Consider the following 56100-nt stretch of genomic DNA (forward strand, 5'->3'; position numbering starts at 1 on the left):
ATCGGTGAAGTCGTCGGCCGGCCGCGGCGGCAGCGTTTCCTTCTCCGCCTTCACCGCGGCCTTGTAGTCGGTGATCGACTTGTTGTAGGCGGTGCGCGCGTCCTGCGAGACCTTCTTGGCCTTGTTGTAGTCCTCCAGGGCCTCCTTGGCCCGGCGCTGCGCCCATTCGACGGTGTCCGCGAAGCGGTTCATCGCGTCGGCGGCCTTGCCGAAGGCTTCGGCCGCCTTGAACCAGCGCGGCGGTTCCTTGGCTATCGCCTCCCGGAACGCGTCGGCCGACGCGCCCTTCAGACCGTCGCCCTCCAGTCCCTTCAGACCGTTGCCGACCATGGTGAAGGAGGACTTGAAGTCGTCCAGGTGCGAGACCTGGGCGCGGATCTTCGACACGCTGCCGTAGACCAGCTTGTTCGGGTCCTCGGTCTGTCCGAGCTCCAGCTCCGAGACGTCCGCGCCGAGCTGGTTGGCGGCCGAGCGGCTCTTGTCACGGACCCAGTCACCGGCCTCGTCGAGCCCGACCTCCTCCGCCACGTCGGCGACCTTGTCGCCGGTCCACTCGATCGCGTCGCCGACGTCCTCGGCCCGGTCCTCGACCCAGTCCTCCGCCGAGTCCGGTACGAAGTCCCTCCAGCCCATCAGCTACCGCCCCCGCCGGCCTGGTCCAGCAGATCCTTGATCGAGCCGATCTTCCCGCTGGAGGTCAGCTTGTCGCCCGTGTCCGACCAGGTCTGCTTCATCTCCTGGCGGCTCTTCTCGAAGGACTCCGCGCTGTAGTCCGGCTTGTAGACGTCCGCCCGGAAGATGTCGCCCCAGCCCTTCTGCTCGATCTCGTCCTCGCTCGCGTGCGGATTGCCGTACGCGGCGTTCGCCACGACCTTGAACGCGCCCTGCATGTACTGGTCTTCCTCCCACACCGTGCCCGCCGCGATCCCGAGGTTCCCGGCCAGGGCACTGGCGTTCTGCACGAGACTGCGCACGCCCCACTCCCAGCGCTCGCAGAAGTCCTCGAAGTCGGTGGCCAGACCCATGTGTCCGGCCTCCATCCCCGTCATCGACAGATCGCTGAAACCGGCACCCTGCGAGGCACCGGCCGCATCCCCCGACTCGCGCAACTCGGCGATGGCCTTGCGCAGCCCGTCCTGGATGTTCTTGACCGCAGCCGGCGAGACCTCAAGGTCCCCGTCGCCCGCCATCAGACGGCATCCGCGGAGTCGGGCCCGGCATCCACGGCGCACGCGTCGGGCACGATGCCCACGACCGGCGGGAACAGCATCGAGCCCTCCTCGTCCGCCACGTTCACCGCGACGCCCGTCGGGCCCTCGGCCGCGGGTACCACCGCGTCGAGGAGTCGGGCGCCCAGGATCGAGAGGTACTCCCACTCACCGGCCGCGGCACCGGCACCGGCACTTCGCATCGCCGCGAACCGCGCCAGGGCCTCCTCGTCCGTGAAGGCATAGATCCAGCGGACGCCGCCCTGCCACCCCGACATCAGCCCGCCCTCGGGGCCCTCCGACAACGGCACGAGCAACGCGGTACGCCGAAATTCACCCAGCAAACTACTGGAGTGTCCCAATCCGCCTCGCATGGCGGCGATTTGCTCGGTAAGCCCCATCACGTACCCCATCCCCGAAGGGCAGTCGGCGCCCCCGATTCGCATACGTTACTTAGATACGCGCGGGAGTCCGAACGGTTCCACTCAGACCGATGGCCGGTCTCCGCGAGGGAGACCGGCCATCGGGTGGAGCGTTCTACGTGCCGCTACGACCAGGTGATCAGGCGGCGGGGGTGTTCCAGGACCGACGCGATGTCGGCCAGGAAGCGGGAGCCGAGCTCGCCGTCGATCAGACGGTGGTCGAAGGACAGCGCCAGGGTGGTGACGTGGCGCGGCTTGACCTTGCCCTTGTGGACCCACGGCTGGAGCTTGATCGCACCGACCGCGAGGATCGCGGACTCGCCCGGGTTCAGGATCGGCGTACCGGTGTCGACGCCGAAGACGCCGACGTTGGTGATGGTGATCGTGCCGTTCTGCATGTCCGCCGGGGAGGTCTTGCCGTCGCGGGCCGTGGCGACCAGCGCGGACAGCGACTCCGACAGCTCGCCGAGGGTCTTGGCGTGCGCGTCCTTGATGTTCGGGACGATCAGCCCGCGCGGGGTCGCCGCCGCGATGCCCAGGTTGACGTAGTGCTTGAGCACGATCTCCTGGGCCGCCTCGTCCCAGGACGCGTTGACGTCCGGGTTGCGGCGGATGGCCACCAGCACGGCCTTGGCGATGAGCAGCAGCGGGTTGATCCGCAGCCCCGCGAGGTCCGGGTCGGCCTTCAGCTCCTGGACCAGCTTCATCGTGCGCGTCACGTCGAAGGTGATGAACTCGGTGACGTGCGGCGCGGTGAAGGCCGAACCGACCATGGCCTGGGCGGTGACCTTGCGGACGCCCTTGACCGGGATACGGGTCTCCCGCGCCGAGGCGTCGACCGCGGGGGCCGCGGCCACCGCGACGGGCGCGACCACGGGGGCCGGAGCGGCCACGGGTGCGGCGGTCTGCGGGGTGATCGCCGCGGCGGCCGCCGCGTGGACGTCCTCCCGGGTCACGACCCCGCCGTCGCCGGTGGGGACCACCGAGGCCAGGTCGATGCCGAGGTCCTTGGCGAGCTTGCGCACCGGCGGCTTGGCCAGCGGCCGCTCACCGCTCGGCTGCGCCGGGACCGCGGGGAGCGGCGCCGGGGCGGCCGGAGCCGCCGGAGCGGGCGCGGCCACGGGGGCCGCCGTGCCGTTCTGCGCGGCCACGGCGGGTGCCGGGGCGGCCTTGCGCGGGCGGCGCTTGGTGGAGGACTCGGAGACCCCGTAGCCGACCAGCACGGGCTGGCGGGCGGCCGGGGCCGGCTCGGCGGCGGCCGGGGCCGCCTCCACGACTGCGGCGGCGGGGGCCGGGGCCTCCGCCTCGCCGGTCTGCACCGAGATGATGACCTGGCCGACGTCGACCGTGGTGCCCTCCTCGAAGAGGAGCGCGTGCACGACGCCGTCGAACGGGATCGGCAGTTCCACGGCGGCCTTGGCCGTCTCGACCTCGCACACGACCTGACCGTCGGTGACCGTGTCACCGGGCTGGACGTACCACTTGAGGATCTCGGCCTCGGTGAGGCCTTCGCCCACATCGGGCATCTTGAATTCGCGGATGGTCATGACGCGGGTCTCCTAGTACGCCAGCGAGCGGTCGACGGCGTCGAGCACCCTGTCCAGGCCGGGCAGGTACTCGTCCTCCAGGCGGGCCGGCGGGTACGGGGCGTGGAAACCGCCCACGCGCAGGACCGGCGCCTCCAGGTGGTAGAAGCACCGCTCCGTGATGCGAGCGGCGATCTCCGCGCCCACGCCGAGGAAGACCGGCGCCTCGTGGACGACCACGAGCCGGCGGGTCTTCTCGACCGAGGCCTGGATCCCGTCGAAGTCGACCGGGGACATCGAGCGCAGGTCGAGGACCTCCACCGACTTGCCCTCCTCGGCGGCCGCGGCGGCGGCCTCCAGGCAGACCTTCACCATCGGACCGTAGGCGGCCAGGGTGACGTCCGAGCCCTCGCGGCTGACGCGCGCCTTGTGCAGCTCACCGGGGATGGCGTCGAAGTCGACCTCGCCCTTGTCCCAGTAGCGGCGCTTCGGCTCGAAGAAGATCACCGGGTCGTCGCTGAGGATCGCCTGCTGGAGCATCCAGTAGGCGTCGCTCGCGTTCGAGGGGGAGACCACCTTGAGGCCCGGCACGTGCGCGAAGAGCGCCTCGGGGGACTCGCTGTGGTGCTCGACCGCGCCGATGCCGCCCGCGTACGGGATGCGCACGACGACGGGCATCTTGACCTTGCCCAGGGCGCGGGCGTGCATCTTCGCGAGCTGCGTGACGATCTGGTCGTACGCGGGGAAGACGAACCCGTCGAACTGGATCTCCACGACCGGTCGGTACCCGCGCAGGGCCAGACCGATGGCGGTGCCGACGATGCCGGACTCGGCGAGCGGGGTGTCGATGACCCGCTCCTCGCCGAAGTCCTTCTGCAGGCCGTCGGTGATCCGGAAGACGCCGCCGAGCTTGCCGACGTCCTCACCCATGATCAGGACTTTGGGGTCCTGCTCCAGCGCCTTGCGCAGCGACTCGTTGAGCGCCTTGGCGATCGACATCTTTTCGACAGCCATCAGTGACCCTCCTCGAAGGACGCGAGGTAGGCGGCGAACTGGGCGCGCTCCTCGTCGACGAGCGCGTGCCCGTCCGCGTAGACGTTCTCGAAGATCGCCATGGTGTCCGGGTCGGGCATGGCACGCACGGCCTCGCGCACGCGCTTGCCCATCGCCTCGCTCTCCGCCTCCAGCTCCGTGAAGAACGCCTCGTCGGCGCCCCCGGTGGCCAGCAGGTGGGCCTTCAGGCGCAGGATCGGGTCCTTCGCCTCCCAGGCCGCCGTCTCCTCGTCCCGCCGGTACTTCGTCGGGTCGTCGGAGGTGGTGTGCGCGCCCATGCGGTAGGTGAACGCCTCGACCAGGGTCGGGCCCTCGCCGCGGCGGGCGCGGTCCAGGGCCCAGCGGGTCACGGCCAGGCAGGCCAGCACGTCGTTGCCGTCGACGCGTACGCCCGGGAAGCCGAAGCCCTGCGCGCGCTGGTAGAGCGGCACGCGCATCTGGCGCTCGGTCGGCTCGGAGATCGCCCACTGGTTGTTCTGGCAGAAGAACACCACGGGGGAGTTGTAGACGGCGGAGAAGGTGAACGCCTCCGCGACGTCGCCCTGGCTGGACGCGCCGTCGCCGAAGTAGGCGATGACCGCGGAGTCCGCGCCGTCCTTGGCCACACCCATCGCGTAACCGGTCGCGTGCAGCGTCTGCGAGCCGATGACGATCGTGTAGAGGTGGAAGTTGTTGGTGTTCGGGTCCCAGCCGCCGTGGTTCACGCCGCGGAACATGCCGAGCAGGTTGGTCGGGTCGACCCCGCGGCACCAGGCCACGCCGTGCTCGCGGTACGTCGGGAAGACGTAGTCCTCGTCGTTCAGCGCCCGGCCGGAGCCGATCTGCGCGGCCTCCTGGCCGAGGAGCGAGGCCCACAGGCCCAGCTCGCCCTGACGCTGCAGGGCGGTCGCCTCGCCGTCGAACCGACGGGTCATGACCATGTCGCGGTACAGCCCGCGCAGGTCCTCGGTGGTGATGTCGGCGACGAAGGGGGCGAACTCGGCGTTCTCCGCGTTGTCGACGCGGTCCCCTTCGGGCGTCAGCAGCTGTACGAGCTGAGGTACGGCGTCCTGCGTCTGCGCGGTGGCAGCGGCGGGCTTGGCGGCGGCGTTCGCCGCGCCTGCCGCCCGCTTGGTGCCGCTGCTGCGTCGCGGCTTGCGCGCGGCAGTGCTCTCCACGGTCACGTGTGCTCCTCCGTCGGTCCGGCACCCGGGTTCTCCGGGGTCCAGTGCGGCTCACCTGTATCCGTAACGAGCGCACGGGGTGGGTGCGCCTCGCGTACGGGGATTCAGGCGTGACAGGTGTCCCGGCGAGTGCCCTGCGCAATGCACGTTACCCAGTGTGTCGCATAACTGCGAAACCCCGTTTGACCTGCGTTTTTGCTTGGATTTCCTAGTAAAAACGTAGCAACGGGAACAACCACTGGTCACAGCCTTGCAGGGGCCGGGAACAACGGCACGTTATCCCGGGTAACTCCGGCAGGGAAGGGGTGAGTGTGTGAAACTGACTTCGTGCGCGAAGACGGAAAAATCAAGGTATTCCTCCTGGACGACCACGAAGTGGTACGTCGGGGCGTCCACGAGCTCTTGTCGGTCGAAGAGGACATCGAGATCGTCGGCGAGGCCGGTACCGCCGCGGATGCCTTGGTCCGGATCCCCGCCACCCGTCCCGACGTGGCCGTCCTCGACGTCCGCCTCCCCGACGGCAGCGGTGTGGAGGTCTGCCGCGAGGTCCGCTCGCAGGACGAGGGCGTCAAATGCCTGATGCTGACCTCCTTCGCCGACGACGAGGCACTGTTCGACGCGATCATGGCCGGCGCCTCCGGTTACGTGCTCAAGGCGATCCGCGGCAATGAGCTGCTGAGCGCCGTGCGCGACGTCGCCGCCGGCAAGTCGCTCCTCGACCCGATCGCCACCGCCCGCGTGCTGGAGCGGCTGCGCGACGGGGGCAGGCCCGGCCGGGGCGACGACCGGCTGGCGAACCTCACCGAGCAGGAGCGGAAGATCCTCGATCTGATCGGCGAGGGTCTGACCAACCGCGTGATCGGCGAGCGCCTGCACCTGGCCGAGAAGACGATCAAGAACTACGTCTCCAGCCTGCTCTCGAAGCTGGGCATGGAGCGCCGCTCCCAGGCCGCCGCCTACGTGGCCCGCCTGCAGGCCGAGCGCCGCTGACCCCACCGCTCGCGCACCCTGGCGCCGTCACGCTTCGTGGCGGTACGCGGGACCAAGGTCCTCGGCCCTCGGGACGGGCTGCTCTTCCGCGGCGGGTGTCGGTGACCGAGAGTGGACGCCATGTCCCCCGAGGAACTCCACGCCGTCGACCTGCTGCGCCGGGTGCCGTACGGCCGCGTGGCCACCAGCATGCGCGCGCTGCCGTTCCTCGCGCTCGCCCGGCACATCGTGGTGGACGGCGGGGTGGTTCTGAGAATGCATTCCGGTTTCGGTCACCACCAGGCCTGCAACGGCAGTGTGGTGGCGTACGGGGCCGACAATTCGCATGCGCCCGACGCGGAACTCTGGTCGGTCCAGTTCACCGGAACGGCGCAGGTCATCGAGCCCACCAACGCCGAACTGGAGCTCTTCGGTCCCGTTCCGCATTTCATCGACGGCGAGGTCTTCGACCCCGTCTACATGCGTATAGAACCCCAGTTCGTCACCGTGCACTCGCTCGCCCGGAATCCGGACCGGCGGTACCAGCACGCCCTCTGACCCGCGCTCACACGGATACGGGGACGGGCCCGGCGGAATGGATTCCGCCGGGCCCGTCCCCGTATCCGTCTCACTCCTCCGAGTCGGTGGCGCCGCCCCCGCCGGGGCCGCCGGCGCCGCCACCGGCGCCGCCGTCCGTGGGCTTCGTCGACGGCTTCGTCGACGGGGTCGCCGAGGGGCTCGTGGAGGGCTTCCCCGACGACGAGGCGCTCGGCGAGGCCGTGCCCGTCGGCGAGTGCGTCGCGGTGGGCGTCGGCGTCGGGCTGAAGCTCTGCTGCCGGCTACGGGTCGGCGCGGGCGCGTTGTCGTTGGTGGACGGGGTGTTGTCCTGCGTCTGCGGCGGCTGGGTGACGTTCGGCGCCGAGGACTGGCTCGGCTGACCGCCCGGGGTGCTCTGGGTGGTCTCCGGCTTCTTCTTGTCGCCCTGGCCCACGGTGTTGACGGCGTAGGCCACACCGCCCATGACCGCCACGATCGCGAGAACGGCGAACAGCCAGCCCTTCCAGCGGCTGCCGCCGCGTTCCTCGTAGGCGTCGTATCCGTCGTAGCCGCCGTTGCCGACCTGGCCGTGGCCGCCCGGGAAGGCCGAGCCGTCGTCCGGGTTCAGCGACGGCACCATCGGCTGCTGGAACTGCGAGGTCGAGGCGTGCGCCCCGTACTGCTGCTGGCCGGCGTTCCCGGGCAGGGGCATGGCCGTGGTGGCCGAGGCGCCGCCCCGCCCGTGCGGCAGGGTCATGGTGACCGGACCGGTGCTCCAGGTGCCGGTGTTCGGCCCTTGGTCGTGCAGCATCTGGAGCGCGTACTGGACCAGCCCGCGCATCTCCTCGGCGCTCTGGAACCGGTCGTCCGGGTCCTTGGCGAGGGAGCGCATGACCAGGCCGTCGAGCTCCTGCGGGAGGTGCCGGCCCTCCGGCAGATGCGACGGCGGCACCGGCGCGTCCTGGACGTGCTGGTAGACCACCGACAGCGGGGTCTCACCGGTGAACGGGGGACGCAGCGCGAGCAGTTCGTAGAGCAGACAGCCGGTCGCGTACAGGTCGGAGCGGTGGTCGACGGCCTTGCCGAGGGCCTGCTCGGGCGACAGGTACTGCGGGGTGCCCATGACCATGCCGGTCTGGGTCATCGTCGACTGGGCGCCGTGCAGGGCGCGGGCGATGCCGAAGTCCATCACCTTGACCGCGCCGGTCTCGGTGATGATGACGTTCGCGGGCTTGATGTCGCGGTGCACGATGCCGTGCTGGTGCGAGTACGCGAGGGCTTCGAGCACGCCCGAGGTGATGATGAGCGCCTGCTCGGGGCCCGGGGCCTCGGCACTGAGCAGGAGGTCGCGGATGGTGCGGCCCTCGACGAGCTCCATGACGATGTACGGGACGGTGTTCGGACCGACCTTGTCCTCGCCCGAGTCGTACACGGCGACGACGGCGTGGTGGTTGAGTCCGGCGACGGACTGCGCCTCGCGCGTGAAGCGGGCCTTGGACACCGGGTCCTCGGCGAGGTCCGCGCGCAGCAGCTTCACGGCGACCGTGCGGCCCAGGCGGACGTCCTCGGCCGCGAACACCTCGGCCATGCCGCCGCGGCCCAGCCGGTGCGTCATCCGGTAACGGCCGTCTCCCACCAGGCCGCCGGCGCCCCAGTGCTCAGGACCATCGGTCATCCCGGCGCCGTTTCCATCGGGTTCGGGTGCCATCAGTCCTCGCCGTCGTATCTCTCGGTCGCCGCTCAGCGGTCGTCCTCTTCGTCGGTGCTCCGGTGAACGCTACAGCCTCCGAACCGGTCACCGTTCGGACAAGGCCGCCTGTGCACGTGTGGTCACGGAACGGGCACCTGGCTTGACGTGTGCTTGCCCTGCGGCAGACTGGGCGCCAATGCGCCCGGCCAGCGGCGTGGGGACACATCCCGAGGGGAAGCAACAGTCATGAGCCAGGACGGCACTCAGGGCCAGTACGCGGGCGGCTCTCTGGCCGGTGGCCGTTACCAGCTAAGGGACTTGCTCGGTGCGGGCGGCATGGCGTCCGTGTACCTGGCGTACGACTCGGCCCTCGACCGACAGGTCGCCATCAAGACGCTGCACAGCGACCTCGGCCGCGAGCAGTCCTTCCGCGAACGGTTCCGCCGCGAGGCCCAGGCTGTAGCGAAACTGTCGCACACGAACATCGTCTCGGTATTCGATACGGGCGAGGGCGAAGTGACGTTCGGCGGCGCCGCCGCGGGTGACGGCGCGGTGATGCCGTACATCGTCATGGAGTACGTGGAGGGCCGGCCGCTGGGCTCGGTGCTGGAGGAGGACATCCGCCAGTACGGGGCCATGCCGGCCGACAAGGCGCTGAAGGTGACGGCCGACGTGCTGGCCGCGCTGGAGACCAGCCACGAGATGGGGCTCGTCCACCGCGACATCAAGCCCGGCAACGTTATGGTGAACAAGCGTGGCGTGGTCAAGGTGATGGACTTCGGCATCGCCCGCGCCATGCAGTCGGGGGTCACCTCGATGACGCAGACCGGCATGGTCGTCGGCACCCCCCAGTACCTCTCGCCCGAGCAGGCGCTGGGGCGCGGGGTCGACGCCCGTTCCGACCTCTACTCCGTCGGCATCATGCTCTTCCAGCTGCTGACCGGACGCATCCCCTTCGACGCGGACTCGCCGCTGGCCATCGCGTACGCCCACGTGCAGGAGGAGCCGGTCGCCCCGTCCTCCGTGAACCGGTCGCTGACCCCGGCGATGGACGCGCTGGTGGCGCGGGCCCTGAAGAAGAACCCGAACGAGCGTTTCCCCACGGCCGCGGCCATGGGCGACGAGGTCGCGCGGGTGCTGGGCTCCGGGCAGACCGGTGCGCCGGTCATCGTCCAGGGCCAGGCTCCCCCGAGCAGCGGCGCGGGCGTGGCCTCGGCCGTGTTCCCGCCGGTGGAGTCCGGGTACCAGGCGCCCCCGCAGTCGGTGCAGCAGCCGTACCAGGCTCCGCACACCCCGACGCCGGCCCCGTACGCGCCGACGCCGGCCCCGCAGCAGCACGCGCAGGGTGGCTACGCCTACCCGCACACGCCGGCGCCGCAGCAGTACGCGCCGCAGACCCCGCCGCCGTACACGATCTCCCCGTCCACGGCGGGCACGACCTCGGGGTCCGGTGGCGGCAAGCGGAACATGCCGGTGCTCGTGGGCGCGATCGCGGTGGCGCTGCTGGCCGTCGGCGGTCTGATCGCGGCGCTCTCGATGGACGGCGACAAGGACAAGGGGACGACCGCGGACCCGGGGGCCTCCACGTCCGCCGGCGCCTCCGCCAAGGCCGGGTTCAAGGGGCCGGACACCACGCGCACGATCGACCCGAAGAAGTGCACGGAGCCGGTGAAGCACTACAGCGAGTCCGGCAAGTACATGGCGCCGGACTTCAAGTACAAGAACCTGCTCTCGGTGAAGGAGTGCATCCAGGCCTCGGGCGGCAGGTACAAGATCGAGACGAAGGACGAAGCCGTGTACGGCAAGGACACGGTGCTGTTCCAGACCCCGGCCGCCGGGGACAAGATCGACAAGGAAGGCACGGAGTTCACGCTGACCGTGTCGACCGGCAACCCCGAATAGCGCGAAGGACACCGCCGCACGGCGGCGCGGCAGGCGCCGCGGTCCGACACACCGGCATCCCGGACACCCTTATGGGGCGTCCGGGATGCCGCTTTTGCCCCACTATGTAAATCTGGGCGCATATCTCTGACGCGCAGCGAGCAGCTCGTGGCTCGGGACGGGAGGGGCTCCCCGTGATCCAAGGCTTCCGCCCGCCGCACTGGCTGGCCTGCGCGGCTCTCGCGGCCGCCTCCCTCGCGCCCACCGCCTCCGCCTACGCCAGCCCCTTTCTCGCCCCGTCCCGGCACGTCGCGGCGCCCGCCTCGCCCGCCTCCTCCGCCCCGCCCGACGTCCGCTACGAGGCACTGGCCGGCAGCCTCGCCGGCGTCGGCCGCGAGCACCCCGGGCGACCGGTGGGCGAGCCCGCCAACCCGGAGCTGGTGGTGGCCTCCCGGCCCCGGGCGCCGGTCCGCCCGCACACGCGCACCGAGCCCTCCCCCCGGCCGACGAACAGCCGCGGCACCGGCGACATCACCGCCCCGCTCCCCCCGCCGTCGGTGGTCACCGCCCTCGGCACCGGGACCAACGACCGGGCCGCCGACCTGGCCGCGCACATACTGCCGCTCGGCACCGGATTCGCCCTGATGGGCCTCGGCCTCGGCTACCTCGGAGTGCGCCTGCGCCGCGGGATCTGAGCCGCCCGGACCACCTCGCCCGGGCCGGCTGCGGGCCGGGTCCCGGGTCCGCTCCGGGCCGACCGCCGGTCCGTTCCGGGCGCGCGTCCCCCCTGCGACGTACACCTCAGGATGGTTGCAGGGAGTGAACATACTCGGTATACATACTGAGTATGTCGATCCGTCACGGGCTACTCGCCCTGCTGGAACGGGGTCCTCGGTACGGCTCCCAGCTACGCACCGAGTTCGAATCCCGCACCGGCTCCACCTGGCCGCTCAACGTCGGGCAGGTGTACACGACCCTCGCCCGTCTCGAACGGGACGGCCTCGTCGCACCCGACGGCGAGGACGCCGCCGGCCACACCCTCTACGCCATCACCGACGCCGGGCGCACCGAGCTGCTCCAGTGGTACGAGCGCCCCGTGGACCGCGCCAACCCACCCCGCGACGAGCTGTCCATCAAGCTCGCCATGGCCGTGGGCGCGCCCGGCGTGGACATCCGCGCCGTCATCCAGTCCCAGCGCCACGCCACGATCAAGGCGATGCAGGACTACACCCGGCTCAAGGCCACGGCGCTCGCCGCGGTCGAGAGCGGCCGGTCCCACGAGCGCGACGACGTGGCCTGGCTGCTCGTCCTGGAACAGCTGATCTTCCAGACCGAGGCCGAGGCCCGCTGGCTGGACCACTGCGAAGCCCGGCTGGTCCGGCTCTCCCTGCCGGCCGACCGGAGAGCCGCCGAAGCCGAACCACCCCAGGCCGCCGCGGCCGAGACCCCGGCCCCGCCCACCACCGACCGGCCCTGGCGTACCGCTCGTACGCGTCGTGGCTGAACCACCGTTCCAGGGGGGACACTCCATGCCTGACCAGCCCCAGCCCCAGCGGCCCGTACTGCAGTTGGACCAACTCGTCCGCACGCACGGCAGCGGCGCCACCGAGGTGCACGCCCTGCGGGGGATCAACCTCTCCGTGTTCCCCGGCGAACTCGTCGCCGTCATGGGCCCCTCCGGCTCCGGCAAGTCCACGCTGCTCACCCTCGCCGGCGGCCTCGACACCCCGAGCAGCGGCCGGGTGATCGTCGAGGGCACCGACATCACCGCCGCGAGCCGCAAGCAGCTGGCCGCCCTGCGCCGCCGCAGCATCGGGTACGTCTTCCAGGACTACAACCTGATACCGGCCCTCACCGCCGCCGAGAACGTGGCACTGCCCCGGGAACTCGACGGCATCTCCGCCCGCAAGGCCCGCGCCTCCGCGGTCGCCGCGCTGGAGGAGATGGGCCTCGGTCAGCTCGCCGACCGCTTCCCCGACGAGATGTCCGGCGGCCAGCAGCAGCGCGTGGCCATCGCCCGCGCCTTGGTGGGCGACCGCCGACTGGTCCTCGCTGACGAGCCGACCGGCGCCCTCGACTCCGAGACCGGCGAGTCCGTCCTCGCCCTGCTGCGCGCCCGCTGCGACGCGGGCGCGGCCGGGATCCTCGTCACGCACGAGCCGCGGTTCGCCGCCTGGGCCGACCGCGTGGTCTTCCTGCGCGACGGCAGCGTGGTCGACGAGACCCTGCGCAGCCACGCCGACTCGCTCCTCTCCGGGCAGGCGGCCGGCCAGTGACCTCTCCGCTCCAAGGCTGGTACCACTCCTGGATCGCGGCCCTGCGCATAGCCCGCCGCGACGCCTGGCGCGCCAAGGGCCGCAGCGCCCTCGTCCTCGCGATGCTCGCCCTGCCGATCATCGGAGTGAGCGCCGCCGACCTCACGCTGCGCAGCGCCGAACTCTCCCCCGAGCAGTCGCTCACCCGGACGCTCGGCGCCGCCGACGCCCGGGTGAACGCCTCGTACATGTCCGGGGCCATCAACCAGAGCCCCGACGGCAAATCCTCCGCGCCCGTCGGCGGCTACAAGAACTTCGACCCCTCGAAGTCCCCGCGGGAGAAGCCGGCACCGGTGGAGGCCGCGCTCCCGCCCGGGGCCCAGGTCCTCAAGGACACCGGCGGCTACGCCAAGGTCCGCACCACGCACGGGCTGCTCGACACCCACCTGCGCGAACTCGACACGCACAGCCCGCTGGTGAAGGGCCTGATCACGCTCGACCGCGGCCGGCTGCCCGAGAGCTCGGGCGAAGTCATCGCCACCCAGGCCTTCCTGAGGGACTCCGGCCTGTTCGTCGGATCGTCGGTCACCCCGCGCGGCGCCACCTCCCCGTACAAGATCGTCGGCGCCTACGAGCTGCCGGACGAACTGGAACGCCCGCAGATCATCGCCCCGCCCGGGACGCTGATCGCCCCGCTGAACAAGGCGGTGGCGGACACCGGCGGCCGCGCGGTGTCCCCCGACGACACCTACCTGGTCAAGGTCGGCGGCGCGGGTGTCACCTGGGACGCCGTCAAGGCGGCCAACGCCAAGGGCCTGGTCGTCATCTCGCGCGCCGTCATCCTCGACCCGCCCGCCGACTCCGAGGTCCCGCTCTACCGGGACGAGCCGAAGGCCATGTTCGAGCGCGACGGCAACAGGGTCGTCCAGATGGCCATCCTGGCCACTGTCGCGGGCCTGGCCATGCTGGAGATCTGCCTGCTCGCCGGACCGGCCTTCGCGGTCGGCGCCCGCCGCTCGCGCCGCCAGCTCGGCCTGGTCGGCGCCAACGGCGGAGACCGGCGCCACATCCGCTCCATCGTGCTCTCCGGCGGCCTGGTCCTCGGCGCCGTCGCCGCCGTGACCGGCACCGTCATCGGCGTCCTGCTCACCGTCCTCCTGCGGCCGGTGCTGGAGGGGACCCTCGGCAGCCGCTTCGGCGGCTTCGACTTCCGTCCCCTGGAACTGGCCGGCATCGCCCTGCTCGCCGTGATCACCGGCCTGCTGGCCGCGATCGTCCCCGCCGTCACCGCCTCCCGGCAGACCGTGCTGGCCTCGCTGACCGGCCGCCGCGGCATCCGCAAGGCCAACCGGGTGCTGCCCGTCCTCGGCCTGATCGCCGTCGCCGCCGGCGCCGCGATCGCCCTCTACGGCACCACCTCGCGGCTCGGCAGCACCGTCGTGGCGGGCGGCAGCGCCCTCGCAGAACTCGGCATCGTCGCCCTCACCCCGGTCCTCGTCGGCCTGTTCGGCCGGCTCGGCCGGTGGCTGCCGCTGTCGCCGCGGCTCGCGCTGCGCGACGCCGTGCGCAACCGCGGGCGTACGGCCCCCGCCGTGGCCGCCGTCCTGGCCGCCGTCGCCGGAACCGTCGCCGTCGCGACGTACGAGCGGAGCAACGACGTCCAGATGCGCCAGGAGTATCGGGCCGACCTGCCGCACGGCACCGGGGTGCTGACGGCCCACGAGAACAGCGAGTACAAGCAGGTGCCCGCCCTGCGCGAGACCCTCTCCAAGCAGCTGCCGCTGACGCAGCGGGCGGACTTCGAGCGGCTCGTCGTCGGCAAGCCCAGCTGCGAGTCCTTCGCCTCGGAACCCGGCTGCGGCCGTGTCGAGGTCATCACGCCCAAGGAGCAGCGCTGCCCGCTCTACGAGGACCCCAAGGGCGGCGAATCGTTCCCCCTGGAGCGGCAGAGGGAACTGCGCCAGGACTGGCGCTGCCAGGAGTCCCGGTACGGCACGCAGTACCCCGTCCTCGTCGGCGACGAGAAGGTGCTGAGCGTGCTCGCGGTCACCGACCCGGGCTCCGTGGCCGCCCTCAAGGCCGGTCAGGCCGTCTCCTTCGACAAGCGCCAGGTCAAGGACGGCAAGCTCACCCTGCGGGTCATCACCGACTCGGGGGAGAACGACATCATGCGCGGGCACTACGACGAGACGCCCGGTGAGGACAAGGTCCTCCCCGTCCACCAGGTACCCGACTCGGTCGTGGGCTGGGGCGTCGAGCTGATCCTGCCGCCCTCGGCGGCCAAGGCCGCCGGACTGGCCACCGCGCCCGTGGGCTCGTACTTCAGCCTCGACGGGATCCCGACCAGCGAGCAACGCCAGAAGCTGGACGGGGAGATCGACCGGATGGGCCTGGACACCTCCCTGCGCATCGAGAAGGGCTACGAGGGCGACAACAGCCTCGCCATGCTCGCCCTCACCATCTTCGCGGGGATCGTCACCATCGGCGCGGCCGGCATCGCCACCGGGCTGGCCCAGGCCGACGCCGAGGCCGACCTGAAGACGCTGGCCGCGGTGGGCGCCGCGCCGCGGGTCCGGCGGACGCTGAGCGGCTTCCAGTGCGGGGTGGTCGCCGTGATGGGCGTCGTCCTGGGCTCGGCCGCCGGAATCCTGCCCGCCATCGGCCTGCGCCTGACGGAGCAGCGGGTGGCGGAGACGCTCCGCCTGGAGTCGATCGAGGAGGGCTTCACGCCGGTGACGGAAGCGGTGCCGTTCGTGCCGATCTCCGTCCCGTGGGAGACCCTCGGCGGGCTGCTCGTCGTGGTGCCGCTGGGCGCGGCCCTGCTGGCGGCCCTGGTCACCCGCTCCAGCGGCGCACTGGCCCGCCGGGCCGCCGGGTAGCTCCGAGGCCCGGAACCGGTACCAGGCTGGTGCCCCCGTACAGGGTGGATCACGACTGTACGGGGGCACACCGTGTGAGTACGGAGGTGTGCGAGAGAATGACGGCATGGAGATGCCGAGGAGTGAACGGTCGCAGGACAGCCCCCCGCACGTCCTGATCGTGGGACAGGACGGGACGGCGGTCGGCGACGCCGATGACGAGTCGCGCGAGGTCCCGGTGACGGAAATGGTCGAACAGCCCGCCAAGGTCATGCGGATCGGCAGCATGATCAAGCAACTCCTGGAAGAGGTACGTGCCGCGCCTCTCGACGAGGCGAGCCGGGTCCGGCTCAAGGACATCCATGCCGCCTCCGTCAAGGAGCTGGAGGACGGCCTGGCCCCGGAGCTCGTGGAGGAACTGGAGCGCCTGTCCCTCCCGTTCACCGAGGAGGCCATCCCCTCCGAGGCCGAACTGCGGATCGCCCAGGCCCAGTTGGTGGGCTGGCTGGAAGGCCTCTTCCACGGCATCCAGACGGCCCTGTTCGCACAGCAGATGGCGGCGCGGGCCCAGTTGGAGCAGATGCGCCGCGCCCTCCCGCCGGGCGGGCCGCACGACGACGACGAGGACGGCGGCCACGGCGCGATCCGCTCCGGCCCCTACCTCTAGCCCTCCGGCGAACAGCGCAAGCGGGTCCGGCCCCCGCCCCACGGCGAGGCCCGGACCCGCTTCCGCGTCGCCCCCTCGACCCCACCGGCGCGCTGTGTCAGCCCCGCCGGCGTTTGAGGCGCCCCCTCACCCCCACCGGCACCCGAGCCGCTCTTTCAGCCCCGCCGGCGTTTGAGGCGCGGGGGTCCGGGGGCAGCGCCCCCGGCAACGGCGCCGCACCCGGCACCCGCACCGCACGGTCCGCCAGGTCCGGCTCCCGGCCGGGGACATGGCCACCTCATACTCAAGGGCATGAGCTACGACGCGATCGTGCTGGCCGGCGGCGCCGCTCGGCGACTCGGCGGGGCCGACAAGCCCGCGCTGAGCGTCGGCGGCCGCGCACTCCTCGACCGCGTCCTCGACGCCTGCCCGGACGCCCGGACCACCGTCGTCGTCGGCGATCGCCGCGCCACCGCGCGCCCGGTCCACTGGACCCGCGAGGACCCGCCCGGCGGCGGCCCCGTGGCCGCACTGGACGCCGGGCTGCGCCGGACCACCGCCGAGCTGGTCCTCGTACTCTCCGCCGACCTGCCGTTCCTCGACCGGGAGACCGTACGGGCCCTGCTGGCGGCCCCGACCGCGCCCGCGGGCCCCGGCAGAGACGCGGCCCCGGGCAGGGACGCGGCCCCCGGCAGGGACGGGGCGATGCTCCGGGACCCCGACGGCCGGGACCAGCCGCTGGTCGCCGCCTATCGGGCCGAGCCGCTGCGCCGCGAGATCGCCCTGCTCGCCGCCGAGCACGGCACCCTCACCGGGCTGCCGCTGCGCGCGCTCACCGCCGAACTGGACCTCGCCCGCATCACCTCCCGGCCACTCGCCTCCTTCGACTGCGACACCTGGGACGATCTCGCCGCCGCCCGCGCCCGGATCAGGGAGCATGGAAGCGTGCTGGAGCAATGGATCACCGCCGTCAAGAGCGAGCTGGGCATCGACCTCACCGTCGACACCAAGGCCCTGCTCGACCTCGCCCGGGACGCCGCCCACGGCGTCGCCCGGCCCGCCGCCCCGCTGACCACCTTCCTGGTCGGCTACGCGGCCGCCCACGCCGCCGCCACCGGCGCCGACCCCGCCCAGGCCGTCGCCGAGGCCTCCCGCAAGGCGGCCGACCTGGCGCTGCGCTGGGCCGACGAGGCAGCGGCCGACTCCGCCGAACAGAACGGCTCCGGATGACCCCCACGAACTCCGCCGAGCAGGCCCTCGACGAGGCCCTGGCGCTGGTCAGTCGCGTCCCCGAAGGCGGCGTCGGCGATCGCTCGGGCCCTGCGGGCGGCGGCGGCACGGGCGCCCACCGCGCGACCGGCTGGCAGCGGGCCCGGGACACCGCCGCCCGCGCCGGGAGCGGGGTGCGGCCCCGTACCCACCGGGTGCCCCTCGCGGCCGCCCTCGGCGAGGTCCTGGCCGCTCCCTTGGACGCGCTCACCGACCTGCCGTCCTTCGACACCTCGGCCATGGACGGCTGGGCCGTCTCGGGCCCCGGCCCCTGGAGCGTGCGCGCCGGCGGCGATGTCCTGGCCGGCTCCGAGCGGCCGGAGCCCCTGACGGACGGCGAGGCCGTACGGATCGCCACCGGCGCCCGGATCCCCGCCGACGCCACCGCCGTCATCCGCAGCGAGCACTGCCGCGAGGCCGGCGCCCAGCTCTTCGCCGACCGGCCCGTCCTCACCGGCCAGGACATCCGCCCGCGGGGCCAGGAGTGCCGCTCCGGCGACCTGCTGCTGCCCGCCGGCTCCCTGGTCACCCCGGCCGTCCTGGGGCTCGCCGCGGCCGCCGGGTACGACGAGCTGACCACCCGGCCGCGCCCGCGCGTGGAGATCCTCGTCCTCGGCGACGAGTTGCTCACCGAGGGCCTCCCGCACGAGGGTCTGGTCCGCGACGCCCTCAGCCCCATGCTCGGTCCCTGGATCGACCGCCTCGGCGCCGAGGTCATCGGCACACGGCGGCTCGGCGACGACCCGGCGGGGGCCGCGGCCCTGCTGGAGGCGGTCACCACCAGCACCGCCGATGTCCTCGTCACCACCGGCGGCACCGCCGCCGGACCCGTCGACCACGTCCACCCGGTACTGCGCGAGGCCGGCGCCGAACTGCTGGTCGACGGCGTGGCGGTGCGCCCCGGGCACCCCATGCTGCTGGCCCGCGTCGAGACCGGGACGCCCGAGGCATCGGCGGTGCGCCATGTGGTCGGGCTGCCCGGAAACCCGCTGGCCGCCGTCTCCGGGCTGCTGACCCTCGCCGAACCGCTGCTGCGCGCCCTCGCCGGCCGCCGCAGGCGCCCCCGCTACACGGCGCCGGTGCAGGGCGACGTACCCGGCCACCCGTACGACACCCGGCTGGTGCCGGTCCTGCTGAGCGACGAGCACGCGGTGCCGCTGCGCTACCACGGACCTGCGATGCTGCGGGGTGTGGCCGCCGCCGACGCGCTGGCCGTCGTACCGCCCAAAGGCGCGCGGTCCGGACAGGAACTGGAGATTCTCGATCTGCCCTGGGCTTCTGGAGGATGTTTCACGTGAAACTGCACGGCCAGGACTCCATGGCCCGCGGCGCCGACGAGAAACTCGTCTCCCGGCGCATCAAGCTGCCCAAACGCGTCGTCGAGGCTCCGCTGAGCCAGGTCGGCAAGCGTCTGCTGATGGCCCTGTTCGTGCTCTTCCTCACGGTGTTCGTCGTGTGGCTGGACCGGGGCGGCTACCACGACAACGCCAACGAGCAGGTCGATCTCCTCGACTGCTTCTACTACGCGACGGTGACGCTGTCCACGACCGGTTACGGCGACATCGTGCCGTACAGCGACAGCGCACGGCTGATCAACATTCTGGTGATCACGCCCCTGCGCGTGCTGTTCCTGATCATCCTGGTCGGTACCACCCTGGAAGTCCTGACGGAACGGACGAGGGAAGAGTGGCGGCTCAAGCGCTGGAGGAAGAACTTGCGTGAGCACACGGTCGTCGTCGGCTTCGGCACGAAGGGCCGCTCGGCCCTTCTGACGCTGCTGGCCACCGGCCTCTCCAAGGAACAGGTCGTCATCGTCGACCCCAGCGCCAAGGTGATCGACACCGCCAACGCGGAGGGGTTCACCGGCGTGGTCGGCGACGCCACCCGCTCCGACGTCCTGCTCCGCGCCGAGCTGCAGAAAGCCCGTCAGATCGTCATCGCCACCCAGCGGGACGACACGGCGGTCCTGGTCACCCTGACCGCCCGGCAGCTCAACCGCGGGGCGAAGATCGTCGCCGCGGTGCGCGAGGAGGAGAACGCCCCGCTGCTGCGCCAGTCCGGGGCCGACGCCGTCATCACGAGCGCGAGCGCGGCCGGTCGGCTGCTGGGCCTGTCGGTGCTCAGCCCGAGCGCGGGCACCGTGATGGAGGACCTGATCCAGCAGGGCAGCGGGCTCGACCTCATCGAACGCCCCGCCCGCAAGGCCGAGGTCGGCAAGTCGGTACGGGACACCGAGGACCTGGTCGTGAGCGTGCTGCGCGGGCACCGGCTGCTCGCCTACGACGACCCGCACGCGAGCCCGATCCAGCTGACGGACCGTCTCATCACCATCGTGCGGGCGGTACCGCCCACGTCGCCCGCCGTGCGGCTGGGTCCTGCCGAGTAGCCGCGCCGTGGCGTAGCCTCCGGGCCATGCATGCGATCACCATCGAGCAGCCCGGCGGCCCCGAGGCCCTCGTCTGGGCCGACGTACCCGATCCGGTGCCCGGCGAGGGCGAGGTCCTCGTCGAGGTCGCGGCGAGCGCCGTGAACCGCGCCGACGTACTCCAGCGACAGGGGTTCTACGATCCGCCGCCCGGCGCCTCGCGCCATCCGGGGCTGGAGTGCTCCGGGCGGATCTCCGCGTTGGGGCCGGGGGTGTCCGGCTGGTCCGTGGGCGACGAGGTGTGCGCCCTGCTGGCCGGCGGCGGCTACGCGGAGCGGGTGGCCGTGCCGGCGGGCCAGTTGCTGCCGGTCCCGGCGGGCGTGGACCTGGTGACGGCGGCCGCACTGCCCGAGGTCGTCACGACGGTGTGGTCCAACGTCTTCATGGTGGCCGGACTGCGGCCCGGCGAGACCCTGCTGGTGCACGGCGGGTCCAGTGGGATCGGCACGATGGCGATCCAGCTGGCGAAGGCGGTGGGCGCGACGGTCGCCGTGACGGCTGGCGGCCCCGAAAAGCTGGCGCGCTGCAAGGAGCTGGGCGCGGACATCCTGATCGACTACCGCGAGCAGGACTTCGTGGCCGAGCTGCGCGAGGCGACGGGCGGGGCCGGGGCGGACGTGATCCTGGACATCATGGGCGCCAAGTACCTCGCCCGGAACGTGGACGCGCTGGCCGTGAACGGGCGGCTCGCGGTGATCGGGCTCCAGGGCGGGGTGAAGGCCGAGCTGAACCTCGGCGCGCTGCTGGCCAAGCGGGCGGCGATCACCGCCACCTCGCTGCGGGCCCGCCCTCTGGAGGAGAAGACGGCCATCGTCGCCGCCGTACGCGAGCACGTGTGGCCGCTGCTGGCCGCCGGACGGATCCACCCGGTGGTCCACGCGACGTTCCCGATGGCCGAGGCGGCCGAGGCCCACCGCGTGCTGGAGTCCAGCAGCCACGTGGGCAAGCTGCTGCTCACGGTGTGAGAGCCGGGCGCGGCGCCGCTGCGGGGGCTACGCCCCGAACCCCCGGTCCTCACACGCCGGACGGGCTGAAATTCAGCGCCGCCGGCGTGTGAGCCGCGGGGTCCGGGGCGGAGCCCCACAGGACAGCCGGCCGCGCCGAGCTACAGGCTGCGCAGCAGGACCGCCGGGGATTCGACGCAGTCGGCCACGTAGCGCAGGAAGCCGCCCGCCGTGCCGCCGTCGCAGACCCGGTGGTCGAAGGTCAGCGACAGCTGGACGACCTTGCGGACCGCCAGCTGACCCTCGTGCACCCAGGGCTTGTCGATGATCCGGCCCACGCCCAGCATCGCCGCCTCGGGGTGGTTGATGATCGGCGTGGAGCCGTCGACCCCGAACACCCCGTAGTTGTTCAGGGTGAAGGTGCCGCCGGTCAGATCGGCCGGAGCCAGCTTCCCGGACCGGGCGAGCTCCGTCAGCCGGGCGAACTCCGCCGACAGGGACTCCGGGTTGCGGTGCTGCGCGTCCCGGACCACCGGGACCACCAGGCCCCGCTCGGTCTGCGCGGCGAAGCCCAGGTGCACCGACGGGAGCCGGACGATCTCCTTGGCCGCCAGGTCCACGGTGGAGTTGAGCTCCGGGTACTTGGCCAGCGCGGCCGTGCAGATCCGGGCCAGCAGCGCGAGCACCGAGATCTTGGGCCCGCCCACCGCGTTCATCGCGGCTCGGGCGGCCATCAGCTCGGTGGCGTCGGCGTCGACCCAGCAGGTGGCGTCCGGGATCTCCCGGCGGCTGCGCGACAGCTTCTCGGCGACCGCACCGCGCACGCCCTTGAGCGGGATCCGCTCGCCCTGCGCCGCCACCGCCGGGGCCACCGGGGCGGCCGGGGCCGGCTCGGGTGCCCGCAGCGCGGCCAGCGCCGCCTCGACGTCGGCCCGCAGGATCAGACCCTCGGGCCCCGACCCCTTCAGTGCGCGCAGGTCGACCCCGCCGTCCTTGGCCAGCTTGCGCACCAGCGGCGAGATCACGGGCACCGGACCGGCGGACACCACGGGAACCACCGGGGCGGCCGGGGCGACCGGGGCCACCACGACGGGCGCCGAGACCGCGGCGGTGACGGGTCGCACCCGTCGCCGACGCGCCGGGCGCGAGTGGTCCTCGCCGTAACCGATCAGGGGTCGGGGCACGTTGCCGGAGCCCTCGGCCTCGGCCGCCTGCGCGGCCGGGGCCTCCGGGAGCGACGACGCCCCCACCGCCACGGTGATCAGCGGTGCTCCGACGGGCAGTTCCGTGCCCTCCTCCCCGAAACGGGCGGTGACGACACCGCCGTAGGGGCACGGAACCTCCACCATCGCCTTGGCCGTCTCGACCTCGACCACCGGCTGGTCGATGGCGACGACATCGCCCACCGCGACCAGCCAGCGGACGATCTCGGCCTCGGTCAGGCCCTCCCCGAGATCGGGAAGCTTGAATTCCATTACCTGCGGCATCAGTTCTCCCACTGCAGGCGTGCCACGGTGTCCAGGATCCGGTCCACACCCGGCAGGTGGTGCTTCTCCAGCATCGGCGGCGGGTACGGGATGTCGAAGCCCGTCACCCGCAGCACCGGCGCCTCCAGGTGGTGGAAGCAGCGCTCGGTGACGCGGGCGGCGATCTCCGCGCCCGGTCCGCCGAAGCCGCCGGCCTCGTGGACCACCACCGCGCGACCGGTGCGACGTACGGACTCCACGACCGTCTGCTCGTCGAAGGGGACGAGGGAGCGCAGGTCGACGACCTCCAGGTCCCAGCCCTCCTCGCGCGCCGCCTCGGCCGCCTCCAGGCAGACCGGGAGCGAGGGTCCGTAGGTGATCAGGGTCGCGCTCGTACCGGCGCGCCGGACCAGCGCCTTGCCGATGCCGGGCACGACCGTCGGCGCCTCGGGACGCCAGTCGGCCTTCGACCAGTAGAGCCGCTTCGGCTCCAGGAAGACCACCGGGTCGTCGCTCGCGATCGACGCGCGCAGCAGCCCGTACGCGTCCTCGACCGTCGCCGGGGTCACCACGTGCAGGCCGGGCGTGGCCACGTAGTACGCCTCGGAGGAGTCGCAGTGGTGTTCCACACCGCCGATCCCGCCGCCGTAGGGCACGCGGATGGTGATCGGCAGCGGCATCGCGCCGCGGGTGCGGTTGCGCATCTTCGCCACGTGCGAGATCAGCTGCTCGAACGCCGGGTAGGCGAAGGCGTCGAACTGCATCTCCACGACCGGCCGCAGCCCGTACATGGCCATGCCGACCGCCGCGCCCAGGATGCCCGCCTCCGCGAGGGGGGTGTCCGTGCAGCGCTCCTCGCCGAACTCCTTCGCGAGGCCGTCCGTGATCCGGAAGACCCCGCCGAGCGTCCCGACGTCCTCGCCCATGACGTGGACCGTCGGGTCCTCGGCCATCGCGTCGCGCATCGCGCGGGTCAGCGCCTGCGCCATCGTCGCGGGCTTGGCCCCCGTCTTCGCGGACTTCGCCGCCGCCACCGTCGTCACGCCTGGTCCTCGGCTTCCAGCTCTGCGCGCAGCATGGCCGCCTGCTCCCGCAGGCGGTCCGTCTGCTCCGCGTACACGTGCGCGAACAGGTCCATCGGGTCCACCACCGGGTCCGCGTTCATCCCCTCGCGGAGTGCCGCGGCCATCGCCTCGGCGTCCTCGCGCACCGCCTGGATCGCCGCTTCGTCGATGATCCCGCGGGCGGTCAGCTCACGCTCCAGCAGATCGACCGGGTCGTGCGCCTTCCAGGCCTCGACCTCGGCGTCACCGCGGTAGCGGGTCGCGTCGTCGGCGTTCGTGTGGGCCTCCATCCGGTACGTGACGGCCTCGATCAGGGTCGGGCCGCCACCGGAGCGGGCCCGCCGGACCGCCTCGGTCAGCACCTCGTGCATGGCGGCGATGTCGTTGCCGTCGACGAGCCGGCCGGGCATCCCGTACCCCACGGCCTTGTGGGCGAGGGTCGGGGCGGCCGTCTGCTTGGCGAGCGGGACGGAGATCGCGAAGCCGTTGTTCTGCACGAGGAAGACCACCGGGGCCTGCCAGACGGCGGCGAAGTTCAGCGCCTCGTGGAAGTCGCCCTCGCTGGTGCCGCCGTCGCCGACCATGGCGAGCGCGACGACGTCGTCGCCGCGCAGCCGGGCCGCGTGCGCCAGGCCCACCGCGTGCGGCAGCTGGGTCGCGAGCGGGGTCGAGAGCGGGGCTATGCGGTGCTCACGCGGGTCGTATCCGGTGTGCCAGTCGCCGCGCAGCAGGGTCAGCGCCTGGACGGGGTCCAGTCCGCGCGCCACGGCCGCCAGGGTGTCGCGGTAGCTCGGGAACAGCCAGTCCTGGTCCTCCAGGACCAGGGCGGCCGCGATCTCGCAGGCCTCCTGGCCGACGGTGGAGGGGTACACGGCGAGCCGGCCCTGCTTGGTGAGCGCCGTGGCCTGGGCGTTGTAGCGCCGACCGCGCACCAGCTCGGCGTAGCAGCGGCGCATCAGCTCCGGGTCGAGCCGGTCCGCCGCCTCGGTGCCCAGTACCCGGTAGGGCTCGGGGTCCGGAAGCAGCGGAGCGGCGTCCGTACGGGGGCTCCAGGCGGGCGGCTGGGTGGAACGGTGGGACGCACCGGCACCGGGCAGCTCTTGGACCGTCATGGCGGCGTACACCTCCTCGTGGGAAGCGGGCAGGGGGTGCCCCGGATGTGAGGCCCCTCACCTACCGATTGTTCGGTTGTCCGCGCAATTTGGCTACAGGCGGCTCCAGGCTGTGGACAAACGGGCGCCGGGGCCCTGGGATGGATGCAGGACGTCCAGGAGAGGGAGGCATCGGGCAATGCCGGATGAACAAATGGCCGGAACGGGTCCCGCACCGGCGACGCCGGGGGGCGCCCCGGGAGCCACGTCAGGCCCGCCCGCCGCACCCCGCCCCCTGGATCCGATCGACCGGTCGATCATGCGACTGCTCCAGGCGGACGGCCGGGCGTCCATACGGTCGGTGGCGGAGCAGGTGCACGTCTCACGGGCGAACGCCTACGCCCGGATCAACCGACTCATCGACGACGGGGTGATCCGCGGGTTCACGGCCCGCGTCAACCACGAGCGCGCGGGTCAGGGTGCGTCCGCCTACATCACCTTGAAGATCGTCCAGAACTCCTGGCGCACGGTCCGCGAGCAGCTGCGCGAGCTCCCGGGCGCGGCGCACATCGCGCTGGTCAGCGGCGATTTCGATGTCCTGCTGCTGGTGCACACCCCGGACAACCGGACCCTGCGCGAGCTGGTCCTGACCCGGCTCCAGGCCATCCCGGAGGTCCTCTCGACGCGCACCCTGCTGGTCTTCGAGGAAACGGATCTCCTCTCCCCGGGCCCGGGGAGCGGTCCGACCATCGCGGAGGAGTAGGCCCGCGCCGGTCCGGACGCTCTGGGCCGAACGCGCTACGCGCGGGTCCTGGCCGCCGGCACCCGGGACCCACCGACCGGCGGCCACACCGGGTCACCGCCGGCCGGTCGACGTCGGTCAGGGTGAGGAGCAGCCGCCCGTCGACCACCGCCTCGCGCAGGTCCTCGTGAGGGTGGGGAGGAAGGTGCTCACGCGGCAGGCTCGCACCCCGGCCGGCCGGGGTGCGGCCCGGCTCAGGGGGTCGGCGGGTGGGGGGTGGTGCGCAGGCCGTCGAAGGCCATGTGGACGACCGCGTCCGCGAGCTGGTCGGCGCCCGTGCCCGAGTGCGGGCGGTACCACTCGACCAGGGAGTTGACCATGCCGAAGAGCAGCCGGGTGGCCAGGCGTATGTCCACGTCGGCCCGCAGGTCGCCCTCCGCGGCGGCGGCCTTCAGCAGGTCCGCGACCTGGTGGTCGAACTCGCGGCGGCGCTCCAGCGCCCAGCGCTCGGTGCGGGTGTTGCCGCGCACCCGCAGCAGCAGCGTGACGTACGGCAGCTCGCCGACCAGGACCTCGACCGTGCGGCGCGTGACGTACTCGACGCGCTCGACCGCCCGGCCGCGTACCGCGCCCGGCTCGTCCAGGATCCCGAAGAGCCCGTCGAGGGCGCGGCTGACGGCGCGCCGCAGCAGTTCCTCCTTGCCCGCGACGTGGTGGTAGATCGAGGACTTCGAGATGCCCGCGGCCTTGGACAGGTGCTCCATGGAGGTGCCGTCGTAGCCGCGCTCGTTGAAGACCTGGACGGCCACGGACAGCAGGGTCTCGGGGGTGTAGGTGTCCCGCTTGGCCGTCGTCATTCGTTCTCCCCCGTGTCGCCCTGGTCGGCCTGGTCGCCCTCGGCGTCGGCCTCGTCGCCGTCCTCGTAGCCCAGTTTGAACAGGGCGAGGGAAGGCGCGTACCGGCCGCCGGGGACGCGTTCGTCGAGGTTGTGCAGCAGGTCGTAGGCCCAGTCCTGGCCGAGCCGGTCGTGCCATTCGGCCGGCCCCACCGGGTAGTTGACGCCGAGCCGCATCGCCGTGTCGATGTCCTCGGCGGAGGCCGCGCCCCGGGCGACGGCGTCGGCCGTGAGGTCGATCAGCATCGCGACGGTCCGCGCGACGATCATGCCGGGGACGTCGCCGATCACGGAGACCTGCTTGCCCAGCTTCTGGAAGAGGCCGATCGCCTCGGAGAGGGTCCGCTCGCTGGTGTCCGCGCTCGCGGAGAGCGCGATCCGGGTGGCGCCCCGGTAGTCGAGCGCGAGGTCGAAGTAGACGACGTCGGCGAACTCCACGGAGGTCTTGCCGTCCGCGAGGACCAGCTGGCCCTCGCCGGGCAGCTGGATGTACGGGCCGCCCTGCTCGGTGGCCACGACCGCGATCCCGGCCTCCTCCAGCAGGTCCACCAGGTCGGCGGCGGGCCCGAGGTCACCGACGACGGTGACCTTCGCCGGGGCCTCCTCGGGCGCGGCGGTGTGCGGCAGCGCGGGCTCGACGTCCGGACCGTACGGGTACCAGCCGTGCCCGCTCTTGCGGCCGAGGCGGCCCGACTGGACGAGGCGGCGCTGGGCCAGGGAGGGGGTGAACTTCGGGCTGTGGAAGAAGGACTCCCACACCGAGCGGGTCACGGCCTCGTTGACGTCCTGGCCGATCAGGTCGGTCAGCTGGAAGGGGCCCATCTTGAAGCCGCCGCTCTCGCGGAGCACGGCGTCGATGGTGGCCGGGTCGGCGCCCTGCTCCTCGTACACCGCGAAGGCCTCGGCGTAGAAGGGGCGGGCGATCCGGTTGACGATGAAACCGGGGGTGTCGGCGCAGCGGACCGGCGTCTTCCCCCAGTCGAGGACGGTGCGGTACGCGAGCTCGGCGGCGGCCGGGTCGGTCGCGAAACCGCTGACCACCTCGACGAGCGGGAGCAGCGGGGCCGGGTTGAAGAAGTGCAGGCCGAGGAAGCGGCCGGGGTGCGCGAGCGAGGCGCCGAGCTCGGTGACGGAGAGGGAGGAGGTGTTGGTCGCCAGCAGCGCGTCCGGCGCGAGCACCTCTTCGAGGGCGGCGAAGAGCGTCTGCTTCACGGTGACGTTCTCGACCACCGCCTCGATGACGAGGGCGGCCTCGGCGAGGTCCGTGAGGTCGCCGGCCGCGGCGATCCGGCCGATCGCGTCCTCGGCCTCGGCGCGGTCCAGCCGGCCCTTGGCGGCCATCCGCTCGACCCGGTCCTGGACGAAACCGACGCCGTCGGCGGCGAGCGCGGCGTTGATGTCGTAGATCAGCACGCGGTGACCTGCGAGGAGGGCGACCTGGGCGATGCCCTGTCCCATGGTGCCGGCGCCGACGACCGCCACAGTGCGGGACCGCTCGATTGCTGTCATGCCCTGATCCTCCCGCACACACTTGTCCACAGGTCCGCCGGGCCCTCTTGTCCCGACCGATCGTTCGGTTACTCTAACTCCAGTCTGCTCTCCTTCGCCCGGCTCAACGAGGAGTTGGTCCCTGATGGCCGCCGAGCTCACCGTCCCCCAGCTGTCCGCCAAGCACCGGCCCACCCTGGACCAGGCCCTGTCGGCGATCCGCAGCCGTGCCTACTGGTCCCCGCACCCCGAACATCCCAAGGCGTACGGCGAGACCGCGCCCGCCGACGGGCTCGCCGCCTTCGAGGCCGTCCGCGGCACGCGGCTGGACCTGGGCCAGCCCGGCACCGACGGCTGGACGGGCGCCGAGGTGTCCCCGTTCGGACCGGAGCTGGGTGTCGAGTACCCGCACGTGGACCCGGACGTGCTGCTGCCCGCGATGAAGGCCGGCATGGGTGCCTGGCGCGACGCGGGACCCGAGGCGCGCGCCCTGGTCTGTATCGAGATCCTGGCCCGCATCTCCGCCCGGACCCACGAGTTCGCGCACGCGGTCATGCACACCAGCGGCCAGGCCTTCATGATGGCGTTCCAGGCGGGCGGCCCGCACGCGCAGGACCGCGGCCTGGAGGCCGTGGCCTACGCCTACGAGGAGCAGACCCGCGTCCCGGGTCAGGCCGACTGGTCGAAGCCGCAGGGCAAGAAGGACCCCCTGGAGCTCGGCAAGACCTTCACGGCCGTCCCGCGAGGTGTCGCCCTCATGATCGGCTGCAACACCTTCCCGACCTGGAACGGCTACCCGGGCCTCTTCGCCTCCCTCGCCACCGGCAACGCGGTGCTGGTCAAGCCGCACCCGCGGGCCGTGCTGCCGCTCGCGCTGACCGTCCAGGTCGCGCGGGAGGTCCTCGCCGAGGCGGGCTTCGACCCGAACCTGGTGGCGCTCGCGGTCGAGCGCCCGGGCGAGGGCATCGCCAAGACCCTCGCGGTCCGCCCCGAGATCAAGCTGATCGACTACACCGGTTCCACGGAGTTCGGGGACTGGCTGGAGACCCACGCCCGTCAGGCGCAGGTCTACACGGAGAAGGCCGGCGTCAACACCGTCGTCCTGGACTCCACCGACAACTACAAGGGCATGCTGTCCAACCTGGCGTTCTCGCTGTCCCTGTACAGCGGCCAGATGTGCACCACCCCGCAGAACCTGCTGATCCCGCGCGACGGCATCGCGACGGACGCCGGCCACAAGACCTACGACGAGGTCGTCGCCGACCTCGCCGCCTCGGTCGGCGGCCTGCTGGGCGACGACGCCCGGGCCAACGCGCTGCTCGGCGCGCTGGTGAACCCGGACGTCAAGTCCCGGCTGGAGGCCGCGGCCGCGCTGGGCGAGGTCGCGCTGGCCTCCCGGGAGGTCGTGAACCCCGAGTTCCCGGACGCGGTGGTCCGTACCCCGGTCATGGTCAAGCTGGACGCGGCCAAGCCGGACCCGGAGGCGCCGTACCTCTCCGAGTGCTTCGGCCCGGTCTCCTTCGCGGTGGCCGTGGACACCACCGCGGACGCCCTCGACCTGCTGCGCCGTACGGTGCGGGAGAAGGGCGCCATGACGGTGGGCGCGTACACCACGTCGGCGGACACCGAGCGGGCCGTCGAGGAGGTCTGCCTGGAGGAGTCCGCGCAGCTCTCCCTGAACCTGACCGGCGGGGTGTTCGTGAACCAGACCGCCGCGTTCTCGGACTTCCACGGCTCCGGCGGCAACCCGGCGGCCAACGCGGCCCTGTGCGACGGCGCCTTCGTCGCGAACCGCTTCCGGGTGGTGGAGGTCCGCCGCCAGGCGTAACCGCGTCACGCAGACCCCGGCCCGGGTGGACCGCGCCCTCCCGCTACTCCCGCCGTTCTTCGGCGAAGAAGCGGGAGGAGGCGTCCACCCGGGCCGTCCCGCGTGGGGCCGCGACCACCGACTCGGCTAGAAGCTCTCGCCGTCCTGTTCGTCGGCCGGGGGCCCGCCCCAGTGGAAGAGGGTCATGGCCACACTGGTGGCGAGGTTGTAGCTGGAGACCTGGGGACGCATCGGCAGGGAGACGAGGTGGTCCGCACGGGCGCGCAGCTCCGGTGAGATGCCGTGGCGCTCCGAGCCGAAGGCGAGCAGGGCGTCGTCCGGGAGGGTGAGGGCGCGGATGTCCGCGCCCTCGGGGTCGAGGGCGTAGAGCGGCCCGGGGGGCAGTTCCTCCAGGGCGAGGCGCTCGACGGTGGTGGCGTAGTGCAGCCCGGCCCCGGCCCGGACCACGTTCGGGTGCCAGGGGTCGAGGTCGCCGCGGGTGACGACACCGGTGGCGCCGAAGCCGGCGGCGAGCCGGACGACGGCGCCGACGTTGCCGAGATTGCGGGGGTTGTCGAGGACGACGACGGGGGCCGGCCGGGGCAGCCGCCCCAGCCCTGCGATGCCGGCGGCCCGGTCGGGGCGGACCGCGAGGGCCGCGACCCCGGTGGGGTGCACACGGGTCAGCACCCCCTTGAGGTCGGCCCGTCGCGTGAGGCGCACCACGGCGGCCTCGACGTCCGGAGCCAGCTCACGGGCCAGCGCCCGTACGGCGCCGGGGTCCTCGGCGATGACCAGTCGTACGTCGGCCCCGAACCGCAGGGCGTGCTTCAGCGCGTGGAACCCGTCCAGCAGCACGAGATCCCCCGCCCGCTCGGCCTCCCGCCATTCCCGCACCGTGTCGTCCATACCCCGACCCTACGGTCCGCCCGGACGCCGTCCACCGCGCGGGCCGCTCCCCAGGGGAGGACCGTCAGCGCGGTCCCGGCACCGACACCGACACCGGCTCGGCGGCGTCCGGCTCGGCGGCGTCCGACTCGGGCTCCGCCGCACGCCGCCGCCGCACGGCGACCCGTACCCCCAGCCACACCAGGAAACCGGTCGGCAGGAACACCGCGTCCGCGGCGATCATCGCCAAGGAGAAGAACGGCAGCCCCAGCAGCACCGCGATCCCCGCGTGCTCCAGCATCATCAACGCCAGCAGCACGTTCTTGATCCGCCGGTTGAACAGCGTGAACGGAAACGCCACCTGCACCGCCACCGTGCCGTACGACAGCAGCATCACCAGCGTCCCGCTCCCCGCCAGCAGCGCCGACAGCGCCGGCCACGGGGTGAAGTAGTCCAGTCCCAGCGGGTAGTACAGGGCCGTCCCGTCCTGCCAACGGGACCCCTGGATCTTGTACCAGCCCGCCGTCGCGTAGATCAGGCAGACCTCCGCCATGATCACCAGCATGCCCGCGTTGTGCAGCAGGTTCGCGAGGACGTCCAGAACCGCCCGCCCCTCGCCCTGCGGCTCGTACCGGTCGACCAGCCACCACAGCCCGCAGACCACCCACACCGCCGCGAACGCCGCCGTCCAGCCGTGACCGAAGCCGCCGGTCGCCGCGCCGAAGGCGAATCCCACGCCGAGCACGCCCCACAGCACCGGCCCGGCCGCCCCGGCCGTCGCCGAGCCGTGCGTACGGGCCCGGCGCGCGTCCAGCGACCAGACCTGCGCGCACCGGGTCAGCACCAGGTAGATCGCCATCAGGTGGATGACGTTGTCCCCGCCGTCGCCCATGAACACGCTGCGGTTCTGCAGCGACAGCACTCCGATCATGAAGAGCACCGAGGTCGCCCGCGTCCGCCAGCCCAGCAGCAGCCCCACGCTCGCCAGCACGGACACCGCGTAGACGCTCTCGAACCACAGCGTCGAGTCCGACCACATCAGCACCGTGAAGGCGTGGTTGGTGTCGATCAGCCGCTCCGCGAGGTCCCAGCCCCACGGCCCGTCCGGCCCGTACAGCTCGGCGCGGTGCGGGAACTCGCGCAGCAGGAAGAAGAGCCAGGTCGCGGCGAAGCCGATGCGGACCACGGCGCTCTGGTACGGGCCCAGGGCCTGCCCGGTGACCCGCGCGGCCGCCCGGCCCGCCGCCTCGCGGGCGCGCCTCAGAGCGTCCACCACGGCAGCTCCCGGTAGTAGGTCTGGGTGTCGGTGGTCTCGGCGCTCCACTTCGGCGCGGGCACCGCCGTGGTCGCCGAGCGCAGCTGGATCCGCAGGATGGTTCCTTCCCGCAGCCCGGGGGCGAGCCGGTTCACCGCGATGCGCCGGAGGTACTCCTCGGACAGCTGCCCGCGCTCGCCGTTCGGCTTGTTGTCCTCGTCGTGGGAGCCGGTGAAGAAGTCCCAGGCGCGGCGGAGCTCGTTCTGTCGGGTGTGGCTCGGCAGCAGGCTGTGCCGGATGGCCTCGCCGTCCTCGGCGCTCAGGTCGCGCCAGGGGGTGGTGACCAGCTCACCGTCCTCGCCCCTGACGTCCGCGCGGGCCTCGACCGCGATGTTCTGCTGCAGCGGGTTGGGGGCGAACAGCTTCCAGTTCTGTTCGAACTCCGGATAGATCCAGCTGTCGATCGTCTTCGCGTGCTGCCGGCTGACCGTGTTGGTCGGCGCCACGTGCAGGAAGACGAAGGCGAGGTGCGTGCAGGCGGCCACCGCGACCACCCCGAGGGCCAAGGCGGTCACGACGCGGTACGGGGTGGAAAGACCGGCTATTCCGGGCGCCCGCGGGGGTGACGGAGCGGCCCTTTCGGCGGGCTCGTGCTCGTTCGAATCCATCCCCACCCGATCGTCCGGCGTCCACAGGGTTGACCTCAGAGGTTGACACCCTACGGGCCGCCGTCTCACCATTGAAGCGTATGAACCGAACGATCGGTCGGTCGGGCGGACAGCGGACTCTGGCAGGGGGCCGGAATGGTGGCAGTGACCCCGGAGACGGGGCCGGACACGGCTCTCGGGACAGACAGGACGGACGGGACAGGCATGACTGCTGACCTGGGCGCACAGCTCGCGGCGGCATTCGACGCGGCCGTGGCGGCCGACGAGCGGGTGGAGCCGCGCGACTGGATGCCGGACGAGTACCGCGCCTCCTTGGTGCGCCAGATGGCGCAGCACGCCCATTCCGAGATCATCGGCATGCAGCCCGAGGCGAACTGGATCACCCGCGCGCCCTCGCTGCGCCGCAAGGCGATCCTGATGGCCAAGGTCCAGGACGAGGCCGGCCACGGGCTGTACCTCTACAGCGCGGCCGAGACCCTCGGCACCAGCCGCGACGAGCTGCTCGACAAGCTCCACTCGGGCAAGCAGAAGTACTCCTCGATCTTCAACTACCCCACCCTGACCTGGGCGGACGTCGGCGCCATCGGCTGGCTCGTGGACGGCGCGGCGATCACCAACCAGGTGCCGATCTGCCGCTGCTCCTACGGGCCCTACGCCCGCGCCATGGTCCGGATCTGCAAGGAGGAGTCCTTCCACCAGCGCCAGGGGTACGAGCTGCTCCTCGCCCTCTCCCGCGGCACCGAGGCCCAGCACGCGATGGCCCAGGACGCGGTGGACCGGTGGTGGTGGCCGTCGCTGATGATGTTCGGCCCGCCGGACGACGAGTCGGCCCACTCGGCCCAGTCGATGGCCTGGCGCATCAAGCGGCACTCGAACGACGAACTGCGCCAGCGGTTCGTGGACATCGCCGTCCCGCAGGCCGAGTCCCTCGGTCTGACCCTGCCCGACCCGGACCTGAAGTGGAACGAGGAGCGCGGACACCACGACTTCGGCGCCATCGACTGGGCCGAGTTCTGGGACGTCCTCAAGGGCAACGGCCCCTGCAACGAGCAGCGGATCGGCCAGCGGCGCAAGGCCCACGAGGACGGCGCCTGGGTGCGTGACGCGGCCGCCGCGTACGCGCGCAAGCAGACGGCACAGCAGGTGGCACAGCAAGCGGCGAAGCACGCCGGACAGAACGAGGAGGCACGGGTATGACGCAGAACTGGCCCCTGTGGGAGGTCTTCGTGCGTTCGCGCCGCGGTCTCTCGCACACGCACGCGGGCAGCCTGCACGCACCCGACGCGGAGATGGCCCTGCGCAACGCCCGCGATCTCTACACCCGGCGCAACGAGGGCATCTCGATCTGGGTGGTGCCCTCCACCGAGATCACCGCCTCCTCGCCCGACGAGCGGGACCCCTTCTTCGCGCCGTCCGCCGACAAGCCGTACCGGCACCCCACCTTCTACGACATCCCGGAGGGCGTGAGCCACCTGTGACCAGCACCGACACCACGCGCCTCACCGGTGCCACCGCTGCGGCGGCACTCGCGCTCGGCGACGACGCGCTGATCCTCTCCCACCGCCTCGGCGAATGGGCCGGACACGCCCCCGTCCTGGAGGAGGAGGTCGCCCTCGCCAACATCGCCCTCGACCTGCTCGGCCAGGCCCGGATCCTGCTGTCCATGGTCGGCGACGAGGACGAGCTGGCGTACCTGCGCGAGGAGCGGTCCTTCCGCAACCTCCAGCTGGTCGAGCAGCCGAACGGCGACTTCGCCCACACCATCGCCCGCCAGCTCTACTTCTCCTTCTACCAGCACGAGGTCTACGGGGAGCTCGCCCGCGGGGACGGCCCGTTCGCGCCGCTGGCGGCCAAGGCCGTCAAGGAGACCGCGTACCACCGTGACCACGCCGAGCAGTGGACCCTGCGGCTCGGGGACGGCACCGAGGAGAGCCGCAGCCGTATGCGGGCCGCCCTCGACGCGCTGTGGAAGTTCACCGGCGAGATGTTCCAGCCGGTGGACGGCCTCGAAGGCCTGGACCTGACCGCCGTGGAGGAACGCTGGCTGGCCGCGCTGACCGGCGTGCTGGAGCAGGCCGGCCTCGACCTGCCCCAGGGTCCGCGCACCGGCGCCTGGGCGGCGGGCGCCGGACGGCAGGGCCTGCACACCGAGTCCTTCGGCCGGATGCTCGCCGAGATGCAGCACCTGCACCGCAGCCACCCGGGGGCCTCATGGTGACCACCGACGCCGGAACGACCCGCCTGGAGGCGGAACTGGCCGCGCTGGCCGGCTCCGTCCCGGACCCGGAGCTGCCCGTGCTCACCCTCGGCGAACTCGGCGTGGTGCGTGGGGTGCGGATGCACGAGGACGGCCGGGCCGAGGTCACCCTCACGCCCACCTACACCGGCTGCCCGGCCATCGAGGCCATGTCCGCCGACATCGAGCGGGCGCTGACCGGCCACGGCATCCCCGAGGTGACGGTGACGACCGTGCTGGCCCCCGCCTGGTCGACCGACGACATCAGCGCCGAGGGCCGGCGCAAGCTCGCCGAGTTCGGCATCGCCCCACCCCGTCCGCACGCGGCCGGCGGGCCGGTCCCGGTGACCCTGTCGGTCCGCTGCCCCCACTGCGGATCGACCGACACCGAGCTGCTCAGCCGCTTCTCCTCCACCGCGTGCAAGGCGCTGCGTCGCTGCACCGCCTGCCGCGAACCGTTCGACCACTTCAAGGAGCTCTAGATGGCCGCCCCCCGCCACGGCGCGTTCCACCCGCTGACGGTGGCGGCTGTCGACCGGCTCACCGACGACTCGGTGGCACTGACCCTGCGGGTTCCCGAGGAGCTGCGCGAGGACTACCGGCACGCCCCGGGCCAGCACCTGACGCTGCGCCGCACCGCCCCCGAGGGCGGCGTCGAGGTCCGCCGCACCTATTCGATCTGCTCCCCGGCACCGTCCGCGGCCGGCCCGGGCCCGGAGCGGCTGCGGGTCGGGGTGCGACTGGTGGAGGGCGGCGAGTTCTCCACCTTCGCCCACAAGGAGATCGCCGCCGGGGACGTGCTGGAGGTCATGGTCCCGGCCGGGCGCTTCGTCCTGGAGCCCACCGCCGCGCCGGCCTCGGGGCACTACGCGGCGATCGTCGGCGGCAGCGGCATCACGCCGGTGCTCTCGATCGCGGCGAGCCTGCTGGCCGCCCGACCCGACGCCCGGTTCTGCCTCGTGCGCAGCGACCGTACGGCGGCCTCGACGATGTTCCTGGAGGAGGTCGCCGACCTCAAGGACCGCTATCCGGCACGGTTCCAGCTGGTGACGGTCCTCTCCCGCGAGGAGCAGGAGTCCGGGCTGCCCTCCGGGCGGCTGGACGAGGAGCGGCTGGTGTCCCTGCTGCCGGCGCTGCTGCCGGTGACGGAGGTGACGGGCTGGTTCCTGTGCGGCCCGTACGGTCTGGTGCAGGGCGCGGAGCGAGCCCTGGGCGCGCTCGGCGTCGCGCGGACCCGGGTGCACGAGGAGATCTTCCACGTCGAGGACACCGCGCCGACGGCCCGCCCGGCCGGTTCCGCGGCCCCCGCGCACGGACGGGTCACCGCACGGCTCGACGGCCGCTCGGGCACCTGGCCGGTCCAGGACGGCGAGTCCCTGCTGGACGCGGTGCTCCGCAACCGCGCGGACGCCCCGTACGCCTGCAAGGGCGGCGTCTGCGGCACCTGTCGGGCGTTCGTGGTCTCGGGCGAGGTCCGGATGGAGCGGAACTTCGCGCTGGAGGCCGAGGAGACGGAGGCCGGGTTCGTCCTGGCCTGTCAGTCGCACCCGGTCACCGAGGAAGTGGAGATCGACTTCGACCGCTGAGCGGATCGACGTCCCTTCGGTCGGGCCCCTGTCCCAGGACAGGGGCCCGACCCGTCTCCAAGGCCTGTCCATTTTCCAGAACCTGTTCTATCTTGACGCACCGTCAGACGCGACCTCGTCGTCGGACCTGAACGCGCGGGAGGACAGGCAGTGGACTTCACCTTCACCGAGGAGCAGCAAGCCGCCGTCGAGGCGGCCCGGGCCGTCTTCGCGGATGTCGCGCCCGACGGCGTGCCCAGCCCCGCGCTGACCCCGGGGGCCGTCGCCGACGACTTCGACCGCCCGCTGTGGGCCAAGCTCGCCTCATCGGACCTGCTGAGCCTGGTGCTCGCCGAGGAGCACGGCGGGGCGGGCCTGGACGCCGTCGCCCTGTGCCTGGTGCTGCGCGAGGCCGCCCGGGTGCTGGCACGGGTCCCGCTGCTGGAGCACTGCGCCACCGCCATGGCCGTGCAGGCCCACGGCAGCCCGGAACTCGCCGCCGCCCTGCTGCCCGGCGCCGGGAACGGCACCCTCGTGCTCACCGCCGCCGCCCACGGACGCTCCGGCCACGACCCGGCCGAACTCGCCGTCATCGCCCGCCGCGAGGGCGAGGCGTGGATCCTGGAAGGTACGCAGACCGCGGTGCCCTGGGCGCACGGCGCGGACTGGATCGCCGTACCCGCGCACACCGGCGAGGGCGAGGCCGTCCTCGCGCTCGTCCCACGGGCCGCCGAAGGGCTGGCCCTCGCCGAGCAGGTCTCCACGAGTGGGGAGCGGCTCGCCGAACTCGCCCTCGACGGCGTGCGGGTGGACACCACGCACCTCATCGAGACCCCGGGAGCCTGGGAGCGGCTACGTCAGCTCCTCGCCACCGGGACCTGCGCGCTGGCGCTCGGACTCGGCGAGAACGTCCTCACCATGACCAGCCTGTACACCGGCAAGCGCGAGCAGTTCGGCTTCCCGGTGGCCACCTTCCAGGCCGTCGCCGTCCAGGCCGCCGACCGGTACATCGACCTGCGCGCCATGGAGGTCACCCTGTGGCAGGCCGCCTGGCGGCTCGACGCGGCGACCGGCGGCGCCGGCGGTCCGCTGCCGAGCTCCGGTGATGTCGCGGTCGCCAAGATCTGGGCCGCGGAAGGTGTGCGCCGGGTCGTACAGACCGCCCAGCACCTGCACGGCGGATTCGGCGCCGACACCGACTACCCGCTGCACCGCTACCACGCCTGGGCCAAGCAGCTGGAGCTCCAGCTGGGCCCGGCCGCCGCGCACGAGGAGGCCTTGGGCGACCTGCTGGCCGCCCACCCCCTCGCCTGAACCGGCTCCCCTCAGAGGACGAAGGCCGGGTTCCCGTTGTCCGTCACCATCGGGCGCCCGGCACCGTCCCAGGCCTGCATCCCGCCGTCGACGTTCACGGCGTCGATCTCCTGGCGCACCAGGTACTGGGTGACCTGCGCGGAACGCCCGCCGACCCGGCACATCACGTACACCCGGCGACCGTCCTCGACCGCCTCGGTCAGCTCACCGAAGCGGGCCACGAAGTCGCTCATCGGGATGTGCAGAGCGCCCTCGACGTGGCCGGCCGCCCATTCGTCGTCCTCACGGACGTCGAGGACAAAGCCTTCGGAGGGCACCGCGGTGGCGTCCACCGAGGGAAGCGGTCCGAAGTTCATAGCTGTCGCCTTCTCTCTTCACGAATCTGCTGCCAACCTATCCGACCACCCGGTACGGGCGGACCGGGCTCACTCGGCGGCGAGCTCCGCCGCCAGCTCCGCCTCGCGCTCGGAGACCTGCGCGAGCAGCTGCTCCGCGATCTCCTCCAGCAGCCGGTCGGGGTCCTCGGGCGCCATCCTCAGCATCGACCCGATCGCGCTCTCCTCCAGCTCCTTGGCCACGAGCGACAGCAGCTCCTTGCGGCGTGCAAGCCACTCCAGCCGCGCGTACAGCTCGTCGCTCTCGCCGGGCGCAGACGCCTCGGGCGCCGGTCCGGCCGCCCATTCCTCGGCCAGCTCGCGCAGCAGCCCCTCGTCACCGCGCCCGTAGGCGGCGTTGACCCGCGCGATGAACGCGTCGCGCCGCTCCCGCTCGCCTTCCTCCTGCGCGAGGTCGGGGTGGGCCTGACGGACCAGCTCGCGGTAGAGGCGGCGCACCTCCTCCGAGGGCCGCACCCGCTCCGGCGGCCGCACGGGCCGGTCGGTCAGCATCGCGGCGGCGTCGTCGGAGATCCCGTCCGAGCCCAGCCAGTCGTGGAACAGCTCGTCCACCCCGGGCATCGGCATGACCAGCGAGCGCGCCTCCCTCGCCCGCCGCAGGTCCTCGGGATCGCCGCTGCGGGACGCCTTCGCCTCGGCGATCAGGGCGTCCAGCTCGTCGAGCCGGGTGTACATCGGGCCGAGCTTCTGGTGGTGCAGGCGGGAGAAGTTCTCCACCTCCACCCGGAAGGTCTCCACCGCGATCTCGAACTCGATCAGCGCCTGCTCGGCGGCCCGCACGGCCCGCTCCAGGCGCGCCTCCGGGCGCTCCCCACCGGTGACGGAGGAGTCACCGGAATCACCGGGGACTGTCTGCTCAGGCTGCTCGGTCTGCTCGCTCACCCGGCCAGCCTACGGCCCGCCCGCGCGGGCGATGTTTCACGTGGAACATCGCCCGCCGCGGCAGGACCCGCCACGGCTCCGACCGAACCGCTCAGGCCCTGGTCGGAGCACCCGCGGGCGGCCGCGGAAGACCCGCGGCCGGCCGCGCGGGACCGCCGAGCACCGTCAGACCCCGATCTCCGCCGCGATCCGACCGGCCCGCACGGCCGCCACCAGGTCGGCGTGATCGGCCTCGGTGCGGTCGGCGTAGGCCACCGCGAAGGCCGCCATCGCCTCGTCCAGCTCGTCGTTCTTCCCGCAGTACCCGGCCAGCAGCCGCGGGTCGACGCTGTGCGCGTGCGCCCGGGCCAGCAGGGCGCCGGTCATCCGCCCGTAGTCGTCGATCTGGTCGACGGCCAACGCCGCCGGGTCCACGCTGCCCTTGCGGTTGCGGAACTGCCGCACCTGGAAGGGCCGGCCCTCCACCGTGGTCCAGCCCAGCATGATGTCGGAGACCACCTGCATCCGCTTCTGCCCGGCCACCACCCGAAGGCCCTCGTGCTGCTCCGGGGCCGGCGCGAAGCCCAGCCCGGGCAGGTGCGGCAGCAGCACCGAGGGCCGCGCCTCCTTGACCTGGAGCACCAGCGGCTCGCCCCGGTGGTCCAGCAGCAGGACCACGTACGAGCGGGTGCCGACGCTCCCGGTGCCCACCACGCGGAAGGCAACGTCCTGGATCGCGTACCGGGCCAGCAGCGGCAGCCGGTCGCCCTGCAGCGTCTGCAGGTAGGGGCCGAGCGAGGCCGCCACGGCCGCCGCCTCCCCGTCCCCGACCCGGCGCAGCACGGGCAGCGCGTCGACGAAGCGTCGGCCGCCGTCCGGTCCTATCTCCGTGGACTTGGCGGCGAACCGCGCGGAGGTGTTGTTGCGGGCCTTCTCCGAGACCCGCTCCAGCGTGCCCAGCAGATCACGGGCGTCGGCGTGCGAGACCAGCTCCTCGTCGGCGATGGCGTTCCACGCGTCGAGCGCGGGCAGCTTCGCCAGGAGCCGCATGGTGCGCCGGTAGGCGCCGACGGCGTCGAGTGCCGCCGCCCGGCAGGTGTCCTCGTCCGCGCCCGCCACCCGGCCCGCCAGGACCAGCGAGGCCGCCAGCCGCTTCACGTCCCACTCCCACGGGCCGAACACGGTCTCGTCGAAGTCGTTGAGGTCGATGACGAGCCGCCCGCTCGCGTCCCCGTACAGACCGAAGTTCGCCGCGTGCGCGTCGCCGCAGATCTGCGCTCCGACCCCGGTCACCGGACCACCGGACAGGTCGTGGGCCATCAACCCGGCCGCGCCCCGCAGGAACGCGAAGGGGTTCGCGGCCATCCGGCCGACCCGTATCGGCGTCAGCTCGGCGACCCGCCCGGCGTTCGACTCCTCCACCGCGCGCACGGCGTCCGGCCGCCCGGCCGGCGCCACGAAGGTGGCGTGCGCCGACCGCGGCAGGCGGGCGCGCAGCGCCTTGCCCTCCTCCTTCGGTGAACCGGCCGCCACCCTCGGAGCGAAGCCCGCCACGTCCGGAATCCGCTGACCCGCAATCGCCGCCATCGACGCCGCCCCCACCCGTTCACTTCATTGATCGCTTCTCGAACGGGCTGACCGTATCTACAGCCCGGCGTCCCTGGCCAGCAGTGCCGCCTGCACCCGGTTCTCGCAGTCCAGCTTCGCCAGGATCCGGCTCACGTACGTCTTCACGGTGGCCTCGCTCATGTGCAGCCGTCGGCCCGCCTCCGCGTTGGACAGGCCCTCGCCCAGCAGCGCCAGCACTCCGCGTTCCCGGTCGCTGAGCTCCGCCACCTGACGCCGGGCCACCTCCCCGCGTACGGCGGCCTTCCCGGAGGCCAGCTGGTCCACCACGTGCCGGGTCGCCCCGGGCGAGAGGTAGGCGTCCCCGGCGGCCGCCGCCCGGACCGCCCCGATCAGCTCGCCCGGCGCCGAGTCCTTCAACAGGAATCCCGCGCCGCCCTCGCCGAGCGCCCGCAGCACGTTCTCCTTCTCGCCGAAGGTGGTCAGGATCAGCGCCCGCACCTGCGGCACGGCCCGTCGCAGCTCGCCCAGCGCCGACAGCCCGTCCATCACCGGCATCTGGATGTCCAGCAGCATCACGTCGGGCGCGTGCGAGCGCGCCAGGTCCACCGCCTCCTTGCCGTTCGCCGCCTCCGCGACGACCTCGATGTCCGGCGCCGAGGTCAGGATCATCCTGATCCCGGCCCGGATCAGTGGCTCGTCATCGGCGATCACCACTCTGATCACTTCGGCTGTCACCCCGCGCTCCTACTGCTTGACCTCGTACTCCTGCTTTTCCACGAGCTTGCCGTCCCTGAAGCAGAACCGGAAGATCCGGTCCGTTCCCAGGGAGCCCGAATTGTCCTCGGCCAGCAGGGCCAGACATTCCGAGCCCGCGGGCCGGGGCGGCCCCTTCCTGGCGGCCCCGGCGGTCATGAAGTTCTCCCCGGTCGGCAGCCGGTCGCGGACGGCCTGCTCGGTCTCGCCCACGTGCACGGCGTCGAACTCGTCCCGGTCGATCATCGCGTCGCTCGCCGAGTCGATCAGCAGCACCGCACCGGCCCCGAACACGATCACCAGCAGCACCACCGCCGCGAAGGCGATCCCGCAGCCCACCGCTACCCCACCGGACCGGCTGGGCATACGGACGGCCAGCTCCCGGTCCACCGCCTGCCAGTCCATCGGCTGCTCGCCGCCCCGCCCGGGCGGCGGACCGCCCGCGTGCGCGTGCGCCTGCTGCCCGAAGTCGTCGGCCACGTCCACCACGCCGGCCGGCTCCGCCCCGTACGGCAGGACCCCGGCCACCCGGAACCCGCCGCCCTCGACGGGACCCGCGTGCACCATCCCGCCGACCAGCCGGGCCCGCTCGCGCAGCCCCGTCAGGCCCTGCCCGCCCGACACCACCTCGTCGGCCGGCGGCCCCGCCGACGGCCCGTTGGCGATCTCCACGACCAGCGAGTCGTCCTCGTAGCGCAGCTCCACCGCGATCGGCGCCCCCGGCGCGTGCTTGTACGCGTTCGTCAGGGCCTCCTGCACGATCCGGTACGCGGCGTGGTCGCACGCCGCGACCAGCGGCCTCGGCCGGCCCGAGGTGGTCATCCGGACGTCGGTCCCCGAGCCCTGGGCCGCCTCCACCACCCCCGCGATACCGGCCACCCCGCGCGCCGCGGGCTGGGCCTCCTCCACGGGCGCGGGCGCCTCCACCCCGTCGCGCAGGATGCCGACGACCTCGCGCAGCTCGTGCATGGCGGCCACCGAGGCCTGCCGCAGCACGCCCACCGCCTCACGTTGACGGTCGGTGAGTTTCGGATCCACCTCCAGCGCGCCGGTGTGCACGGCGATCAGCGCCAGCTGGTGCCCGAGGCTGTCGTGCATGTCCTGGGCGATGCGCTGACGCTCGCGCAGCCGCGCCTGCCCGGCGACCATGGCCCGCTCGCGCAGCAGCTGCCCGTTGCGCTCCTGCAGCGCGCGCAGCAGGGTGCGCCGCTGCGACCAGTACCGGCTGGCCAGACCCGGCATCACGGTCGTCGCCAGGAACATCAGCGTGGAGAAAACGATCACGAGCAGCGGCTGCATCTGTGCCCACTGCTCCACCACGCTGCAGCCGACCGCCGCCACGAAGGCCAGCGTGAAGGCGGCCAGCGCCCGGCCCACCCCGATGATCCGCCGGCCGGCCGACCAGCCCAGCAGGGGCAGCACGAAGAAGGCCCCGGGCAGGAAGGTGACCACGCCCGAGGCGAACACGAGCGTGCTCCCGGGCAGCCTGCGGCGCGTCAACGTCAACACGATCGCGAGCACGGCTCCGAGCAGCATGCGCCGCCCGGAGGCGTTGCTGACCTCCTCGACGCCCAGGCCGAGGATGGCGAGCACGCCGCCGAGCGCCAGGTCCCCGAACAGCATTCGCCGGGTCCACGGCTCCGGGCCCTTCAACCAGTCCCAGCCGGCACGCGTCTTCGCCTTCGCATCCACGCGCCCGACCCTAGACACCCGCACCCCCGGCCGGCCGCCCTCTTTCGTCGCGTCCCGCACGACGAAAGTCGAAGGCCGCCCCCACCTCGGGTCCTCCCGCGGCGGGCCGGGGCGGCCGTCCGCGCTCCGTCACCGATACCGGACCACGCGCACCCCGGACTCGACCCGGGCGAAGACCAGCTGCAGCACCCCGACCTGGTCCAGCCGGGCCGGCCCGCCGGTCATCCCGTCCAGGAACGCCACCCGGCCGTTGTTGTTGTGCACGTACAGCAGGTGCCCGCTGACCTCGGTGCCGCCGATGACCCGCCGCACCCACACCACGCCCTGGGTGTCCGGTCCGGTCTCCTCGGCCCGCGTGATCACCTCGTCCCAGCTCACGCACCGCAGCTCGCGGGCGGCGGGGAAGTAGCGGCGCAGCAGCAGCTCCCACCAGCCGGGCGCCTCGTGCGCGGGCTGCCAGGGCAGCGGCGAGGAGGGGCCGCCCGCGATCGCCGCGGCCGTCGTGACCACGCAGCCGCGCGCGTTCAGCCGCCGGGCCTGGGTCTGCGCGTCGCGCTCCACCGGGTCCCGTGTGTACGCCGAGGCGTCGCCCCACGGGTCGTTCGACGCGGGATGGAAGGGCTCCCCGTAGTCCTTGGGCACCACGAGCGACGCGGCCAGCATCGGCGTCCGCGGACAGCCCGGCTGCTCGGTGGTCCGACAGGCGAACAGCCAGGTCCCCGCGTCCTCGGCGACAGGGTCGATGCCCACCAGCTCGACGAGCCCGTTGTAGGTGGACAGCAGCCACTCCAGCGCGGTCTGCCACGGCTCGGCCTTCGCGGTCTTCGCCAGGCCCGCCCGCTGCCAGCCGCCGTGGCGGACGTAGGCGAGGTATTCGTCGAGGGGCAGGTGGGTCGGGGGGAAGTCCACCCGGGAACCGTCCTTGGGCACGATCACCAGTTTGTCGAACGGACCCACCATGGGGTCCCCGGCGTCGATGCTCTCCTGGGTGTCGTACCGGACGATCCAGGCCAGCTCGTGCTCCTGGGTGAGCTCCGGCTTCAGCACGATCGTCCACGGCTCCGAGGCGAACGCCTGCTCCAGGCGGGCCCGGGCCGCTTCGAGGGCCTCGTTCAACGTGAGGCCGAACTGCTGCTCGCCGACCGAAGCGCCCATGTCCGAGGCGAAGTCGTCACCCCGGTCCTCGGCCTTGTCCGCCCGGTCGTCCGCCCCGACGTACTCCGAGCCGGCGCCGATCCCGTCGGTGGCTCCCAGCCGTCGTCCAGCTTCTGCGGGTCGTCCAGCGGCACCAGCACCACCCGGCTGCGAAAATCCGCCAATCGCTCCAGCACGGCCTCGCGGGCCGCCTCCACGTCCACCGCGGCGGCCGGATCCGGCTCACGCGCCGGTTCGGCCGGCTCCGTCGGAGTTCCGGTGTCCACCCGCTCCGTCGCGGCGGCGCGCGGCCGCCCCCACCCCTCGTCGAAACCCACGCACGACTCCTCGCACCGACCGGAGAGCACGATCGCGCACACCCGGCGGCCACAACTGGTCTCACAATTCGGACAGTTGGCTCACCCTAACCCTGTCGCCCGACAGGACCACAGGTCAGGGGCACCGAACAGGGACGTACGTCACACCCGCGACCGCGGAGGGGCAGGAGGCGGGGCGGGGAAACACGAAACGGCCGCCACCGCTTTCGCAGTGACGACCGTCTCGTCGATGTGGGCGAGGGGGGATTTGAACCCCCACGTCCCGAAGGACACTGGCACCTGAAGCCAGCGCGTCTGCCGTTCCGCCACTCGCCCGAGCAGCGCCCCAGTGGATCTTCCCTTTCGGGCCTTTCCCCTGGCGACGTCGAAACATTAGCACGGAGAACGGGGTGGATTCACATCGCTTTCCCGGCACCCCCGCACCCCGCCGTGGACGGCCCCTCCCGCACTCCGCTCCCGGTGCGGGACACTGTCCCTGGAGCGCCCCTACGATCCCTTGTGAGGACCAACACTCGTCCTCACAGGAACGATGGGGAACCACCCGAATCCGCCACGCGTGGATACGATCAGTAAGCAGTACAGGGCGACAGCGACGGAGGAGGTGCCCCATGGGAGTTCTGAAGCGGTTCGAGCAGCGACTCGAAGGTCTGGTGAACGGCACCTTCGCCAAGGTGTTCAAGTCCGAGGTCCAGCCGGTGGAGATCGCCGGAGCCCTCCAGCGGGAGTGCGACAACAACGCCACCATCTGGAACCGCGAGCGGACCGTCGTCCCCAACGACTTCATCGTCGAGCTCAGCGCCGGCGACTACGACCGTCTGAGCCCCTACTCCGGGCAGCTCGGCGACGAGCTCGCGGGCCTCGTCCGCGACTACGCCAAGCAGCAGCGCTACAGCTTCATGGGCCCCATCAAGGTCCATCTGGAGAAGGCCGACGACCTCGACACCGGGCTCTACCGGGTCCGCAGCCGCACCCTGGCCTCCAGCACCTCCCAGCCGCAGGCAGGACCGCCCTCACCGCAGGGCGGCTACGGCTACCCGCCGGAGAACCAGCCACAGGGCGGCTACGGATATCCCCCGGTCGCGGCCCCGCCCATGCCCAGCGCCCCGCCCCCGGGCGGACCCGGCGCTCGGCGGCCCGCCCCGGGCGGACCCGCCGGACCGGCCCCCGCGGCCGGCCCGGGTGGCCCCCGGCGCCACTGGATCGAGATCAACGGCACCCGCCACCAGATCTCGCGCCCCACGCTCGTACTCGGCCGAAGCACGGAAGCCGACGTGCGGATCGACGACCCCGGCGTATCGCGCCGGCACTGTGAGATCCGGACCGGAACGCCCTCGACGATCCAGGATCTCGGGTCCACCAACGGCATCGTGGTGGACGGGCAGCACACCACCCGCGCTACGCTCCGCGACGGCTCGCGGATCGTCGTGGGCAGTACCACCATCATTTACCGGCAAGCCGAAGGGTGAAGCGGGGGCAATGTCAGAGCTGACCCTGACGGTCATGCGGTTGGGTTTCCTGGCCGTTCTGTGGCTGTTCGTCATCGTGGCCGTCCAGGTCATCCGCAGCGATCTCTTCGGGACGCGCGTGACCCAACGCGGCTCCCGTCGTAACGGCGCGGGCGCCGGCGGCGCCCCGCAGCAGGCGGGTGGCCGGCAGGCCACGCCTCCGCAGCAGCGCCAGCGGCGCGGGGCACCCACCAAACTCGTCGTCTCCGAGGGCATCCTCACGGGAACCACGGTGGCCCTCGCCGGCCAGACGATCACGCTTGGCCGCGCGCACGACTCCACGATCGTGCTGGACGACGACTACGCGTCCAGCCGCCATGCCAGGATCTATCCCGACCGTGACGGCCAGTGGATCGTCGAGGATCTCGGGTCCACCAACGGCACGTATCTCGACCGGACCCGGCTGACCACCCCGACGCCCATTCCGCCGGGCGCACCGATCCGCATCGGCAAGACCGTCATCGAGCTGCGGAAGTAGTACGAGAATGAGCGAGCGGAGCGAGCGCGCGGCGGCGATCCGTCCCACCGAGGGCACGGACCCCAGCGCGCTCCCGACCGGAGGGTGGGCAGTGTGGCTCGAGACCGGTTGTACCCGGAGGCAGCTTCGTCGACAGGGCAGGTGCGCATGAGTCTGTCCTTGCGGTTCGCCGCCGGATCACACAAGGGCATGATCCGTGAGGGGAACGAGGACTCCGGCTACGCCGGTCCCCGCCTCCTCGCGATCGCCGACGGCATGGGAGGCCAGGCCGCCGGCGAGGTCGCGAGCTCCGAGGTGATCTCCACGCTCGTGCAGCTCGACGACGACGTCCCGGGCTCCGACATCCTCACCTCGCTGGCCACGGCCGTGCAGCGCGCCAACGACCAGCTGCGCGTGATGGTCGAGGAGGACCCGCAGCTCGAAGGCATGGGCACCACCCTGACCGCCCTGCTGTGGACCGGCCAGCGCCTCGGCCTCGTCCACGTCGGCGACTCCCGCGCCTACCTGCTCCGCGACGGCGTCCTCACCCAGATCACCCAGGACCACACCTGGGTGCAGCGCCTCGTCGACGAGGGGCGCATCACCGAGGAAGAAGCCACCACCCACCCGCAGCGCTCCCTGCTGATGCGCGCGCTCGGCAGCGGCGACATCGTCGAGCCCGACCTCTCCATCCGTGAGGTCCGGGCCGGTGACCGCTACCTGATCTGCTCCGACGGACTCTCCGGCGTCGTCTCCCACCAGACCCTGGAGGAGACCCTCGCCGACTACCACGGTCCCCGCGAGACCGTGCAGTCGCTGATCCAGCTCGCCCTGCGCGGCGGCGGACCCGACAACATCACCTGCATCGTCGCCGATGTCCTCGACACCGACAGCGGTGACACCCTCGCCGCCCAGGTCAGCGACACCCCGGTGGTCGTCGGCGCGGTCGCCGAGAACCAGCACCAGCTCTTCGACGGCGGCAACGCCATGCAGACCCCGGCCGGCCGCGCCTCGGGCCTCGGCCGCCACGGCCGGCCCCCCGCAGGCGCCTTCGGCCCGCCCGGCAGCGGCGACGCCAACGGCTACGGGTACTCCCCCGACCAGGGCAAGGGCGGCGGCGCGTACGGCACCTTCGGCGAAGCCGAGGCCTACACCGCCGACCCCGGCTACGAGGACACGTACGACCACCCCCGCAGGCGCCGCAGCAAAGGGCGCAAGTGGACCACGCGTACGCTGACCCTGCTCATCGTCGCCGGTGTCGTCGGCGGTGGCCTCTACGCCGGCTGGCGCTGGACCCAGACCCAGTTCTACGTCGGCGTGAAGGGTGAGCACGTCGCGCTCTTCCGCGGGATCAGCCCGAAGCTGGGGCCGCTGGAGCTCTCCAAGGTGGAGACCGACCGCCCCGACATCGAACTGAAGTACCTGCCGCCCTTCAAGCGGAAGCTGGTCGAGGCCACCATCAGCGAGAGCAGCTTCGACGCGGCGCGCAAGAAGCTCGATGATCTCGGCGTCCAGACGTCCGCCTGCAAGAAGGACGAGGAGCGCCGCAACGCCGAGGCGCAGAACAGCCAGACGCCCGCCCCCAGTCTGACTCCCGAGGAGCAGCAACTGGTCGGGCTGTGCGGCAAGTAGTAGACATACGCGGGCGCAGGGGGCCTGCCACACCATGAGCGTTGTCACCAATACCACCACCATCGGCGCCATCGAGCTGCCGAGCAGGCGGAACACCGAGCTCCTGCTGCTCGGCTTCGCCGTGCTCATCCCGATGTTCGCCTACGCCAACGTGGGCCTCGCGATCAACGGCTCCCTGCCCCCCGGCATGGTGCTCTACGGCCTCGGCCTCGGCGCCCTCGCCGGGATCGCGCACCTCGTCGTGCGCCGGTACGCCAAGTACGCCGACCCGCTGCTGCTCCCCCTCGCCACGCTCCTCAACGGGCTCGGCCTCGTCCTGATCTGGCGCCTGGACCAGTCCGAGCGCCTGCAGAACCTGGCGAAGCGGGCCTTCGGCGGGTTCTCCCCCTCCGCGCCGCGCCAGATGATGTACACGGCGGTCGCCATCGCCCTGTTCGCCGCCGTCCTGCTGGTCCTCAAGGACCACCGCGTCCTGCAGCGGTTCACGTACATCTCCATGGCCGGCGCCCTGGTCCTGCTGATCCTGCCCGTCATCCCGGGCCTGGGCGCCGACGTCTTCGGCGCCAAGATCTGGATCAGCGTCGGCGGCTTCTCCATCCAGCCCGGTGAGTTCGCGAAGATCGTCATCGCGATCTTCTTCGCCGGCTATCTGATGGTGAAGCGGGACGCGCTGGCGCTGGCCAGCCGCCGCTTCATGGGCCTCTACCTGCCGCGTGGCCGCGACCTCGGCCCGATCCTGATGATCTGGGCGATGAGCCTGCTCGTCCTCGTCTTCGAGAACGACCTCGGCACCTCGCTGCTCTTCTTCGGCATGTTCGTGATCATGCTGTACGTGGCCACCGAGCGCACCAGCTGGATCGTCATCGGCCTGCTGATGTCGGTGGGCGGCGCCGTGGTCGTCGGCACTTTCGCCAGCCACGTCCAGGCCCGCGTCAACGCCTGGCTCGACCCCTTCGCCTGCTACACCACCTCGGGCGCCTGTGAGCAGGTCGGCCAGTCGATCATGAGCTTCGGTTCCGGCGGGGTCCTCGGCGCCGGCTGGGGCCAGGGCAACTCCGACCTGATCGGCTTCGCCGCCAACTCCGACTTCATCTTCTCCACCGTCGGCGAAGAACTCGGCCTCGCCGGAGTGATGGCCTTCCTCCTGCTCTACGGGCTCATCATCGAGCGCGGCGTGCGCACCGCCCTCGCCGCCCGTGACCCCTTCGGCAAGCTCTTCGCCATCGGCCTCTCCGGCGCCTTCGCGCTCCAGATCTTCGTGGTCGCCGGCGGAGTCATGGGCCTCATCCCCCTCACCGGCATGACGATGCCCTTCCTCGCCTCCGGCGGTTCCTCCGTCCTCGCGAACTGGATCCTCATCGCCATCCTCATCCGGATCAGCGACACCGCACGCCGCCCCGCACCGGCCCCCGCCCCGTCCCCCGACTCCGAGATGACCCAGGTGGTCCGTCCGTCATGAACAAGCCCCTGCGCCGCATCTCGCTTTTCTGCGGGCTGCTCGTCCTCGCCCTGCTGATCCGCACGAACTGGCTGCAGTACGTGCAGGCGGAGGAGCTCAGCACGCGCAAGGAGAACCGCCGGGTCCAGATCGCCCAGTACGCGACCGAGCGCGGCAACATCATCGTCAAGGGCGACCCGATCACCGGCTCCAAGGTGACCGACGGCAGCGACTACAAGTTCAAGCGGACCTACACGAACGGTGAGCTCTGGGCTCCCGTGACCGGGTACGCCTCCCAGGCCTTCGGCTCCACCCAGCTGGAGTCCCTGGAGGACGGCATCCTCACCGGCAACGACGACCGGCTGTTCTTCGACCGCACCATCGGCATGTTCACCGGGGAGAAGAAGCAGGGCGGCAACGTCGTCACCACGCTCAACCCCGAGGCCCAGAAGGCCGCCTTCGAGGCGCTGGGCACGAAGAAGGGCGCCGTCGCGGCCATCGACCCGCGCACCGGCGCGATCCTGGCCCTGGTCTCCACGCCCTCCTACGACCCCTCGCGCTTCGCGGGCAACTCCAAGGACGACGAGAAGGCCTGGGTCGAGCTGAAGGACAGCGAGGACAAGAACCTCGTGAACCGCGCCCTGCGCGAGACGTACCCGCCGGGCTCCACCTTCAAGGTGGTCACCGCGGCGGCCGCCCTCGAACACGGCGTCGTCCAGGACATCAACGCTCCGACGGACACCCCGGACCCGTACTTCCTGCCCGGCACCAAGACCGAGATGATCAACCACGCCAAGGGCTGCGAGAAGGCGAGCCTCAACGAGGCGCTGCGCATCTCCTGCAACTCCGTCTTCGCGAACATGGGCGACAAGGTCACCCGCGACAAGATGGTGGAGACCTCGGAGAAGTTCGGCTTCAACAACGACAAGATCGACGTTCCGGTCCGCGCGTTCGCCAGCATCTACGACAAGAAGATGGGCAAGGACGGCAACGCCCAGAGCTCCATCGGTCAGTTCAACACCGCCGCCACTCCGCTGCAGATGGCCATGGTCACGGCCGCGATCGCGAACGACGGCAAGCTGATGAAGCCGTACATGGTCGACATGCTCCAGGCTCCCAACCTGGACGTCATCGAGAAGCACGAGCCGCAGGAGATGAGCCGGCCGCTCTCCGCCGCCAACGCGGAGAAGGTGCAGCAGATGATGGTCAACGTCGTCGCGAACGGCACCGGCTCCAAGGCCAAGATGAACGGCGTGACGGTCGGCGGCAAGACCGGTACGGCGCAGCACGGCGAGGGCAACAAGAAGCGCCCGTACGCCTGGTTCATCTCCTACGCCGAGACCCCGGACAAGGCCTCGCCCGTCGCCGTCGCCGTCGTGATCGAGGACAGCGAGGCGGACCGCGAGGACATCAGCGGTGGCGGTCTGGCCGCTCCCGTCGCCAAGGCGGTCATGGAAGCGGTGCTGAAGAGCCAGGGGTGACCGAGGGATCACGGCCGGGTTCCAGTGACCCAGATCACAGAATTCCGGTCGGGTCCGAGCGTACGGTACCGGTCCAGTATCAGCCTGTGGCCACGAACCGATCACGGACGATCGGCCGGTAGCCTTTGCGCGAACAGCACACCGCCGGACCACACACAGGTGCGGTCGGGACTGACGGAGAGGGCTGCAACGTTATGGAAGAGCCGCGTCGCCTCGGCGGCCGGTACGAGCTGAGCCACGTGCTCGGCCGTGGTGGCATGGCCGAGGTGTACCTCGCCCACGACACCCGGCTCGGCCGTACCGTCGCCGTCAAGACCCTGCGTGCCGATCTCGCCCGTGATCCGTCCTTCCAGGCCCGGTTCCGGCGCGAGGCCCAGTCGGCCGCGTCGCTGAACCACCCGGCGATCGTCGCGGTCTACGACACCGGCGAGGACTACGTCGACAACATCTCCATCCCGTACATCGTGATGGAGTACGTCGACGGTTCCACGCTGCGCGAACTGCTGCACTCGGGCCGCAAGCTGCTGCCCGAACGCACGCTGGAGATGTGCATCGGCATCCTCCAGGCCCTGGAGTACTCGCACCGCGCCGGCATCGTGCACCGCGACATCAAGCCCGCCAACGTGATGCTGACCCGTACCGGCCAGGTCAAGGTCATGGACTTCGGCATCGCCCGCGCCATGGGCGACTCCGGCATGACCATGACGCAGACGGCCGCCGTCATCGGCACCGCCCAGTACCTCTCGCCCGAGCAGGCCAAGGGCGAGCAGGTCGACGCGCGCTCCGACCTCTACTCCGCGGGCTGCCTGCTCTACGAGCTCCTCAGCGTCCGGCCCCCGTTCGTCGGCGACTCCCCGGTGGCCGTCGCCTACCAGCACGTACGGGAAGAGCCGCAGCCGCCGTCGAACTTCGACCCCGAGATCACGCCCGAGATGGACGCCATCGTCCTCAAGGCACTGGTCAAGGACCCCGATTACCGCTATCAGTCGGCCGACGAGATGCGCGCCGACATCGAGGCCTGCCTCGACGGCCAGCCCGTCGCGGCCGCCGCCACCATGGGTGCGGCCGGTGGCTACGGCTACCCCGACCCGGGCAGCGGCTACGGGCACCAGGGCTACGACCAGCCCACCACCGCCCTGCGCACCACCGATCCCGGTGCCCAGACGTCGATGATGCCGCCCATGCCCCCGGGCGACGGCGGCTACGGACACGGCGGCTACGACCAGGGCCCGGGCCGCCGGCAGAAGAAGAGCAAGGCGTCCACCGTCCTGCTCGTCGCCGCGGGCATCCTCGTGCTGGTCGGCGCGATCCTCATCGGACGTTCCCTCTTCGGCGAGGGCGCCGACAACCGGCCCGCCGTGCCCAAGCTCATCGGCCAGACCTTCGAGGTGGCGCAGAAGAGCGGCGACAACGTCGGCCTCAAGGTGGTCAAGGGCCAGGACGCGCCCTGCGAAGACCAGCCCAAGGGCAACGTCTGCAAGCAGGATCCGGCGGCCGACACCAAGGTGGACAACGGATCGACCGTCACGGTGACGATCTCCACGGGCGCGCCCAAGGTGACGGTCATCAACGTGCAGAGCCTCAGCTTCGAGGAGGCCGAGAAGCAGCTCAAGGAGAAGGGCTTCCAGGTCGACCGCAAGCCGCAGGAGTCCGACCGTCCGGCCGGGACCGTCCTGGAGCAGAGCCCGAAGAGCGGCACCGAGGCGGAGCGCAACAGCGTCGTCACGCTGACCGTCGCCAAGGAGGTCACCAAGGCCACGGTGCCGGAGCTCAGGGGCAAGAAGAAGGACGAGGCGATCAAGGCCCTCACGGACGCCAAGCTCCGGCTCGGCAGCGTGACGGAGCAAGAGGCTCCCGGATCCGTTCCCGGCACGGTCATCGGCCAGCAGATCGAGGCGGGCGAGGAGATCGAGGTGGGCAAGACGGTGAACGTCACCATCGCCAAGGCCTCGGCGCAGACCGCGGTGCCCAACTTCAACGGCCTCACCGTGGACCAGTACAAGGACGAGCTGCGGCGCGCGGGACTCCGGCTCGGCATCGTCACCGGATCGACGGACGGCAGCGCGGTCGTCGTGCGCACGGACCCGCTGCCGGGTACCCCGGTGGCCTCGGGCCAGACCGTGAACGTCATCGCCCTCGGTGGTAACGGCCAGCAGCAGGGCGGCAACAACAACGGCGGCCTGATCGGCGGCCTGGGCGGCAACCGCTGACGCGACCGCCCTGGTGGCTCGGGCCACCGGCACGAGCGAAAGGTCCGGCCTCCTCCCGTTCCGGGGAAGGAGGCCGGACCTTCGTGCGTCACGCCGCTGTACGGCCGCCTGCGGCCGTATCCGGGACGGGTGGGCCTCCTGGGGCCCAGGAGGCGCCGGCGCCTCCCAGAGGGGCACTGCGGGGCCCTGACGGCACCGGGGCGAGCGGGTTCCGCGCGCTCAGCGCAGTTCGACCGGCGGGGTCCGCTTCGCGTCCGCCTTCTCGGTGCGGACCAGCTCGCCCCACACGATGTACCGGTACTTCGACGTGTAGACCGGCGTGCAGGTGGTGAGCGTGATGTACCGGCCGGGGGCGGTCTTCCCCGAGTCCTTGGGGACCGCGTTGATCACGTCGGTGTTGAACTTCGAGGTCTGGCGCAGCTCCGCGAAGACCTTGTAGACGTACCAGGTGTCGCGGGTCTCGAAGACGATCGCGTCGCCGTTCTTCACCTTGTCGATGTTGTGGAACTTCGCCCCGTGGCCGTCCCGGTGCGCGGCGAGGGAGAAGTTGCCCTTCTCGTCCCACGGCAGGGCCGACTTCACCGGCTGGGTGTAGTACCCGGCCACGCCGTCGTCCAGGACGTCCGGGTCGGTCCCCGCCTTGACGAGCACCTCGCCGTTGCGCATCGCCGGTACGTGCAGGAAGCCGACGCCGTCCTGGGTGTCCAGCGCCCCCGGCCCGGCGGCCTGCGGGGACGGGGCCTGCCACTGCCGGCGGATCTCGTCCCCGCGCGCCAACGCCTGCCGGTCCGCGAGCACGTTCGTCCACCACAGCGAGTAGGCCACGAACAGGCCCAGCACCAGGCCCACGGTGATCAGGACCTCGCCCAGCAGGCTCAGGAATCCCGCGAGCACACTGCGGTTGCCGACGGGCGGGGCCGCGGCGCGGCGGCGGGCACGAGACACTGCTGATTCGTCCTTAACTGGTCAGCGCGGGCGGTGGGCCCTGGCTGCGGGGGCGTTCATCGGTCATCCTGCCCCATACGATCATCCGGTAGGTGCTGGTGAACTCCGGGGTGCAGGTGGTCAGCGTGATGTACCGGCCCGGGGAGGTGAATCCCGAACCCTCGGGCACGGGTTTGATCACCGCCACGTTCGTCGGCGGGGTCTGTGCGAGCGACGAGGTCGTCTCGTACGTGTAGTAGGCGTCCCGGGTCTCGACCACGACGGGATCCCCGGGCACCAGCCGGTTGATGTAGCGGAACGGCTCCCCGTGGGTGTTGCGGTGCCCGGCCAGCGCGAAGTTGCCCTGCTCGTCGGCCGGCATCGCCGTCTTCAGCGCGCCCTCGCCGTAGTGCCCGACCATGCCCTTGTCGAGCACCTTGGGCTTGCTGATCCCCTCCGCCACCGGGACCTTCACGTCCAGCTTCGGGATGTGCAGGATCGCGAAGCCCTGGCCGGGCTCGAAGGCCGTGACGGTCGGTGCGGCGGCCCCGGAGCCGCCGGGATCCCTCTCCCAGTTCTGCCGCAGGGAGCCGGCGGCGCCGTCGGCCACCCGCTCCGCCAGCAGGTTCGTGTACCAGAGCTGGTAGGCGACGAACAGCAACATCACCAGGCCCAGCGTGATGAAGAGCTCTCCGCCCAGTCGGCTCGCGACGACCACCGGGCCGCCCGATGCCGGCCGTTTGCGCCGCCTGCCTCCGCGCCTGCGGCTGCGCCGGGCGGCCTGTTTCGCGGCCTCCTGAGCGGCCCTGCGTCGCGCGGCCCGGCCCTGCGTGGGCGCGGACGGCGCGACCGCGGTCACGCGACGGCCTTGCCCACCACCGGGGCCAGCCCCACCGAGCGCTCCACGGCACCCGCGTCACCGCACCGCACCAGCCAGTTGGCGAGCATCCGGTGACCCCACTCGGTCAGCACCGACTCGGGGTGGAACTGCACGCCCTCGACGTCGTGCTCCCGGTGGCGCAGGCCCATGATGATCCCGTCCTCGGTCCGCGCCGTGACCTCCAGCGCGTCCGGCAGGGTCCCGGGCTCGGCGGCGAGGGAGTGGTAGCGGGTCGCGGTGAACGGCGACGGCAGGCCCTCGAACACCCCGAGCCCCTCGTGGATCACGGGCGAGGTCTTGCCGTGCAGCAGCTCGGGCGCCCGACCCACCACGCCTCCGTAGGCGACCGCCATCGACTGCATGCCGAGGCACACGCCGAAGACGGGGACGGCCGTGCTCGCGCAGTGGCGGACCATGTCGATGCAGACGCCCGCCTCCTCCGGCGTACCGGGGCCGGGGGACAGCAGCACGCCGTCGAAGCCGTCCTGCGCGTGCGAGAGCTCGACCTCGTCGTTGCGCAGCACCTCGCATTCGGCGCCGAGCTGGTAGAGGTACTGGACCAGGTTGAAGACAAAGCTGTCGTAGTTGTCCACAACCAGAATGCGCGCGCTCACGGAGTGGCTCCCGATCCCTCGTCCACCGTCACATCGTTGAACGGGAGGAGCGGCTCGGCCCACGGGAAGACGTACTGGAACAGCACGAAGACCACCGCGAGGACCAGTACGAGCGAGATCACCGCGCGGACCCACGCGTTTCCCGGCAGATGCCGCCAGATCCAGCCGTACATGCCGCCCGATTCCTTTTCGTCCACGTTCGTTCAACGCACCGCGGGGGCGGTACGCGAACAGACTAAAGGCAGCGGCCCGAAAGGGTGGGTCACCCGGACAAACCCTCCGGTGGCCCCTGGGCCGCGGGGCGCGTCCCGGTCAGCTCCGCCCAGACGACCAGTCGGTGGCTGTGGCCCCATTCCGGATCGCAGGTCGTCAGGGTCAGATAGCGGCCGGGCGCCCGGAACGGCGATTTCTCCGGGACCGGGTCGACCACGGCGACATCGGTGGGCAGCGTGCGCAGGGGCGCGGAGCGGAGCGTGTAGGTGTACCAGGTGCTCGCGTCCTTGAGGATCACCACGTCGCCCGGACGCAGGCGCGGGAAGTCCTTGAAGGGGTCCCCGTAGGTACGCCGGTGGCCGGCCACCGAGAAGTTCCCGACCGCGCCGAGGGGGGCGGTGGCGGCGTAGTGGCCGAGGCCCTTCTTCAGCAGTTCGGGGTCGGTGCCCTCCAGGACGGGCTTGACCCAGCCCCGGCCGAAGCGCGGGACGTACATCTCGGCGAAGGCCCGGCCGGCGGGATGCCGCTCGGGCGACGCGGTCGGCGGCGCGGATGCAGGCGGGGCCTGCGAGGGGGCCTGCGAGGGCGTGGGCAGGGGTGCGGCGGCCGGGGCGGCCGCCCAGCGGTCGCGCATCCGGTCCCTCTCCCCGTCCATGGCCCGGTCGGCCTTGACCCCGGT

General features: G+C 72.0%; 51 protein-coding genes, 1 tRNA gene and 1 pseudogene (2 of these 53 cut by a window edge). 26 read left to right on the forward strand and 27 right to left on the reverse strand.

The window, feature by feature from the left end; genetic code table 11:
* From ACWG52_RS18540 to pdhA (ACWG52_RS18565), 6 genes are all read right to left on the reverse strand, one after another.
* Nucleotides 1-633 carry the 5' end (the start) of a putative T7SS-secreted protein gene (locus tag ACWG52_RS18540; RefSeq protein ID WP_390166602.1) on the reverse strand. 3993 nt of this gene lie to the left of the window's left edge, so 633 of the gene's 4626 nt are visible here — the first part of the coding sequence; the start codon lies at nt 631-633; the stop codon falls past the left edge of the window.
* Nucleotides 633-1190, reverse strand: a complete 558-nt coding sequence (locus tag ACWG52_RS18545) for a hypothetical protein (RefSeq protein ID WP_389804167.1) — start codon at nt 1188-1190, stop codon at nt 633-635. The genes ACWG52_RS18540 and ACWG52_RS18545 overlap by 1 nt, the downstream gene beginning before the upstream one ends.
* On the reverse strand, nt 1190-1519 hold the full coding sequence (locus tag ACWG52_RS18550; RefSeq protein ID WP_389804170.1) for a hypothetical protein: 330 nt from the start codon (nt 1517-1519) through the stop codon (nt 1190-1192). The genes ACWG52_RS18545 and ACWG52_RS18550 overlap by 1 nt, the downstream gene beginning before the upstream one ends.
* A gap of 236 nt (nt 1520-1755) precedes the next feature.
* Nucleotides 1756-3177 (reverse strand): dihydrolipoamide acetyltransferase family protein, encoded by a 1422-nt coding sequence (locus tag ACWG52_RS18555; RefSeq protein WP_389804173.1) that lies wholly within the window; start codon nt 3175-3177, stop codon nt 1756-1758.
* Nucleotides 3178-3189: 12 nt separating this feature from the next.
* Nucleotides 3190-4170, reverse strand: coding sequence for an alpha-ketoacid dehydrogenase subunit beta (locus tag ACWG52_RS18560; protein ID WP_109779208.1), 981 nt, complete (start codon nt 4168-4170; stop codon nt 3190-3192).
* Nucleotides 4170-5372 carry a pyruvate dehydrogenase (acetyl-transferring) E1 component subunit alpha gene (pdhA, locus tag ACWG52_RS18565; protein WP_033214801.1) on the reverse strand — a complete coding sequence of 401 codons (1203 nt, stop codon included), beginning with the start codon at nt 5370-5372 and terminating at the stop codon, nt 4170-4172. The genes ACWG52_RS18560 and pdhA (ACWG52_RS18565) overlap by 1 nt, the downstream gene beginning before the upstream one ends.
* Nucleotides 5373-5699: 327 nt before the next feature.
* On the opposite strand from pdhA (ACWG52_RS18565), the gene ACWG52_RS18570 reads away from it, so the two are divergent.
* Together ACWG52_RS18570 and ACWG52_RS18575 are read left to right on the forward strand one after the other, a co-directional pair.
* Entirely contained in the window at nt 5700-6362 is a 663-nt protein-coding gene (locus ACWG52_RS18570) for a response regulator (protein WP_389804177.1), read from the forward strand.
* Nucleotides 6363-6482: 120 nt separating this feature from the next.
* Complete coding sequence (locus ACWG52_RS18575; RefSeq protein ID WP_389804180.1) at nt 6483-6899, forward strand: pyridoxamine 5'-phosphate oxidase family protein; 417 nt, start codon at nt 6483-6485, stop codon at nt 6897-6899.
* Nucleotides 6900-6969: 70 nt separating this feature from the next.
* Here ACWG52_RS18575 and ACWG52_RS18580 read toward each other — a convergent pair whose 3' ends face one another.
* Nucleotides 6970-8586 (reverse strand): protein kinase domain-containing protein, encoded by a 1617-nt coding sequence (locus tag ACWG52_RS18580; protein ID WP_389804183.1) that lies wholly within the window; start codon nt 8584-8586, stop codon nt 6970-6972.
* Nucleotides 8587-8814: 228 nt separating this feature from the next.
* On the opposite strand from ACWG52_RS18580, the gene ACWG52_RS18585 reads away from it, so the two are divergent.
* From ACWG52_RS18585 to ACWG52_RS18630, 10 genes are all read left to right on the forward strand, one after another.
* Complete coding sequence (locus tag ACWG52_RS18585) at nt 8815-10470, forward strand: protein kinase domain-containing protein (protein WP_389804186.1); 1656 nt, start codon at nt 8815-8817, stop codon at nt 10468-10470.
* Nucleotides 10471-10643: 173 nt separating this feature from the next.
* Entirely contained in the window at nt 10644-11144 is a 501-nt protein-coding gene (locus ACWG52_RS18590; protein WP_390166604.1) for a hypothetical protein, read from the forward strand.
* A gap of 152 nt (nt 11145-11296) precedes the next feature.
* The gene (locus ACWG52_RS18595; protein WP_033214813.1) at nt 11297-11953 is read left to right on the forward strand and encodes a PadR family transcriptional regulator; all 657 of its coding nucleotides are present in this window, start codon (nt 11297-11299) and stop codon (nt 11951-11953) included.
* Between the two features lie 25 nt (nt 11954-11978).
* A complete protein-coding gene (locus tag ACWG52_RS18600; RefSeq protein WP_389804193.1) occupies nt 11979-12725 on the forward strand; it encodes an ABC transporter ATP-binding protein in 747 nt (248 codons plus the stop codon).
* Between the two features lie 101 nt (nt 12726-12826).
* Nucleotides 12827-15583, forward strand: coding sequence for an ABC transporter permease (locus tag ACWG52_RS18605; RefSeq protein WP_389804914.1), 2757 nt, complete (start codon nt 12827-12829; stop codon nt 15581-15583).
* Nucleotides 15584-15689: 106 nt separating this feature from the next.
* Nucleotides 15690-16229: a bacterial proteasome activator family protein gene (locus tag ACWG52_RS18610; RefSeq protein WP_030014634.1), complete on the forward strand. Its 540-nt coding sequence runs from the start codon at nt 15690-15692 to the stop codon at nt 16227-16229.
* 291 nt (nt 16230-16520) lie between these two features.
* Entirely contained in the window at nt 16521-17438 is a 918-nt protein-coding gene (locus ACWG52_RS18615; RefSeq protein ID WP_453129018.1) for an NTP transferase domain-containing protein, read from the forward strand.
* Nucleotides 17435-18775, forward strand: coding sequence for a molybdopterin molybdotransferase MoeA (locus ACWG52_RS18620; RefSeq protein ID WP_389804201.1), 1341 nt, complete (start codon nt 17435-17437; stop codon nt 18773-18775). Before ACWG52_RS18615 ends, ACWG52_RS18620 begins: the two co-directional genes overlap by 4 nt.
* Nucleotides 18763-19863 (forward strand): potassium channel family protein, encoded by a 1101-nt coding sequence (locus tag ACWG52_RS18625; protein WP_389804204.1) that lies wholly within the window; start codon nt 18763-18765, stop codon nt 19861-19863. The genes ACWG52_RS18620 and ACWG52_RS18625 overlap by 13 nt, the downstream gene beginning before the upstream one ends.
* A 26-nt stretch (nt 19864-19889) precedes the next feature.
* On the forward strand, nt 19890-20867 hold the full coding sequence (locus ACWG52_RS18630; RefSeq protein WP_389804207.1) for an NAD(P)H-quinone oxidoreductase: 978 nt from the start codon (nt 19890-19892) through the stop codon (nt 20865-20867).
* A 140-nt stretch (nt 20868-21007) separates the two neighbouring features.
* Here ACWG52_RS18630 and ACWG52_RS18635 read toward each other — a convergent pair whose 3' ends face one another.
* Genes ACWG52_RS18635 through pdhA (ACWG52_RS18645) form a run of 3 tightly spaced genes read right to left on the reverse strand, consistent with a single transcriptional unit; the run spans nt 21008 to nt 24488 of the window.
* Nucleotides 21008-22333 (reverse strand): dihydrolipoamide acetyltransferase family protein, encoded by a 1326-nt coding sequence (locus tag ACWG52_RS18635; protein WP_390139326.1) that lies wholly within the window; start codon nt 22331-22333, stop codon nt 21008-21010.
* Nucleotides 22333-23301, reverse strand: coding sequence for an alpha-ketoacid dehydrogenase subunit beta (locus ACWG52_RS18640; RefSeq protein ID WP_389804916.1), 969 nt, complete (start codon nt 23299-23301; stop codon nt 22333-22335). Before ACWG52_RS18640 ends, ACWG52_RS18635 begins: the two co-directional genes overlap by 1 nt.
* A gap of 50 nt (nt 23302-23351) precedes the next feature.
* Nucleotides 23352-24488 carry a pyruvate dehydrogenase (acetyl-transferring) E1 component subunit alpha gene (pdhA, locus tag ACWG52_RS18645; RefSeq protein WP_389804213.1) on the reverse strand — a complete coding sequence of 379 codons (1137 nt, stop codon included), beginning with the start codon at nt 24486-24488 and terminating at the stop codon, nt 23352-23354.
* 178 nt (nt 24489-24666) lie between these two features.
* Between pdhA (ACWG52_RS18645) and ACWG52_RS18650 the strand changes: the two genes are divergently transcribed.
* Nucleotides 24667-25230, forward strand: coding sequence for an Lrp/AsnC family transcriptional regulator (locus ACWG52_RS18650; protein ID WP_389804216.1), 564 nt, complete (start codon nt 24667-24669; stop codon nt 25228-25230).
* A 233-nt stretch (nt 25231-25463) separates the two neighbouring features.
* Here ACWG52_RS18650 and ACWG52_RS18655 read toward each other — a convergent pair whose 3' ends face one another.
* Entirely contained in the window at nt 25464-26066 is a 603-nt protein-coding gene (locus ACWG52_RS18655) for a TetR/AcrR family transcriptional regulator (RefSeq protein ID WP_389804219.1), read from the reverse strand.
* The gene (locus tag ACWG52_RS18660; RefSeq protein ID WP_453129019.1) at nt 26063-27613 is read right to left on the reverse strand and encodes a 3-hydroxyacyl-CoA dehydrogenase; all 1551 of its coding nucleotides are present in this window, start codon (nt 27611-27613) and stop codon (nt 26063-26065) included. The genes ACWG52_RS18655 and ACWG52_RS18660 overlap by 4 nt, the downstream gene beginning before the upstream one ends.
* Before the next feature lie 124 nt (nt 27614-27737).
* Between ACWG52_RS18660 and paaN the strand changes: the two genes are divergently transcribed.
* The gene (gene paaN, locus ACWG52_RS18665) at nt 27738-29420 is read left to right on the forward strand and encodes a phenylacetic acid degradation protein PaaN (protein ID WP_389804225.1); all 1683 of its coding nucleotides are present in this window, start codon (nt 27738-27740) and stop codon (nt 29418-29420) included.
* Nucleotides 29421-29546: 126 nt separating this feature from the next.
* On the opposite strand, the gene ACWG52_RS18670 is transcribed toward paaN, so the two are convergent.
* The 3 genes from ACWG52_RS18670 to ACWG52_RS18680 form a co-directional block, all read right to left on the reverse strand.
* The gene (locus ACWG52_RS18670) at nt 29547-30308 is read right to left on the reverse strand and encodes a TrmH family RNA methyltransferase (RefSeq protein ID WP_389804228.1); all 762 of its coding nucleotides are present in this window, start codon (nt 30306-30308) and stop codon (nt 29547-29549) included.
* 64 nt (nt 30309-30372) lie between these two features.
* Nucleotides 30373-31551, reverse strand: a complete 1179-nt coding sequence (locus tag ACWG52_RS18675; protein WP_390139408.1) for an HTTM domain-containing protein — start codon at nt 31549-31551, stop codon at nt 30373-30375.
* Nucleotides 31548-32210 (reverse strand): DUF5819 family protein, encoded by a 663-nt coding sequence (locus ACWG52_RS18680; RefSeq protein ID WP_390139328.1) that lies wholly within the window; start codon nt 32208-32210, stop codon nt 31548-31550. Before ACWG52_RS18680 ends, ACWG52_RS18675 begins: the two co-directional genes overlap by 4 nt.
* A 135-nt stretch (nt 32211-32345) precedes the next feature.
* Here ACWG52_RS18680 and paaA point away from each other — a divergent pair, with 135 nt between their 5' ends.
* From paaA to ACWG52_RS18710, 6 genes are all read left to right on the forward strand, one after another.
* Complete coding sequence (paaA, locus tag ACWG52_RS18685; protein WP_033214840.1) at nt 32346-33407, forward strand: 1,2-phenylacetyl-CoA epoxidase subunit PaaA; 1062 nt, start codon at nt 32346-32348, stop codon at nt 33405-33407.
* The gene (gene paaB / locus ACWG52_RS18690) at nt 33404-33688 is read left to right on the forward strand and encodes a 1,2-phenylacetyl-CoA epoxidase subunit PaaB (RefSeq protein ID WP_030817166.1); all 285 of its coding nucleotides are present in this window, start codon (nt 33404-33406) and stop codon (nt 33686-33688) included. Before paaA ends, paaB begins: the two co-directional genes overlap by 4 nt.
* Nucleotides 33685-34428 carry a 1,2-phenylacetyl-CoA epoxidase subunit PaaC gene (gene paaC, locus ACWG52_RS18695; protein ID WP_314243059.1) on the forward strand — a complete coding sequence of 248 codons (744 nt, stop codon included), beginning with the start codon at nt 33685-33687 and terminating at the stop codon, nt 34426-34428. The genes paaB and paaC overlap by 4 nt, the downstream gene beginning before the upstream one ends.
* Entirely contained in the window at nt 34422-34928 is a 507-nt protein-coding gene (gene paaD / locus ACWG52_RS18700) for a 1,2-phenylacetyl-CoA epoxidase subunit PaaD (RefSeq protein ID WP_033214842.1), read from the forward strand. The genes paaC and paaD overlap by 7 nt, the downstream gene beginning before the upstream one ends.
* Entirely contained in the window at nt 34929-36032 is a 1104-nt protein-coding gene (locus ACWG52_RS18705; RefSeq protein ID WP_389804236.1) for a 2Fe-2S iron-sulfur cluster-binding protein, read from the forward strand.
* Nucleotides 36033-36182: 150 nt separating this feature from the next.
* Entirely contained in the window at nt 36183-37325 is a 1143-nt protein-coding gene (locus tag ACWG52_RS18710) for an acyl-CoA dehydrogenase family protein (protein ID WP_389804239.1), read from the forward strand.
* A gap of 11 nt (nt 37326-37336) precedes the next feature.
* Here ACWG52_RS18710 and ACWG52_RS18715 read toward each other — a convergent pair whose 3' ends face one another.
* The 7 genes from ACWG52_RS18715 to ACWG52_RS18745 all read right to left on the reverse strand — a co-directional run bounded on the left by ACWG52_RS18715 (nt 37337) and on the right by ACWG52_RS18745 (nt 44382).
* Entirely contained in the window at nt 37337-37681 is a 345-nt protein-coding gene (locus ACWG52_RS18715) for a rhodanese-like domain-containing protein (protein ID WP_109779232.1), read from the reverse strand.
* A gap of 69 nt (nt 37682-37750) precedes the next feature.
* On the reverse strand, nt 37751-38512 hold the full coding sequence (locus ACWG52_RS18720) for a hypothetical protein (RefSeq protein ID WP_389804923.1): 762 nt from the start codon (nt 38510-38512) through the stop codon (nt 37751-37753).
* Nucleotides 38513-38767: 255 nt separating this feature from the next.
* Nucleotides 38768-40168 carry a DUF2252 domain-containing protein gene (locus ACWG52_RS18725; protein ID WP_389804241.1) on the reverse strand — a complete coding sequence of 467 codons (1401 nt, stop codon included), beginning with the start codon at nt 40166-40168 and terminating at the stop codon, nt 38768-38770.
* A gap of 57 nt (nt 40169-40225) precedes the next feature.
* Nucleotides 40226-40885 (reverse strand): response regulator, encoded by a 660-nt coding sequence (locus ACWG52_RS18730; RefSeq protein ID WP_389804243.1) that lies wholly within the window; start codon nt 40883-40885, stop codon nt 40226-40228.
* Between the two features lie 9 nt (nt 40886-40894).
* Nucleotides 40895-42595: a sensor histidine kinase gene (locus tag ACWG52_RS18735; protein WP_389804246.1), complete on the reverse strand. Its 1701-nt coding sequence runs from the start codon at nt 42593-42595 to the stop codon at nt 40895-40897.
* 129 nt (nt 42596-42724) lie between these two features.
* On the reverse strand, nt 42725-43915 hold the full coding sequence (locus ACWG52_RS18740; RefSeq protein ID WP_389804926.1) for a toxin glutamine deamidase domain-containing protein: 1191 nt from the start codon (nt 43913-43915) through the stop codon (nt 42725-42727).
* A gap of 384 nt (nt 43916-44299) precedes the next feature.
* Nucleotides 44300-44382 (reverse strand) — tRNA-Leu (locus tag ACWG52_RS18745).
* A gap of 293 nt (nt 44383-44675) precedes the next feature.
* On the opposite strand from ACWG52_RS18745, the gene ACWG52_RS18750 reads away from it, so the two are divergent.
* From ACWG52_RS18750 to pknB, 6 genes are all read left to right on the forward strand, one after another.
* Nucleotides 44676-45533 (forward strand): FhaA domain-containing protein, encoded by an 858-nt coding sequence (locus tag ACWG52_RS18750; RefSeq protein ID WP_389804249.1) that lies wholly within the window; start codon nt 44676-44678, stop codon nt 45531-45533.
* A gap of 10 nt (nt 45534-45543) precedes the next feature.
* The gene (locus tag ACWG52_RS18755; protein WP_033214868.1) at nt 45544-46050 is read left to right on the forward strand and encodes an FHA domain-containing protein FhaB/FipA; all 507 of its coding nucleotides are present in this window, start codon (nt 45544-45546) and stop codon (nt 46048-46050) included.
* A 93-nt stretch (nt 46051-46143) separates the two neighbouring features.
* Nucleotides 46144-47661 carry a PP2C family protein-serine/threonine phosphatase gene (locus ACWG52_RS18760; protein ID WP_389804255.1) on the forward strand — a complete coding sequence of 506 codons (1518 nt, stop codon included), beginning with the start codon at nt 46144-46146 and terminating at the stop codon, nt 47659-47661.
* A 34-nt stretch (nt 47662-47695) separates the two neighbouring features.
* Complete coding sequence (locus tag ACWG52_RS18765) at nt 47696-49120, forward strand: FtsW/RodA/SpoVE family cell cycle protein (protein ID WP_033214872.1); 1425 nt, start codon at nt 47696-47698, stop codon at nt 49118-49120.
* Nucleotides 49117-50580, forward strand: a complete 1464-nt coding sequence (locus ACWG52_RS18770) for a peptidoglycan D,D-transpeptidase FtsI family protein (protein WP_033214873.1) — start codon at nt 49117-49119, stop codon at nt 50578-50580. Before ACWG52_RS18765 ends, ACWG52_RS18770 begins: the two co-directional genes overlap by 4 nt.
* A gap of 194 nt (nt 50581-50774) precedes the next feature.
* Nucleotides 50775-52790: a Stk1 family PASTA domain-containing Ser/Thr kinase gene (pknB, locus tag ACWG52_RS18775; protein ID WP_389804257.1), complete on the forward strand. Its 2016-nt coding sequence runs from the start codon at nt 50775-50777 to the stop codon at nt 52788-52790.
* A 219-nt stretch (nt 52791-53009) separates the two neighbouring features.
* Here the strand turns inward: pknB and ACWG52_RS18780 are convergent, their stop codons facing one another.
* The 5 genes and pseudogenes from ACWG52_RS18780 to ACWG52_RS18800 all read right to left on the reverse strand — a co-directional run.
* Nucleotides 53010-53735 carry a class E sortase gene (locus ACWG52_RS18780; protein ID WP_453129020.1) on the reverse strand — a complete coding sequence of 242 codons (726 nt, stop codon included), beginning with the start codon at nt 53733-53735 and terminating at the stop codon, nt 53010-53012.
* Between the two features lie 13 nt (nt 53736-53748).
* Nucleotides 53749-54429 (reverse strand): annotated as a pseudogene (locus ACWG52_RS18785) (class E sortase); the annotation flags it as partial.
* 140 nt (nt 54430-54569) lie between these two features.
* Nucleotides 54570-55208 (reverse strand): aminodeoxychorismate/anthranilate synthase component II, encoded by a 639-nt coding sequence (locus ACWG52_RS18790; RefSeq protein WP_030714081.1) that lies wholly within the window; start codon nt 55206-55208, stop codon nt 54570-54572.
* Complete coding sequence (locus ACWG52_RS18795; RefSeq protein WP_389804969.1) at nt 55205-55405, reverse strand: hypothetical protein; 201 nt, start codon at nt 55403-55405, stop codon at nt 55205-55207. Before ACWG52_RS18795 ends, ACWG52_RS18790 begins: the two co-directional genes overlap by 4 nt.
* A 65-nt stretch (nt 55406-55470) precedes the next feature.
* Nucleotides 55471-56100, reverse strand: partial view of a class E sortase gene (locus ACWG52_RS18800; RefSeq protein ID WP_390139332.1) — the 3' portion only. Its footprint extends 138 nt past the window's final position; 630 of the gene's 768 nt are visible here — the last part of the coding sequence; the start codon falls outside the window, past its right edge; it ends in the stop codon at nt 55471-55473.

Source organism: Streptomyces sp. CLCI03 (assembly GCF_053615355.1).

What these genes read in the sequence shown, in the direction of transcription:
- ACWG52_RS18585 (WP_389804186.1), top strand. Translation starts at nt 8,815, where the DNA reads ATGAGCCAGGACGGCACTCAGGGCCAGTACGCGGGCGGCTCTCTGGCC.
- ACWG52_RS18620 (WP_389804201.1), top strand. Translation starts at nt 17,435, where the DNA reads ATGACCCCCACGAACTCCGCCGAGCAGGCCCTCGACGAGGCCCTGGCG.
- ACWG52_RS18660 (WP_453129019.1), bottom strand. Translation starts at nt 27,613, where the DNA reads ATGACAGCAATCGAGCGGTCCCGCACTGTGGCGGTCGTCGGCGCCGGC.
- ACWG52_RS18725 (WP_389804241.1), bottom strand. Translation starts at nt 40,168, where the DNA reads ATGGCGGCGATTGCGGGTCAGCGGATTCCGGACGTGGCGGGCTTCGCT.
- ACWG52_RS18635 (WP_390139326.1), bottom strand. Translation starts at nt 22,333, where the DNA reads ATGCCGCAGGTAATGGAATTCAAGCTTCCCGATCTCGGGGAGGGCCTG.
- ACWG52_RS18555 (WP_389804173.1), bottom strand. Translation starts at nt 3,177, where the DNA reads ATGACCATCCGCGAATTCAAGATGCCCGATGTGGGCGAAGGCCTCACC.
- ACWG52_RS18655 (WP_389804219.1), bottom strand. Translation starts at nt 26,066, where the DNA reads ATGACGACGGCCAAGCGGGACACCTACACCCCCGAGACCCTGCTGTCC.
- ACWG52_RS18750 (WP_389804249.1), top strand. Translation starts at nt 44,676, where the DNA reads ATGGGAGTTCTGAAGCGGTTCGAGCAGCGACTCGAAGGTCTGGTGAAC.
- ACWG52_RS18770 (WP_033214873.1), top strand. Translation starts at nt 49,117, where the DNA reads ATGAACAAGCCCCTGCGCCGCATCTCGCTTTTCTGCGGGCTGCTCGTC.
- paaB (WP_030817166.1), top strand. Translation starts at nt 33,404, where the DNA reads ATGACGCAGAACTGGCCCCTGTGGGAGGTCTTCGTGCGTTCGCGCCGC.
- ACWG52_RS18545 (WP_389804167.1), bottom strand. Translation starts at nt 1,190, where the DNA reads ATGGCGGGCGACGGGGACCTTGAGGTCTCGCCGGCTGCGGTCAAGAAC.
- paaN (WP_389804225.1), top strand. Translation starts at nt 27,738, where the DNA reads ATGGCCGCCGAGCTCACCGTCCCCCAGCTGTCCGCCAAGCACCGGCCC.
- ACWG52_RS18580 (WP_389804183.1), bottom strand. Translation starts at nt 8,586, where the DNA reads ATGGCACCCGAACCCGATGGAAACGGCGCCGGGATGACCGATGGTCCT.
- ACWG52_RS18650 (WP_389804216.1), top strand. Translation starts at nt 24,667, where the DNA reads ATGCCGGATGAACAAATGGCCGGAACGGGTCCCGCACCGGCGACGCCG.
- ACWG52_RS18630 (WP_389804207.1), top strand. Translation starts at nt 19,890, where the DNA reads ATGCATGCGATCACCATCGAGCAGCCCGGCGGCCCCGAGGCCCTCGTC.
- ACWG52_RS18560 (WP_109779208.1), bottom strand. Translation starts at nt 4,170, where the DNA reads ATGGCTGTCGAAAAGATGTCGATCGCCAAGGCGCTCAACGAGTCGCTG.
- ACWG52_RS18605 (WP_389804914.1), top strand. Translation starts at nt 12,827, where the DNA reads ATGCTCGCCCTGCCGATCATCGGAGTGAGCGCCGCCGACCTCACGCTG.
- ACWG52_RS18625 (WP_389804204.1), top strand. Translation starts at nt 18,763, where the DNA reads ATGTTTCACGTGAAACTGCACGGCCAGGACTCCATGGCCCGCGGCGCC.
- paaA (WP_033214840.1), top strand. Translation starts at nt 32,346, where the DNA reads ATGGTGGCAGTGACCCCGGAGACGGGGCCGGACACGGCTCTCGGGACA.
- ACWG52_RS18600 (WP_389804193.1), top strand. Translation starts at nt 11,979, where the DNA reads ATGCCTGACCAGCCCCAGCCCCAGCGGCCCGTACTGCAGTTGGACCAA.
- ACWG52_RS18765 (WP_033214872.1), top strand. Translation starts at nt 47,696, where the DNA reads ATGAGCGTTGTCACCAATACCACCACCATCGGCGCCATCGAGCTGCCG.
- ACWG52_RS18755 (WP_033214868.1), top strand. Translation starts at nt 45,544, where the DNA reads ATGTCAGAGCTGACCCTGACGGTCATGCGGTTGGGTTTCCTGGCCGTT.
- ACWG52_RS18610 (WP_030014634.1), top strand. Translation starts at nt 15,690, where the DNA reads ATGGAGATGCCGAGGAGTGAACGGTCGCAGGACAGCCCCCCGCACGTC.
- pdhA (WP_389804213.1), bottom strand. Translation starts at nt 24,488, where the DNA reads ATGACGGTCCAAGAGCTGCCCGGTGCCGGTGCGTCCCACCGTTCCACC.
- ACWG52_RS18705 (WP_389804236.1), top strand. Translation starts at nt 34,929, where the DNA reads ATGGCCGCCCCCCGCCACGGCGCGTTCCACCCGCTGACGGTGGCGGCT.
- ACWG52_RS18615 (WP_453129018.1), top strand. Translation starts at nt 16,521, where the DNA reads ATGAGCTACGACGCGATCGTGCTGGCCGGCGGCGCCGCTCGGCGACTC.
- ACWG52_RS18715 (WP_109779232.1), bottom strand. Translation starts at nt 37,681, where the DNA reads ATGAACTTCGGACCGCTTCCCTCGGTGGACGCCACCGCGGTGCCCTCC.
- pknB (WP_389804257.1), top strand. Translation starts at nt 50,775, where the DNA reads ATGGAAGAGCCGCGTCGCCTCGGCGGCCGGTACGAGCTGAGCCACGTG.
- ACWG52_RS18640 (WP_389804916.1), bottom strand. Translation starts at nt 23,301, where the DNA reads ATGGCGCAGGCGCTGACCCGCGCGATGCGCGACGCGATGGCCGAGGAC.
- ACWG52_RS18595 (WP_033214813.1), top strand. Translation starts at nt 11,297, where the DNA reads ATGTCGATCCGTCACGGGCTACTCGCCCTGCTGGAACGGGGTCCTCGG.
- ACWG52_RS18575 (WP_389804180.1), top strand. Translation starts at nt 6,483, where the DNA reads ATGTCCCCCGAGGAACTCCACGCCGTCGACCTGCTGCGCCGGGTGCCG.
- paaD (WP_033214842.1), top strand. Translation starts at nt 34,422, where the DNA reads ATGGTGACCACCGACGCCGGAACGACCCGCCTGGAGGCGGAACTGGCC.
- ACWG52_RS18680 (WP_390139328.1), bottom strand. Translation starts at nt 32,210, where the DNA reads ATGGATTCGAACGAGCACGAGCCCGCCGAAAGGGCCGCTCCGTCACCC.
- ACWG52_RS18670 (WP_389804228.1), bottom strand. Translation starts at nt 30,308, where the DNA reads ATGGACGACACGGTGCGGGAATGGCGGGAGGCCGAGCGGGCGGGGGAT.